Genomic DNA, 50,554 nt, shown 5'->3' with positions numbered 1-50,554 from the left:
CCTCGCCGGTTACTGCGCGTTGGCCTTGGCCGCGTCGTTGATGATCGCCACCACTCGCGCCGGATTCGACACCATCACCACGTGAGAAGCCCCCTTCACGTCCACGGTTTCCTTGGAGCCCGCACGGTCAGCCATGAATTTAAGCGCGGCCTCGGGAATATTTTTGTCCGCTGAACCGTATATGAAGTAGGACGGCACAGTTTTCCAGGCTGGGTCACCCGACGGCTCCTTCAGCGCGGCTTCGGTGATCGGACGTTGCCCGGCTGCCATCAACTGGGCTTCCTTGGGCGCCACGTCGGCGGCGAACTGGCTGTTGAACTTGTCTTGCTGGATGTATAGGTCGGTCACCCCGTCCTTGGAGACCACGGGTTTGTCCAGGGTCGGGCCGAGGGTGCCGCCAGGGTAACGGCCGGACAGCTCAAACGCGGTCTCGCCTTTTTCCGGGGCAAACGCGGCAACGTAGACCAGCGCCTTGACCTTGTTGCTGCCGTGTACGGCGTTGGAGATCACCGAGCCGCCGTAGGAATGGCCGACCAGGATCACCGGGCCTTGGGTGTGTTCGACGATGTCGGCCACGTAGTCTGAGTCGGTCTTGACGCTGCGCAGCGGGTTGGCCACGGCGACCACCGGGTAGCCTTCGGCCTTGAGCCCGGCGATCACGCCGTTCCAGCTGGAGGCGTCGGCAAACGCGCCATGCACCAGTACCACGGTGGCTTTCTGTGGGGCAGCGAAGCTGGTGGTGGCGACACCGAAGGCAAGTGCGCCGGTGATCAGGGCGGCGGCGACGCGGGAGAACTTGAAGGTTTTCATGAACGTTTGCTCCGTGGGGTTGAGCGCTCAAGGCGTTGAACGTGAGGCCATGATGCCGAAACGTGTTTTACAAATGGAGGCTAATAGTCGACGATATGGCGCAGATCGTCTAAACAGATCGTTTATTGAAATCAGGTGAGTCATGGATCGTTTGTCCACACTGCTGGTGCACTTCGGCATCGGTGCCGATACCTTTCACAGCGGGCCGTTGCACGGTGCCCTCGACACCCGCGATCTGCAGCAGCGCGGCCGGGTCTACCTGCTCAAGGACGGCCAGGCCAGCCTGGAAATGCCCGACGGCACCCTGCGTATCCCCGAGCCCAGCCTGGTGCTGGTGCCGCGCCCCCTGCCCCATCGGCTGGTGGCGGCCAAAGCCGATTGCGCCAAGGTGGTGGCGGCCTCGCTGCGCTTTGATGGGGGGATCGATAACCCGTTGTCCGTGGCGCTGACCGATACCATCGTGATGCCGCTCAAGCAGATTCCGATGATCGCCGGCACGCTGGAGTGGCTGTTCGATGAAGCCTTCGCCGAGCACTGCGGACGCGAGGCGGTGATGAACCGGCTGTTCGAGTTGATGGTGATTCAGTTCCTGCGCCACATGATGGCCTATCACAGCATGACTACCGGCATGATGTCGGGCCTGGCGGACCTGCGCCTGGCGCGGGCCATGACCCTGCTGCACAACAATCCCGAACGCCCATGGACTGTGCAGGAAATGGCGGTGGAGTCGAACATGTCCCGGGCCAGTTTCGCTGCACATTTCCATAAGGTGGTGGGCCAAACGCCGGCCGACTATGTGCTGAGCTGGCGCGTGAGCCTGGCGCAGAAACGTCTGCGTGAAGGTCGCCCCATCGCCCTGATCGCCGATGAAGTCGGTTACGAAAGCCCTTCGGCGCTGGCCCGTGCGTTCCGGCGCAAGATCGGCACCAGCCCGCGGGAATGGCTGCAGTTGCAGGCGCCGCTACGGGTCCAGCACGCCGCCGCTGTAGCTGTCGGATAACCGTGTGCCGGTGAACTTGGCGACCACCGAGCCCTGTGCCACCAGGCGTTCACGGTGGCCGGTGATCATGCGCCCGGCCTGAGCGGCGTGCAGGGTCACTTCGGAGGCCGGGTCACCGGGTCGGCCGATAATGCGCGCGAAACGCTGGCCTTCTTCCAGGTCGTCGCCCAAGCCCTTTTCGAACACCAGCACACCCGCGCAGGGTGCAAGGACGGTTTCCATGCAGCCCATGTCGACCACCTCGCCTTGCCATTCGGCAATGTTGGCCACCTCGTCGATCACGCCATTGATGCACAGCCACGCCCACAGCCCATCGGCGTCCTGCTGCGCCAGGGCATCGCTGACGTCCGCCTGTCCGCGCAGTTCAATGGTTGCCGCCAGTTGCGGCGAAGCGTGGTTGATGAGGGTTTCTTCAAAGGAGCCATCGCCACCTTCATCCCAGACAATCACCAGGTCCACCTGCAACGCCGCCGCCAGTGCCAGGCCTTGCTCGGGCCAGAAGCTGCGGTGGATGTAGAGGTAGGGCAACGCCTCGTCGTCGGTGTGCAGGTCCAGTATCAGGTCGGCATCGGCGGCCAGTTGCACCAGGCGTTTCTGCCATTGCGCCAGGTTGTTCGCCGGGCGCTCCATGGCCAGCGAACAATCGAAGGCTCGGTTGAAGTTCTGTCCGGTGGCTTCGTGAAACCGACCGAGCAAGCGACCCTGGCGGAACTGGCCGATACCAAAGGGATTGGCTTGGGGCACCACGGTGACCGTGCCCTTGAGCCGGCCCTGCTCGGCGCACGCCTGCAAGCGCGGCAGCAGTTGATGCAGCACCAGCATCCCGGCGATTTCGTCGGCGTGTACACCGGCCTGCAGGTGTACCTTCGGCCCGCTACCGTCGCCTTCGAAACGCCAGGCCCCGATATGCAACACATTGCCGGAATCACCGGTGACCTGCCACGAAAGGTCTTTTGCCATGCCTTGCCCTCCTCTGATCAATTAATCGGTAGAGATTGAACACATGTTCAACTAACCTGAGCGCTGTGCTGTTTCATTCAAGGTCTGCCCATGACTCCCGAGCTTCCCAAACTGCGCCGCGCCGACCCCGACGAACGCCGGGACCTGCTGATTGCTGCCACCCTCACCTGCCTGGCCCGCGATGGGCATGCGGGGATTTCCGTGCGCCGCATCGCCTCCGAGGCCGGGGTGTCGGTGGGGTTGCTCAACCACCATTTCGGCAGCATCGATGCGCTGATCGCCGAGACCTACCACAAATTGGCCAATGAACTGACCAGTGCCCTCTGGGCGCAAGTGGAACAGGCCGAAGGCCCTGCCGCGCGCCTGGATGCATTCCTCAGCGCCTCATTCTCGCCCCGGGTCATGGACCCCGATCTGCTCGGCGTGTGGGTCGTGTTCTGGAGCCTGATCCGCCATTCGCCCCATGTGAACCAGTCCCACGAAAACAGCTACCACGCCTACCTGGCGTTGATCCAACAACTGCTGGACGATCTGGCCCGCAGTGAAAACCTGGTGATCCACGACAGCCACCTGGCCGCCATCGGCTTATCGGCGATGCTCGACGGACTTTGGCTCGAGGGCTGCCTCAACCCCGGCACCTTCAGCCCCGCCAACGGGCTGCACATCTGCCGCTGCTGGGTACAAGGGTTGCGTCACGGTGCATTCGGCGCCGACCACGTCCTGTGACACGGGATGCCGCGCGCTGAGCATGGCCAGGGTGCCGCTGATGGCAATCAACACCGCGCCGATGATCAGCGAGCCATCCATCAGCGTGCCCCACACCAGGCTCGACAGGAGGAACGCCCAGATCAGCCCGGTGTACTCGAATGGCGCGAGTAACGTCGCCGTGGCGCGACGGAAACTGGCAAACAGCAGGAATTGACCGATGCCCCCGACCAAACCTGCCGCCAACATGCCCAGCCAGGCTGGCGTGGGCGCGGGTGTGTGAGTCCAGGGCAAGGTCACGCCCATGCACAGCACAAACACGACGTTGGTGATCAGCATTTGCTCCAGCACCGAGCTGCTCGGGTCGACCTGACGCAACTGGATATAGGTAAACGCCCAGCACAGCGCCGCGCCCAAGGTCAGGGCGATGGGCCACGGGTCGAGCATATGCGTGGGACGGCAGGCAATGACCACCCCGACAAACCCGATGATCAACGCGATCCATTGTCCCCGGCTGGCGCGCTCCTTGAGGATCAGCGCGGCCAACAGCGTGACCATAATCGGCGCAGAGAAATACAGCGTGGTCATTTCTGCCAGACTCAGGTCCTTGGCCGCCGTGTAATACAGCAACCACGCGAGCAACGACAACAGTCCACGAATGATCAGCAAGCGCCGGCTGACCGACGTCCAGGCACTGCGCATCAGGCCCATGCGCCCGGCGATCAAGCACGCGACCACCACCACCAGGCTGCGCCAGAACAGAATAGTGAACACCGAGTAATCGGCCACCAGCCACTTGACCACCGCGTCCTGCAACGCCAGGAACAAATAGGCCAGCGAACACAGGGCAATCCCTTGCAACGAGCGGTCCTGTTTCATCCGGTCGACCTGCGTAGCGGCGTGCCGCGCCGTTCGGCGATGGCGTAGACACCTTCGATGAGAAAGGTCAGGCACAGGTAGACCGCCGCCACCAGCAGCAGCGGCTGGTAGATCTGCAAGGTCTGCGCGCGGACCACGTTGGCCGCGCCCAACAGGTCGACCACGGCAATGGTCGAGGCCAGCGCGGTGGATTTGAGCAACATCACCGTCTCCCCCGCCAAGGTCGGCAACAATAGGCGCATCGCCCGTGGCAAACGCACGCGCAACAAGGCCTGGCGTGGCGTCATGCCGAATGCCGAGGCGGCTTCCATTTCGCCCTTGGGCACCGCCAGCAGGCCACCGCGAATCACTTCGCCGACGTAGGCACCCACCGACAACACCAGGGCAAACACGATGTACCAATAACCGTCACGCAAGTACGGCCACAGAAAGCTGCCGCGAATCATCGGGAACTGCGCAAACAGGCTGCCCAGCCCGTAGTAGAAAATGTAGATCTGGATCAGCAGCGGCGTGCCGCGCAACACGCTGGTGTAGGCCAGCGCGCCACGGGCCAGCCATTTGCGCCGCGACAAGCGCGCCAGCGCCACCAGCACCGCCAGGGCAAAACCCAACACCGCCGAAATCACCAGCAGCGACAAGGTGGTCTGCAAGCCTTTGGCGATCAGGCCGGCGTAGTAACTTATCCATTCAGGCATGGTCGCTCACTCGACAACCGGCATCCAGCGACGGATACGTCGCTCCAGGCGCCCGGACAGGTAGTTGGAAGCCAGCGTCACCAGGTAATACAAGGCGGCGGCCGTGAGGTAGAACAGCAAATACTGACGGGTCGAGCCCGCCGCCTGCTTGGCGGTGTACAACAACTCGTTGGTGCCGACCACGCTGATCAAGGCGCTGTCCTTGATCAGGTTGATCCACAGGTTGGACATACCAGCCAGGGCGAATGGCGCCATGATCGGCAAGGTCACCCGGCGGAACAGGCCAAACCCGCTCAAGCCAAACGCCCGTGCCGCTTCGATCTGGCCGTGGGGAATTGCCAGGATTGCCGCGCGAAAAATCTCCGAAGCGTAAGCGCCCTGCACCAGGCCCAACACCAGGATCGCCACCAGCGGGCCGCTGATGTTCATCTGCTCGAAGCCCATCCACAACATCAGCGCATTGAGGCCCATGGAACCGGCGTAATACAGCAGCAGGATCAGCAACAGTTCCGGCACCGCACGAAACACTGTGGTGTAGCCGCGCATCAGCAGCGCAATCGGGCGTGGCGCACTGAGCTTGGCGCAGGCCACCACCAGGCCGATCAACAAACCCACCGCAAACGAACCGGCGGAGATTTGCAGGGTCATCCATAACCCTTTGAGCAACGCATTGCCCCACCCTTGTTCACCGAAGCTTAAGAGGTCGAGCATTATTCGGTCTTCTGGGCGACGTGTTGATACGGGCTGTCACAGGTCTTGCTGACAAACGCCGGGGTGTCACCGCGCTTGCACGGGCTGACCGACAGGCCGAAATAGTGCTGCGACAGGTCGTCGTAGTCCTTGCTCACCAGCAATTCACCGATGGCTTTGTCCAGCCGGGCCTTGAGCGCAGTGTCTTCCTTGCGCAGGCCGGCGCCGACGCCACGGCCGATGATCGGGTCGTAAGGCACGCTGGCGATATGCGCCAGGCCGCTGGCTTCCGGGGTCTTGACCATCATCGCGATGGCGGTGTCGTCGGCCATCATGTAGTCGATACGCCCGGCGATCAGGTCGGCGTTGGCCGATTCCTGGGTGTCGTAGTACTTCAGGTCCGCGATGTTTTCGTAGTACTTCTTCAAGTAGTTGGCACTGACCGTGGAGATCTGCACGCCGATCAGCTTGCCCTTGAGGCCCGCCGGGGAGATCTCGACTTCGCTGCCTTTCGGCCCGGCGACGCCTAACAGGGAATCGTAATAGGCACGGCTGAAGGCGATCTGTTTTTCGCGCTCATCGGTCACCGACATCGACGAGAAAATCACGTCGATCTTCTTCGCTAGCAAAGAAGGAATGATGCCGTCCCACGCCACTTCCTTGATCTGGCACTCGGCTTTCATGCCTTCGCAGAGTTTGTGGATCAAGTCCACTTCAAAGCCGGACCATTGGCCGTTGCCACCTTTAACGGTGAATGGCGGATAGGGTTCCGCAGCGACCGCAAACACGATGGGCTTTTCCGCCGCCCAGGTGAAACCCGCGGTCAACACCAACACTGCACTGCTCAACCACGTTGCCATACGCTTGGATTTCATGATTTTGCCCCGTCTTTTTATGGAGTTAGCGAGTTTGATGCGCGTTGACGAACTGTCGGCAACGTTCACTGCGTGGGTCGATAAACACCGCATCCGGCGAGCCGGTTTCTTCGATCATGCCTTGGTGCAGAAACGCCACTTTCGACGACACATCCCGGGCGAATGCCATTTCATGAGTGACCAGGATCATGGTGCGGCCTTCCTCGGCCAGGGAACGGATAACCCGCAGCACTTCACCCACCAGTTCCGGGTCGAGGGCCGAGGTGGGTTCGTCGAACAGCATGACTTTGGGGCGCATGGCCAGCGCACGGGCAATCGCCACCCGCTGCTGCTGACCGCCGGAGAGGAACGCCGGGTATTCGTCGCGCTTGGCGGCCAGGCCGACGCGGTCGAGCAAGGCTTCGGCGCGTTCGATGGCTTCGGCGCGGCTTTCGCGCAGGACCTGGGTGGGGGCCTCAATAAGGTTTTCCAGGACCGTGCGATGTGGCCACAGGTTGAAGTTCTGGAACACCATGCCCAAGGTCGAACGGATGCGTACCAGCTGTTTGGCGTCCGCCACCAGAGGCGCGCCGGGCCGGCCGTAGTTGAGCTTGATGCTTTCGCCGTCCACATGAATGCTGCCCTGGTCCGGCACTTCGAGCATGTTGATGCAGCGCAGCAAGGTGCTTTTGCCCGAGCCGCTGGCGCCGATCAGCGAGATCACATCGCCTTCGTGGGCCGTGAGGGAAATGCCCTTGAGCACTTCGATATTGCCGAAGCGCTTGTGCAGGTCGATGACCTCGATCATCTTTTTGGCTGCGGCCGGCTGCACCACTTCGATCCTGGGCGCCGCCGCGGTACGCGGTTCACCGGCCAGCTTGGCGACAAACCGCACGATGCGTTGGCAGGCTTCACGCAGGCGCTCTTCTCCCAGGGTGAACGACAAGCGCACGAAACCCTGGGCCGGCTCGCCAAACGCGGCGGCGTCGAGTACCGAAACCCCGGCTTCACGGAACAGGCGCCAGGCAAAGTCGAGGGAGCCCAGGCCGGTGTCGCGCACATCCACCAGCACAAACATCCCGGCTTGCGGTGCCTGCACCTGGATGCCAGGGCACCCACTCAGCCCCGACACCACCAGGTCGCGCCGGCGCCGATAAATCTCGCGCATGCCCTGGGTCACCTCGTCATGGGCCAGCACGGCAGCGGTGGCGGCTTCCATCACGAAGCCCGGCAACCCGTAGAGCATGCTAAGCACCAGGGTTTCCGCATGCGCGACCATCTGCGGCGTGGCGATGAGCCAGCCGATGCGCCAGCCGGTCATGGCATGGGACTTGGACAGACTGCCAATCACCACGCATCGCTCGGCCATGCCCGGCAGCGCTGCGAGGCTGTGGTATTCGCCGTCGAACACCAGGCTTTCATAGACCTCATCGACCACCACCCACAGGTCGTGGGCAATCGCCAGGTCGGCAATGGCTTGCAGCTCATGCGGGTTGAGTACCACGCCGGTGGGGTTGTTCGGGTTGGAGAAGAAAATCGCCCGCGTACGCGGTGTGATGGCTGCGCCGAGCAACTGGGCGTCGAGGCGAAAGCCGGATTCCGGCGAACAGGGCACACGGACCAGTGTCGCACCGCTGGCCTTGAGCGTGGCTTCGTAGGTGACGTACATCGGGTCGAGCACCAGCACTTCATCGCCGGCCTGTAGCAGACACAGGGAGGTCACGAACAAGGCGTTTTGCGCACCGGCCACGGTGATGACGTTTTCGGCAGTCAGTGGACGGCCCAGCGTCAGGCTGTAGCGTGCAGCTATTGCATCGCGCAACGCCGGGCGACCGGGGATTTCGGTGTAGTGGGTGTCACCGTCGCGCAAGGCACTCACGGCGGCGTCGGTAATGAAGGACGGCGTGGCGAAATCCGGATCGCCAACGCTGAGGATGATGATGTCTTCGCCCTGGCTGGCCGCCTGGAACGCGGCGTGGTGGATGTCCCAGGCAGCTACGCCCTGCCCTGCAATTCTTTCGACGAAGGGGGAAAACCGCATGCCAGAGCCTCTTGTTCAAGAAGAAACAGCGCGAACCCGTCGGGTGGAAAACGGGTGGATGCGGTCAACATAGTTCAAACTGAACAGTCGTTCAATGGGTAAGTTTGCGGCCATGTCGTTTATGGTCCAAAGAGGTCGTTAACGCTTGGGTGGGGCCATAAATTCCGGGCCGATCGGATCTTTTTCAGGTCTTCGGGCGTGAGGTGCCAGCCGAAGGCTTCTTCGTAGCCCTTCAACTGCTCCGGCCGCCGTGCGCCCCACAGGGCGATGGTCGGGCCAGCGCAGGGCCAGGGCCAGTACCGATTTGCCGTGCCGATCAGTTCTTCGGACAGGCCAAAGCCGTACACCGGAGCGGTGTCGATCAGGTTGATACCGATTGCCAGGGCATGGCGCAGGATGCGGATGGCTTGTTCATTGTCCGCCCCACCCCACAAGTGCCCGCCCATGGACCAGTTGGCTGATCTCAACGTGTTCATGGCGATCATCCGCCGCCGCAGCTTCCGCCACGCCGCCCATGAACTGGGCGTGACCACCTCGGCGTTGAGCCACACCATGCGCAACTGTGCATGTATTACCCCAGCCGTCGCCAGTCACAGCCGGGGTTGCGGCAATTGATGGACATGATTCGCCTGAAGACCATCGGTTCGCAATTGATCCAATCACATTGAACCGGTGACGCGCCGCAGTCCTCCAAGCTGAACAGACCACGGCCCGGTACACGTTCGATGACTTTTATTTTGTGGATGGCCGTACTGGGCGCCGTGTTGCTCACGCTCGCCCTCACCTCTTCCTTTCTGCGCTGGATGCCGGTCACGACCTCGGCGGTGTGCCTGCTGCTGGGCGTGGGAATTGGCCCCCTTGGCGTAGACCTGCTGCACCTGGACATCCAGCACTCCGCACGCTGGATGGAGCACCTCACGGAAGTCGCAGTGCTGTTTTCGCTGTTTGTCAGCGGCTTGAAACTGCGCCTGCCGCTCAAGCACCGTACCTGGCGCATCGCGTTTGGCATGGCCGGGCCGGTGATGCTGCTGACCATCCTGGGGATCAGCCTCGCGCTGCATTACCTGTTTACGCTGTCGTGGGGCGTGTCGCTGCTGGTGGGCGCGATACTGGCGCCAACGGATCCGGTGCTGGCAGGCCTGGTGCAGGTCAATAACGCTCAGGATTACGACCCGCTGCGCTTCGGATTGTCCGGCGAAGCGGGCTTGAACGATGGCACCGCCTTTCCCTTTGTGATTTTTGCCCTGCTGTTCATGCAACACGGCGGGTTTGACGGCGATTGGCTGGGCGGTTGGGTATTGAAGAACTTGTTGTGGGCGGTGCCGGCCGGGTTGTTGATCGGCTACTGGATGGGCCGGGGTATCGGCCGCGCGACGTTGTGGCTACGCATCACCAACAGTGACAGCACGCTCTCGCCCAATGACTACCTGACCCTCGCTCTGATTGCGCTGGCCTATGTGGTCGCCGAGGCAGTGGGCGGTTATGGCTTTCTGTCCGTGTTTGCGGCCGGGCTTGGTTTGCGCCAGGCGGAATTCCGCTCCACCGGAAACTCAAAAACGCCTTCGGAGCATCTGGCGTTGCCGGTGGTGGGCCATTTGGAAGTCGAGCCGGACCGCGCGTTGCAAGGGGATGTGAGCGAACTGAAGGACACCCAGATCGCCGCCGGCGTCATGATGGGCGACATGCTGTCATTCGGCAGCCTGGTGGAACGCTCGATGGAGGTGTTCCTGGTGACGGTACTGGGGATCGTGCTGATAAGCCACTGGGATTGGCGCGCACTGCCGATGGCGGCGCTGTTGTTTTGCGTGATTCGGCCGATCAGTGTGCTGGCGATGCCGTGGGGACGCCTGATTGATCGTCAGCAGCGCAGCCTGATGGGATGGTTCGGCATTCGCGGGATCGGCAGCATTTACTACCTGTTTTACGCGCTCAATCACGGACTGATTGGCACCAGCAGCGCCGTGGCGGTGAACCTGACCTTGTCGGTGATCGCCCTGAGCATCGTCGTTCATGGCCTGAGTACCCAGCCTATGCTGGTGTGGTATGAACGACGTGCCCGGGTGAATACTCAGTCTTGACGCTCGGTGTTACCCACTTCCGCCGCTTCATCCAGATCGTTGAGCGGCACTTCTGCATCGTCCATCAATGACCCGGGGTCTTCATTACCGGGGTCGTTGAGTTCTTCATCAAGTTCTTTGGACATGACCGTCTCCTCTAACCGCCTTGGGTGTCGATATCGGCATCGGTTTCAGGCTTGGGCTCAGGCTTGGGCTTGAAGTCTGGACTGTAGTCGTTTTCCTTGGCCTTGGGGTCTTTTGCTGGCACCGGGTCTTTGGGCGCATCGGCACCGGTGGCGGGTTGTTTGTCTGTGCTCATGGCTTACCTCTCGGAAAATGTCGCCTGGGTAGAGTTAAGGTCATGCCCAGCGTGATGAAGTTCCATCGGTTTAGGATCCGGGGTTGTCGACCTGGATGTAAAACGCGTACGCAGCGAGCAGCACCCAGAACACCATGAATAACCAGGGCGCGCGCATGGAAAACAGCAACGACTTGCGATAACCCTTGTGCGACGACTCCATTTCGGAAAACAGCGGCGACTCGTCGTACGCCATGCCCATCACCGGCTCGCTGCGCAACAGCTCGCTTTGCTTGAAGTGCCAGTGATCGATGATGTCATACGCCGCGCGGATCCCAGGCCATGCGTTGAGGGAACTGAGGATGCCCAACACGGCGAGGAAAATCGGCACCACCACGGTGAACAACTTGCCCCATTCGGGGTTGAGGTTGCCCATGCCCGACACAAAGGCGATCACCAGGAACGACTGCGCGGTGAGGTAGGCGTCGGTACGGTTGGCAAGGATGGTGGTTTCATACTGGATTTCGCGCCGGTAAAAGTCGAGGCGGTCTTTGGGCGAGCCGAAGATCTTGGCGTTGTGCTCGCTGTGATCGGGCAGGCTCGATTCCGGGGTTTGCGGTGAGATGATTCTGGGCACGGCGGTGCTCCATGCGGGTTCGTGTCCCGTTAGAAGAATCGGGGGCGGGTGAAGTTCAAGTTCGTTCATGCACCAAGTCGGAGCATGGAGTGCACTGTGACGGACTGGCTTTTGTGGTGAGCGGGCTTGCCCCGCGCTGGAGTGCGCAGCGCTCCCGCTTTAATGGGGGCCGCTGCGCAGCCCAGCGCGAGCAAGCTCGCTCACCACACAAGCCCGCTCACCACACAGGAATCCGGTGTTTTGGGGTTTCCGGCACAAGCATTGCTTTATCCATTCATCTGCCCGGATACAGGAGCATTGGTTACCCCCCGACCCAGAGCCGACCCTATAAGAAAGTAAGGACCAGGCCCATTGGCACCCACCGCCACGGGCTCATAAAAAATGCGTTTTTTGAAACGGCAGTGCCACCCCTGTTCCCCTCGGCACTGACAAGGTACTGGAATGGCTCGATCTTTCTTTGATGAAATGAATGACGCAAACGGCGTATGCCGTGCGCATTACCAGGATTTTTCCCGCTGGCTGGCCAACACGCCGCCGGAACTGCTGGCCCAGCGTCGCCGTGAAGCCGATTTACTGTTCCATCGCGCCGGGATCACCTTCACCTTGTATGGCGACGAGCAAGACACCGAGCGCCTGATCCCCTTCGACATCATCCCGCGCAGCATCCCCGCCAGCGAATGGAGCGTGATCGAACGCGGCTGTATCCAGCGCGTCAACGCGCTGAACATGTTCCTCGCCGACATCTACCACGACCAGCGCATCATCAAGGCCGGGATCATTCCAGCGGACCAGGTGCTGGGCAACGAGGGTTACCAGAAAGCCATGGTCGGCCTGGACCTGCACCGCGACATCTATTCGCACATTTCCGGCGTGGACCTGGTGCGCGACGGTGACGGCACCTACTACGTGCTTGAAGACAACCTGCGCACCCCCAGCGGCGTGAGCTACATGCTCGAAGACCGCAAGATGATGATGCGCCTCTTCCCCGAGGTGTTCGCCAAGCAACGCATCGCGCCGGTGGACCACTACCCCAACCTGCTGCTCAAGACCCTGAAAAGCTCAAGCCGCCTGGACAACCCTAACGTGGTGGTGCTGACGCCGGGCCGCTTCAACAGCGCGTTCTTTGAACATGCGTTCCTGGCCCGTGAAATGGGCGTTGAGTTGGTAGAGGGCGCGGACCTGTTCGTGCAGGACCTCAAGGTGTTCATGCGCACCACCGACGGCCCCAAGCCGGTGGATGTGATCTACCGGCGTATCGACGACGCCTTCCTCGACCCCAAGGCCTTCAACCCTGAGTCGATGCTCGGCGTTCCAGGCCTGGTCGCCGCCTATTGCGCCGGCAATGTGGTACTGGCCAACGCCATTGGCACCGGCGTGGCCGACGACAAATCGATCTACCCCTATGTGCCGGAAATGATCCGTTTCTACCTGGATGAAGAACCGGTGTTACAGAACGTACCGACTTTCCAGTGCCGCAAGCCGGATGAACTGTCCCACGTACTGGCCAACCTGCCGGAACTGGTGGTCAAGGAAACCCAGGGCTCCGGCGGCTACGGCATGCTGGTCGGCCCGGCCTCCAGCGCGGCCGAGATCGAGGATTTCCGCCAACGCATCAAGGCCAGGCCCCACGCCTACATCGCCCAGCCGACCCTGAGCCTGTCCACCTGCCCCACCTTTGTCGAAAACGGCATCGCCCCACGGCATATCGACCTGCGGCCCTTTGTGCTCTCGGGCAAGGAAACCCGCCTGGTGCCCGGCGGCCTCACCCGCGTGGCGCTGAAGGAAGGCTCGTTGATCGTCAACTCGTCGCAAGGCGGCGGAACCAAGGACACCTGGGTGGTGGAGGGCTGAGTATGTTGAGTAGAACCGCCGCAGATCTGTACTGGATGTCCCGTTACCTGGAACGCGCCGAGAACTTGGCGCGCATGCTCGAAGTCAGTTATTCCCTGTCGTTGATGCCCCAGGCCGGGCGCAGTGACGGGTTGGATGAACTGGCCATGTCGTTGCTCAGCAGCGGCACCCTGGACAGTTACCTGGAACGTCATAAACAGCTGGACGCCGAGCGCATGCTGCACTTTTTTGCCCTCGACGAAGAGAACCCCGCGAGCATCTACAACTGCCTGCGTGCCGCTCGCGGCAATGCCCATGCGGTACGCGGGCGCATCACCGCCGACATGTGGGAAAACCTCAACGCCACGTGGCTCGAAATGCGCAGCATCGCTGCCGGCGGCCTGGCGCGGCATGGCATCAGCCACTTCTGTGATTGGGTCAAGCAGCGCTCGCACCTGTTCCGGGGAGCGACGTCGGGGACGATCATGCGCAATGACGCCTATCGGTTTATCCGCCTGGGTACCTTTGTCGAGCGCGCCGACAACACCTTGCGCTTGCTGGATGCGCGTTACGAAATGTTTGGCGAGGAGTCGGAAGAAGTCAGCGACTTGTCGGCACGCGGTTATTACCAGTGGAGCGCCCTGCTCCGCGCTTTGTCGTCGTTCGAGGCGTATACCGAGCTGTACCCGAACGCGCTGAATGCCCGCTCCGTGTCCGAGTTGCTGCTGTTGCGCAGTGATGTGCCGCGTTCGTTGCATGCCTGCATCGAAGAACTGAGCCATATCCTGGCCGACCTCCCCGGCAGTTATGGGCGTACGGCGCAGCGTCTGGCCGCTGAGTTTGAAGCGCGGCTTAGGTATACCGGGATCGATGAGATTCTTGAGGAGGGATTGCACGCCCGTCTAACGGATTTTATCGACACCGTGCGCGAGTTGGCGCGGGCGATTCACAGCTCGTACCTGGAGATGGTCTAAGTACGTTTAGGTCACTTATCTGTAAGTTAGGGTGATTGACCCTGTTTGGATACCGCTCTTATGTTGGGCAGGTGAAATGCCTTCCCACCATAAGAACAGGTACAGAACATGTCCGAACTCACGCTCAACCCTGCGGCTGCACACACCCTGCAACGCTGGCACGCCATGTTGGCCAATCGTGACCTCAAGGCCCTGCCCGAACTGTTGGCGCCCGACGCCGTCTTCCGCTCACCTATGGCTCATACGCCCTACCCTGGCGCGCCGGTGGTGTCGATGATCCTCAATACGGTGATCAACGTCTTCGAAGACTTCACCTATCACCGTGAACTCGCCTCCGGCGATGGCCGGAGTGTGGTGCTCGAATTCAGCGCGCGCGTGGGCGACAAGCAGCTCAAGGGCATCGACATGATCCGCTTCAACGAACACGGGCAGATCATCGAGTTTGAAGTGATGATCCGCCCGTTGAGCGGGCTGCAAGCCCTGGGTGAGGAAATGGGCCGACGCCTGGCGCCTTACCTGGCCAAGGCCAAAGGCTGATTACTGGTTTTTCACCAGCACCGGCTCGGCGCTGTATTGCGCCGGAAACAGCTTTTTCAGTTGCGCCACTTTCGGCAGGTCGTTGATCACGATGTAGGGGTAAGACGGGTTTTCGGTGAGAAAGTCCTGATGGTAGGACTCCGCCGGGTAGAACGCCTTGCCCATCTCGATCTTCGTGACGATGGGTTTGCCGAAAGCATTGGCCTCATCCAGTTGTGCGATGTAGGCCTGGGCGACTTTTTGCTGCTCGGCGTTCTGCGCGAAGATTGCAGACCGGTATTGGGTGCCGGTGTCCGGCCCCTGGCGGTTGAGTTCGGTGGGGTTGTGGGCGACCGAGAAGTAGATCTGCAGCAGTTTGCCGTAGCTGACTTTACTCGGGTCGTAGGTGACGGACACGGACTCGGCGTGGCCGGTATCGCCTTCACTGACGGCTTCATATTGCGCGGTACTCGCCGCCCCACCGTCGTAGCCGGAGACGGCGTTTTTCACCCCTTGCACGTGCTGGAATACTCCCTGCACGCCCCAGAAGCAGCCGCCGGCGAACACGGCGGTTTGCAGGTTGCCTGAGGTTACAGGCAGGTCCAGGGCCGGTGGCGCGATGACAACGGCATCGTCGGAGGCGCCGAAGGAGAAGGCTGAGCTTTGGCCGACGAAGGCGGCGAAGGCCAGTGCGGGCAGGTATTTGAATACATTCATGGCAGGCACTCCGGGTTAACCAAAGGTGAAGGCATACGCCGAAACGTTGGGGTCGAGGAATTCGATGGTGAGGATTGCGCCCCCGGCCAGCATCAACGCGCCCAGGCCCCGGCGCAGCCTTTCACCTGCACCGAGGGAGGTGACAGCCCCGGCGGCGTAAGCCAGCAAGAGCAAGGTAGTACCGACGCTGGCGCCCTGCAACGCGGCGCCGGTGAGCACCAGCCCCAGGATCGGCCCGGCGCACGGCGCCCACAGCAACCCGGTGGCGACGCCGATCAGGAATGATGCGCCAGGACGCGGCCTGGCATCGGCCCCGGCGGCTTGCGACAAGCGACTGCCGGCGGCGACCAAAGGGCGTGTCAGGCGTTCTGACAGGTGTGACAACAATAGCGTTAAGCCGAACAGCGCAACGCACAGCAACGCGAGCCAGCGACCGTATTGATTGACTTGCACCACCCAGCCGCCGCCCACCGCCGCGAGCGTTGCCACCAGGGCGAATGTCACCGCCATCCCCGCTAACAGCGGCAAGCCACTGCGCAAAAACGGCTGCCCGGTACGAGCGAAGACAAAAGGCAGAACAGGCAGGATGCACGGGCTGACGATTGTCAGCACGCCGCCCAGGTACGCGAGAACCAGGAGCCACATGGCTGGGAATCTTGTAAGAGAAAGACATAGGCTTAAGCCGCCGTGAACGTCATGGCGGCGCCGTTCATGCAGTAGCGCAGGCCGGTGGGTGGCGGGCCGTCATCGAACACGTGACCTGGGTGACCGCCACAGCGACTGGTGTACAGCAGTAATTGTCGCCATGAGTACATAGAGTTCTCCTAAACACATTGGCCTGATGACTAGCGATGAACCTGTGGTGAGCGGGCTTGCCCCGCGCTGGAGTGCGCAGCGCTCGCGCTTTTTTTAAGGGCCGCTGCGCAGCCCAGCGCGAGCAAGCTCGCTCACCACACCATGCGCTTCGCCAAATCACTGACCTCATCCTAAGCCCTGGCCGGTCGCGGAATCCTCACGCAGAGTTAAACAATTCGTGATAACTACACTGTTGCGAAACCCGCACAATGCGCGGACTACAAGCGAAGGTTTCTCTTACATGGATCAGCCAAAACGTGTCCTGGTGGTCGAGGACGATGCCCATATCGCCGACCTGATCTGCCTGCACCTGCGTGACGAACAGTTCCACGTCGTCCACAGCGCCGACGGCACCGAAGGTCTGCGCCTGTTGGAACAAGGCGGTTGGGATGCGCTGATCCTCGACTTGATGCTGCCCGGCGTCGACGGCCTGGAGATCTGCCGCCGCGCCCGCGCCATGACGCGCTACACCCCCATCATCATCACCAGCGCGCGCTCCAGCGAATTGCACCGCATCCTCGGCCTGGAGTTGGGCGCAGATGACTACCTCGCCAAACCCTTTTCCATGCCGGAACTGGTTGCTCGCATAAAGGCGCTGTTACGCCGGGTCGACGCCATGGCGCGCAACCTGAAGATGGACGCCGGCAGCCTAGATCTCGGCCAATTGTTCATCAACCCGCTGACCCGTGACGCTACCCTGCAAGGCCAGCGCCTGGACCTCACGCCACGGGAATTCGACCTGCTGTACTTCTTCGCCCGTCAGCCGGGCAAGGTGTTCTCACGCATGGACCTGCTCAATGCGGTGTGGGGCTACAGCCACGAAGGTTATGAACACACGGTGAACACCCACATCAACCGGCTGCGCGCCAAGGTCGAAACCGACCCGGCCAACCCGGCGCGCATCCTTACGGTGTGGGGCCGTGGCTACAAGTTTGCCGAGAGCCCACCATGAAGCTGACCCTGACCCAACGCCTGTCGGTGGTGTTCGCTGTATTGCTGCTGATTTGCAGCGGCACCTCGGCCTGGTTGCAGGTGCGCTCCAACCGCATGCATGAACTGGAGGTGGTGCAAGGCCTGTCCCGCGACCTGGCGGCGCACATTGCCCGCGACACGCAGTTGATGGACGCCGATGGCCTCAAGCCCGACGCGGTGCGCAACCTGTTCAGCCAGTTGATGCTGGTCAACCCGAGTGTCGAGGTTTACCTGCTCGACATTGATGGCCGTGTGGTCGGTAACGCCGCGCCCAGTGGTCATCTGCTGCGCGATCGAGTCGACCTCGCCCCCGTGCGGCGCTTCCTGGCCGGATTCATGCTGCCGATCCTCGGTGATGACCCGCGCAGCCTCGATGGCCGCAAGGTGTTCAGCGCAGCGCCCCTCATGGCTGGCGGCCAGCAGACCGGCTTCCTCTATGTAGTGCTGCTCGGTGAGGCTCATGACGTGTATGACGCCAAGGATGCCACCGGCATGGCATTGAAGATCGCGCTGTGGTCCATTGGCCTGGTCGCCCTGCTCTGCTTGTTGGCCGGGCTGATTGCGTTCGCCTGGATCACCCGACCGCTGCGCCAGTTGACCGATAAAGTCGGCCAATTCGACATCAATGGTGCACCCAAAGCGGCTGAACCCGCTGTGCCGGAACTCACCAGCGGCGATGAAATTGCCGTGCTCGATCACGCCTTCGTGCAAATGGAAAACCGTCTGGGCGAACAGTGGCGCGCCATCACCCATCAGGACCAGGAACGCCGCGAAATGGTCGCCAATATCTCCCACGACCTGCGCACGCCATTGGCCTCGCTACATGGCTATCTGGAAACCCTGTCGCTCAAGGATGCCAGCCTCAGCCCCGAAGAACGCCGCCGTTACCTCGGCATTGCCCTGGACCAGAGCCGCAAGGTTGGCGGTCTGGCCCAGTCATTGCTGGAGCTGGTGCGCCTGGAACATGGCTTTGTCCAGCCGGTGATCGAAGGGTTTTCATTACCGGACTTGGTGCAGGACATCTTTCAAAAATTCGAACTGACCGCCGAAGCACGCGGCATCACCCTCACCGCGACGTTGCCGCCGCAGGTGCCAACGGTGCTGGCGGACTTGGGCCTGATTGAACGCGTACTGACCAACCTGCTGGATAACGCCCTGCGCCATACACCGGTGAACGGCGAGATCGAGGTGGCGCTCGCGCCTGAAACCCAGGCCGTCGCCGTCACGGTCAGCGACAGCGGCCCAGGCATCGACGCCGAGCTGCGCGAAGGCTTGTTCCTGCGCGCCTTTACCATCGGCGGCGCCCGTCGTGACGGCGGCCTGGGCCTGCGCATCGTGCACCGCATCCTGCAATTGCATGGGCGCAGCATTCGCCTGGTGGATCAACCGGGTCGAGGAGCAACCTTTACCTTTTCATTAGAAAGCCGAGCATCAGGGCGTTGACCTGTTGGGCTTGTTCGTTCTGGATCCAGTGACCACAGTTCGCCAACACATGCTGCTCAAGCTGCGGCACTGAATCCGGCATGCGTTTGATTGTGTGGGCTTCGAAGACCCCGACCGGGTCGCGGTCGCCGATCAGGAACAGTGTGGGTTGCAGCACTTTCTGCCCAGCGATGAACTCGGTGCGTTGCCAGTTGCGTTCGAAGTTGCGATACCAGTTCAGTGGGCCACGAAAACCGTGCTCGGCGAAGGTGTTCACATAAACGTCCAGATCCGCCTGGGAACACCACTGCGGCAATGCTCCGGGCGCTGAAACACCTTCGAGCAAGGTCGCGGTCGCCGGCTTCTGTTGCAGAAACACGTCCTGATCCTGCATGAACAGGCGCAATGTGCGCTCGATATCCGCATCCAACTCCTGCTCGGCAACGCCCGGCACCTGGAAATACAGGATGTAGTTGAAGCGGTCAGCGTACAGCTCGCGCATGATTTCGATCACCGGTCGACGGGCGCGCCCAGCGAACGGCACGGACATCGTGATCAGGCGTGTGACACGCTCAGGCTCAAGCAAGGCCAGATGCCAAGCCACCACGGCGCCCCAGTCATGGCCGACCATCACCACCTGCGTATGGCCGAAGTGGTTCATGGCCTGCTGGATATCGCCACATAGCGTCAACAGGTCATAGTCGGCAATTTCAGCCGGTGAACTGCTGCCTCCGTAACCGCGCATTTGCGGGGCAAACACCCGATAACCCGCCGCCACAAGCGCGGGAATTTGCTCGCGCCACGAGTGCCAGCATTCCGGGAAACCGTGAAGCAGCCAGATCGGCGCGCCCTGTTCGGGCCCCGCACTATAAACACTTAACTCAATACCGTTGACGCTGATGAGGAGCTGGCGCATGGGCATGGCCTTTTGCAGGTTTTTCCCAGCGTGGACCATGACTGCTCAAGCCGCCAGCATCATTGACGACAGGAATGACTCAAGCCACCGCCCACCAGCGCGGCAACAATTGACGTACCCGAGCCTCGCCAAATCGGTCATCGATCAACATCACCACACCCTGGTCCTGCTGGCTGCGGATCACCCGACCCGCCGCCTGCACGACTTTCTGGATACCAGGGTACAGGTAGGTGTAGTCGTAGCCCGCACCGAAGATCGCGCCCATGCGCACTTTCATCTGTTCATTGATCGGGTTCAACTGGGGCAAGCCAAGGGTGGCAATGAATGCACCGATCAAGCGGGTGCCGGGCAAGTCGATGCCCTCACCGAATGCACCGCCGAGCACGGCAAACCCGATGCCCTGGCTGTGTTCGGTGAACTGGTCGAGAAAGGCCTGGCGCTCGGCCTCAGCCATGCCGCGTGACTGTTGCCACAGCGTAATGGTCGGATGTTTCTCGGCCAGCAACTGCGCCACTTGTTGCAGATAATCGAAACTGCTGAAGAACGCCAGGTAATTGCCAGGCTGCTGGGTGTACTGGCGGGCGATCAGCTCGACGATAGGCTCCAGCGAGGCCTCACGATGCACGAAGCGCGTGGAGATTGCATCGACGATGCGTACCTGCAATTGCTCAGCCTTGAACGGCGACTCCACATCGATCCACGCCGTATCAGCGGGCAGCCCCAGTAAGTCGGCGTAGTAATGCCGTGGGCTCAGGGTCGCGGAAAACAGCACGCTGCTGCGGGCGGCCGTCAGCCGTGGGCGTATGAACTCGGCAGGCACCACGTTACGCAGGCACAGGGTCGAGCTGCTGCGTTTGCCGCTGAACTGCCGCTTACTGATATCGAAAATGAAGTGTTCGTTGAACAATTCGGCGACCTTGCCGAATTGCAGCACCTCGAAATAGAAGCTTTGCAGGTCGCCGCTGAGAGACTCGGGGTGATCGTTGAAGTACTCGCCCATGGTGCTGGCGCACAGGCTCAAGGCCTGCAACAGTTTCTCGGGGCGAGCGGTGTAGGCCTGGTACGGCGCAAGTTGGTCCTTGTGCAGCGCGTTCCACTCACGGTTGAGGCGCTGCAAGGGTTTCTTCAAGGGTTCGGGGGCTGTATCGCGCAGGGTCTTGAGGTGGTACTGGTCAAGGCTGGCGCTGTACATCGAGCGGGCCCGATCGACCAGGTTGTGCGCCTCGTCCACCAGCACCGCCGCGCGCCACTGGTTGAGCTGGGCCAGGCCGAACAGTATGGCGCCGAAATCGAAGAAGTAATTGTAGTCAGCGACCACCAGGTCGGCCCAACGCGCCATTTCCTGGCTCAGGTAATACGGGCAAACGTCATGGGCCAGGGCCACATTGCGCAGAGTGCGCTGGTCCAGCAGGCGCACCTTGGAAGCCGCGATGCGTGCGGCGGGCAGACGGTCGTAGAAGCCCCTGGCCAACGGGCAGGAATCGCCGTGACAGTCTTTTTCCAGGTGCTCGCAGGCTTTGTCCCGCGCCACCAACTCCAGCACACGCAAAGGCAGGCCAGGGCTGCTGGCATGCAGCACTTGGGCAGCATCCAGGGCGAGCTTACGGCCGGGGGTCTTGGCGGTGAGAAAGAACAGTTTGTCCAGTTGCTGGGGCGCCAAGGCCTTGAGCAACGGGAAGATCGTACCGATGGTTTTGCCGATGCCGGTCGGCGCCTGGGCCATCAGACAACGGCCGGTGCTGACCGCCTTGTACACCGACTCGGCAAGCGAGCGCTGGCCAGGACGGAAACCGGCATGGGGAAACGCCAGGGTTTGCGCGGCGCTGTTGCGCGCTTCGCGGTGCGCCATTTCCTGCTCGGCCCAGCCGAGAAACAGCGCGCATTGCTGGTTGAAGAAGGTTTCCAGTTCGGTGGCTTGAAAGCGTTGGTCGAGCACCGTCTCGCCGTCACCGACGATATCGAAGTACACCAGCGCCAGGTTGATCTCTGACAGGTTGAGCTTCTGGCACATCAGCCAGCCATACACTTTGACCTGGGCCCAGTGCAGTTGCCGGTGGTTGGCGGGCTGGGCGTCGAGGTCGCCGCGATAGGTCTTCACCTCTTCCAGGCGGTTGGCGTCCGGGTCATAGCCGTCCGCCCTGCCTCGCACCTTGAGCTGCTGGTACTCGCCTTCAAGCGCGACTTCATTCTGGTAGTGCGCGCTGCGCCGTGAGGCGACGGTGCGGTGGCCGGCAATGCCTTCCTGGGCGCTGGGCGACGGTGTGAAGCGCAGGTCGAGGTCACCGACCTTGGCCGTGAACTCGCACAGCGCCCGCACGGCAACGCTGTAGCTCAAGCGGATTCTGCCCAGCGCACATAGCAGACGGTCACCGGCATCTGGTATTCGCCACAGAATTCCAGCCAACGCAGTTGGTTGTCCTGCAGGCGATCACCGGGGCCCTTGACCTCGATCATGCGGTAGGTTTTTTGCGCCGGCCAGAACTGGATCAGGTCGGGCATACCGGCGCGGTTGGCACGGATGTCCAGTAGCAGCCGTTCAAACCAATAGCGCAGGTGTTCGGCGGGCAGGCAGGCCAGGGCCTGCTCCAAGAGGTCTTCGCTGAGCAGGTTCCAGAACACGAAAGGTGACTGGATCCCCCACTTGTCGCTGTAACGCTGGCGAATGGTGGTTTTGTAGCGTTCGTCCTGCAATTGCTCGAAACACGCAGCGAACAGCGGTGCACGGCGCTGATGGAAGTCTTCGCTGTGCAGGTCTGCGGGACCGCGTTGGAACGGGTGGAAAAATGAACCCGGCAGCGGTGTAAAGATCACGTCCCAGCACAGCAGCCCGAACAGTGAATTGATCAGCCCGTTTTCAACGTAGTGCACCGGCCCATCGGGCTCGCTGAGGTGAGCCTGCACGCAATACTCCACCGACATCAGCGGTTCGGGTAGCGCAAGGGCAAGGTCCAGGCGCACGACCGGGCGTGGCTTCACTTTCGGCAAGGCCGGTTCACCCAGTTTGCGGCGCAGGCGTGGCATGACACGCAATAAGTGCTGCTGCTCGGCGGCGCTTTCCGGCGCCTGTTGGGCGGCGCTCGCCAGGGCCATGGCTTGGCCGTAGTCCTCTTGACGTTCCAATACCCGGATCAATCGTGAGCGGGCACCGGGATAGGCACAGCTGCGGTAAATCTGTTCCGCCAACGCCAATTCGGCAATGCGCTCGCAATATTGACCGACCTGGAACAACAACTTGGCCCGGCGTTTTTCCAGCCAGGGGTTGTCGGTACTCAGGGTTGCGACCCGGGCCAGCACCGCCTCCAGCGCTTCACCGGTTTCAAAGGCCTGCTGGCACTGGTGCAGGAACAGAAAGCCATGCACATCATCCCGGCTGCGCAGGCCACGGGACTCTGCGCAGAACTCGACTCTTTCGTAGGTGTAGATGCCCAGGTCAGCCAGCACGAATTCCGACCAATCCTGATGCAGGTTGCCGAAGAACATCAGGCGCAGGCGATCACACAATTCCATCACGGTAAGGCTCAAGAGCGTGTCGGTAAGGTCCGGGCACCAACCGGCAAAACTGCGGCTGTCGGTGAATTGTGCCGCCAGCCCTTCCAACCAATCGGACTTCCTGCCCCTGGGCTGGTCGATCCACGGCTTGAACGCGCCGAATATCTCGCCTTTTTGCAGCAAGCCAAACAGCGCTTCAAAGGCCAGCATGGATTTGTTGTCGACCCAGCCCAATGCAAGCAATGGCGCAGCAGCGGTGTGCGTGCAGCCGATCTCCACGTAATTGAGTTTGCTCGCCCGAAAGTGCACCCCCTTGCGCATCACCATGCGCACCAAAAGCGCCTGAGACGCCTGCGGCAACCTGTCAAATTGCTGAATGAAATGCTGTTCGTCTGCATCGAGCAGATCGGCATAGCGTTGCCCCAGCCAATGCAGGACCTGGCGGAAGTTATGCAGGTAATAGAGCGGGTCTTCGAGGGTATTGGCCATGGTGTACAGCGATCAAATACTGGTTATGCATACAGAGTGCCGTCGCCAAGGCGAGGTTGCAATCGCTAATAGATAAATGGTGCCTGCAACTTTTTGCATAAAAGTGATCAGATGGTGAAGTCGATGGCGTAACATTTGTCGCCCGCGCCTCTGGCGTGGGACTTTTCAAGGCTAAGGTAAGGGTTATGAACATGAAGAATTTGGGTCTGCCACTGGTTGCACTCACTTTTCTGGTATTGGCCGGTTGCGCGACGCAAACCGTAGTGACGCTGCAAAATGGCACACAGTATTTGACCAAGGACACCCCAAAAACCAAGACTGCCGATGGCTTCTACGAATTCACTGATATTGCTGGCAAGCATGTACGGGTCAAGGCGGCTGACGTGGCCACCGTGCGCAAGGAAGACTAATGAATAATGGTGTGGGGGCCAGGCCCCCACACGCCTCCCTTACGCGATAACCATCCCCTCCCCCGACCAGCCACTCACGCCCACCAGCGTCACCGAATCCCCGCCAACACTGATCACCGTATCCCCACCGTGCTCACGGTAGTCCACACTCCCCTGCACATCCTTGAACACCAGCTTGTCCGTCGATTGATAGCCAATCACCCGGTCCTGGCCAAAATGCCCGCTGAACAGAAAGGTGTTGTGCCCGCTGTTATCGCGGATCGTGTCATTGCCCTTGCCGCCCTCGATAAAATCCGCGCCCTTACCGCCCTGGATCAGGTCATTGCCGTCGCTGCCGATGATGAAGGTGTTGCCCTTGTGCGGCTCGGCATTGCGGTTGAGATCCTGCACCCAGGTGTTGGCCCGCGCCGGGTCGGACAGGTTGGCGACGATCACGGTGGAGTCGCGGGTCATCTGCTCGTAGAAGCCTGACTCAAGCACCCGCGTCATGCCATCGCCGTAACCGGTGGGCAGGTGCGAAACCCAGGTCGGAAGATTGACAATGGAAAACGGCAGCACATTCCACAGCGTCGAGGCGTAGTGGTCGTTGAAGCTGACGATATTGTCGGTGGTCGACTCATGGGGTTTGTCGTGCACGCCCAGGGACGACAGGTTGAAGGACGAACCCTCCAGCGCACGGAACACCGGGTCATTCTCGTAGCCAATGTTCAGCACCTTGTCGCCGGCGCTCTGGGTGGGCGAGGCATAGGCCACATAATTGGCGTCCGTGTAGAACCCCGACCACTTGTTGTTGCTGAGATCGGCCATGCTATTGACCGCCAGCCCGCCCAGGCTGTGGCCGCTGACCACCACATCCTTGCCGCTCAGGCCATGGGAACTGGCGTAGTCGGCCACATTTTTGAGCAAAACACCGAAGGCTTCCCCGGTGTAATTTTTCGCGTAGTCCTTGGGGCCGAGCGCTGCCAGCAGGTCGCTGACCAGGTCACCGATGGAATCGCTGATCAAGGTTTCCCGAGGCCCCGAGGTGCCGCGAAAACCAATGCCGATTTCCAGCAACTTGCCGGCGTCATCGTATTTGCCCAGCACCTCGACCTGGGCCGTGGTGTAGCCCACCTTTTCGCCAAAGAAGGTGCCTCGCGCATCGACTTTGCCACCGTAACCCAAGGTGCTCGCACTGATCGGCGTCCAACCGGCGTTTTGTACCGCGTCCAGCGCGGCTTTTTCCGAATCCGGGTTCCATGGAATGCCGGGGATCACGCCCTGGGAGTCTGTGCTGCCCAGCAACGCGCCGACCAGCGTCGCCGGCAAGCCCAACCCCAGGCCGTTGTGCTGGTAACCCACGGCAAAGCCGTTATCCAGGTTGTGGTAGGAGTACAACGTGATCGCCATGGCATCGGCGAACAACGCTTTGGAGCCCTCGGTGCCGAGGTTTTTATAGTCAAAGATACCCATTGGTAGTGCCTCTCTTTTGTTGGAGTTGTAGAGAAAGCCAAACCTGCGGGCACCGGTGGCGCCGACACCCGCAAAGGTCGCTAAACCATCAGAACGCCCAATCCAGGCTCAAGCCCACGCCATGGACTTTTTCTTTGCTGGCCAGCAGGCCGTTGTAGTCAAAGTTGACCCGCGCATCCTTGCTCAGCGCAAGGCTGACCCGTGCGCCAACCAGCGCCGCGTCACGCACCATCGGCGCACTTTCCACCGTAAACGACGGGCCGCCCGAGGCAAATGCCAAGTGTTGCTCGGCATCGGTGCTGCTGAGGGTGTGCTGCCAGCCCAGGGTGCCGGATACCTCCAACTGCTGGTGGTCATTCACATTGAAGGTTTTCAAGGCACGCAGACCCAGCGTGCTCGACACCTGGTCGCGGGTGTCGTCGCGACTTTTCAGCGCCGCAGCGTCGCCTTTTTCGGTAAAGCCATCGCTGTCCAGGTGCACGTAGGCCAGGTTGGCGAACGGTTCCAGGGCCAACGGTTGCAGGTTGATGCGGTAGGCCGCTTCGGTGAATACCTGGGTGCTGCGCGCATCAACCTTGGCTTTCTGTTTGCCGGAGACATTGCCGTATTGCAGGTCGCGTTTCACGTCTGCGCGGTGCCAACTGTAAGTGGCGCCACCGCTCAGGCGCCAGGCGCCGATCTCATGCCCGGCATAGGCGCCGAAGTGGTAGCTGTCGACCGAAGCACGGGAATGCGTGCCGCTACCCATATTCAGTGACGTGTCGCTGTAACCCGCGACCAGGCCGATGCGCGTGGACTCGTCCAGTGCACCGTCCACCCCGGCGAGCATGCCGCCGATGGACGTGGTGTAGCCGGCTGTATCGCTGCGGCTGTCGGTCTTGCCCCAAGCGCCCAGGGCCTTGACCCATACGTTGCCACGACTGTCGAGCGTCTCGCTGGATACCCCCATCTCGCCATTGCGCAGGCGTTCGCCCACGGCTTCGCGCACATAGCGGCTGTCATTCACCAAAGCGGTTTCCAGGGCCGGGTAGATTTCTCCCGACAGTTGTTGGAAAGCACCTTGTGCCGACGCCGCATTCGGCGCCAACAGCAGGCTTTCATACACCGCGTTGCCGGCGCCCAATTGCTCGGCGGCAGCGGCCACGGCGCGCTGGTTGTCGGTGGCGCCCACGCTGGCAAAACTGTTGGCGTTACGTGCCACGTCCAGTTGCACGCCGTTGGCCGCGTAGTTCAGGTTGCCGCCGAGGAACAGGTAGTTGGGCAGCACCGCACCAAAGCTGCCGGTAATGCCACCCGCGGCTTGCAGGATGTTGTACTGGCGCCCGATCAGGCTTTGCGCCTGTGCGCCACTGAGCAGCGTCGGGCTGTTTTCCAGCGCGAGGGTCACCGTGCCGCCGTTCAAGGTCGCTGTGCCTCCCGCCACAATGCGGTCGCTGCTAGTGGGCGACAGCTCCACGGCATAGGTCGACCCGGCCTCAAACGTCACATCCCCTGCGACGTTCAAAGTGCCGATGGAATTGCCCGGTGCCACGGTGCCGCCGTTTTTTGCCAGCAACGAACCGATGCGGCCGGAACCCCCGACTACCCCGCTCTGGCTGACGGTAACGTTCGACGTGAGCGAGCCATTGATGGCCAGCAGGCCCTGATTGACCAAGGTCGGGCCGCTGTAGGTGTTGGTGCCGGTGAGTACCAGCGTGCCGATGCCCTGTTTGGTCAGGCCGCCGTGCCCGGAGATGTCATTGCTCCACAAGTCCAGCCCGCAATGCACATCGTTGCAGATTCGCTGAGTCGGCTTGCCGGCATCGACCACCGCGCCCACGCCCGGTAAATCCGCGACAAACTGTCCGCTGCCATAAGCGCCGTCGATGCGGAACTCGGCCGGAATGTCTTCGGCCGTGACAAACATTCCCGGGCCATTGATCGCCTTGCCCAGGTTGATCATGCCCCAGCCGTACAGCGAGTCGATGCCCGGCGCGCCGAGGTCCGTAGCGGTGGTCTTGAGCAGTGTCGAGATCTGGTCGCCGCTCATGTACGGGAAGCGCTGCATCAGCACGGCCGCACTGCCTGCCACGTGGGGCGCGGCCATGGACGTGCCGTTGAAGTTGGCATAATCGGTGGTGAGGTTATCCAGGCTGGTGCCATTGATGACGGAACTGTAGATCTTGGTGCCGGGCGCCGACACGCAAAAACTCGCCGCATAGCCGCAACGTGAGGAGAACGTACTGATCACATAAGGATCGGCGCTCGTGGTGTCCGGGTTCTGCTGCAACGCCGCGACGGAGAGCCAGTTGGGCGCAATTTCTGGCACAAAGTACGCCAGCCCGGAAATCGCGTCCGGATTGTTGCGGTTGTAGTCGTTGCCAGCGGCGAAGATCGTCAGCACGCCGCTGCGGGCCGCATCGATCGCGCCCTGGTAGGCGCCACCGGCAATGGTTCCGAGGATCGGCCGGATGTTGTTGAATTGTGCCTGTGCTTCGTTGACCGTGAAATTTGGAAACGCTGGGTCGCGCCCGCCCTTGGCGTACTGCTCACCAATGCCGATGCCCCAGCTGTTGTTGATGATCCGCGCACCGCTGGCGACCAATGCGTCCCAGCCGGCCTTGTACACCGCGCCATCGTTGCCGAGGATGATGCCGTCTTCCGGGCCCGGGTCACCGTTCTCGGCGCTGATGATTTGCGCATCGAAGGCCACGCCGTGCATCGGCCCGCCATCGCGGTTACCCGCTGCAATCCCGCCGACATGGGTGCCATGGTTGCCCAGCTTGCCGTTCGAACCGAGCGACGGCGTGCCGTCGTAACGAAACGCATCGCCGGCCTTCACCGGGATGTACGGGTCGGTGTACTGACGGATGCCCTCGGTGACAATCGTCACCACCTTGCCAGGGCTGGCGAACTCCGGATGCTGGGCGTACACCGGCTGATCGAAGATCCCCAGCTTGACGCCCTTGCCGGTGTAGCCGGCGGCGTACGCGGTATCGGCATGCACGGCGCCCAGGCCCCAGTCGGCCTTGAACTCATTGCTGCGCCAACTGGCGGCATCGCCCAGTTTGCCGGTTTCCACATAGGGTGCGGCCTGGGCGGTTCCCAGGCTTGCCAGGCAACACAGCAACGCACCGTATGGCGCGCTGCGGCTGGCCTTGAGCGGGTAGCCCAAGGCGGTCTGGATGGCGGTAGTTAACCCTGACTTGCGTGTTTTCACGGTGACCTTCCTTAGTTTTCTTATTGCACATGTGTAAATCGCTTCAGAACTGCCAGTTGAGGCTCAGCCCCACCCCCTGGGTTTTCTCCCGGCCACCCCATTGGCCGCTGTAATCAAGGTTGACCCGTGTGGCCGGGCTCAGCGCCAGGCTGGCCTGCACACCGACCAGCGCGGCATCGCGCAGCAACGGCGAACTGCGCACGGCAAATGACGGCCCGCCTGCGACAAACGCCAAGTGCTCTTCGGATTCAACGGCGGTGAGGCTGTGCTGCCACCCCAGCGAACCGGAGAGCTGCAGCTGCTGGTGGTCATTGAGGGCAACGGTTTTCAGGGCACGCACGCCAAGCGTGCTGAGCACGGCGTCCCGCTGATCGCTGCCACGTTCCAGGGCCGCGGCATCGACTTTTTCATGGAACCCATCACTGTCCAGGTGCACATAGGCCAGGTTGGCGAAGGGCTCCAGTGCCAACGGTTGCAGGTTGATCCGGTAGGCCGCCTCGGTGAACAGTTGCGCCGTACGCGCCTCCAGCTTGGTTTTTTGTTTGCCACTGACAGCGCCGTATTGCAGGTCGCGCTTCACGTCACCGCGATGCCAGCTGTAGGCGCCACCGGCACTGACGCGCCAATCGCCCAGCTCGCGCCCGGCGTACGCACCGAAGTGATAACTGTCGATGGACGCCGAGGAATGCGTGCCGCTGCCCATGTTCAATGAGCTGTCGCTGTAACCGGCGACCAGGCCCACACGCGTTTGCTCGTCCAGCGCGCCATCGACGCCGCCCAACAGACCACCGAGGGATGTGGTGGAACCCGCCGTCTCACTGCGGCTGTCGGTCTTGCCCCAGGCGCCGAGTGCCTTGAGCCACAGGTTGCTTTCAGCGGCGACCGGCACCTGGCGCAAACGCTCGCCCACCGCGTCGCGCAGTTGCAGGCTGTCGTTGATGAGCATGGCGCCGATCGCCGGGTAGATTTCACCGGACAACTGCTGCAAGCCTTGTTGCGCGACCGCAATGGAGTCCGACTGCAGCAGGCTTTCGTACACCGGGTTGCCCGCGCCCAATGGCTCGGCGGCCGCGGCTACGTTGCGTTGGTTGCGCGTCGCCGCGACGCTGGCGAAGGTGGCGTCATTGCGGACCACGTCCAACTGCACGCCGTCGCTGGCATAAGCGAGGGTGCCGCCAAGGAATAGATAGTCGGGCAACACCTGGCCAAACTGACCCTGGATGCCGCCAGCCGCCTGGAGGATGCTGTACTGGCGACCAATCAGGCTTTGTGCCTGTGCGCCGCTGAGCAGGGTCGGGCTGTTTTCCAACGCCAGGCTGACGTTGCCGCCGCCCAGGATCGCCTTGCCGCCGGCGACGATACGGTCGCTGCTGGTAGGTGTAAGTTCCACCGCATACGTCGAACCTGCCCCCAGGTTCACGTCGCCCGCCACCTGCAAGGTGCCTACGGAGTTGCCGGGTGCCACACGGCCGCCTTGGTTGACCGACAGCGCGGCAATCCGACCGGAGCCGCCCAGGGTGCCGCTGCTGTTGACGGTCACCGCAGACGTCAGCGACCCGTTCACCGCCAGCAGCCCGCCGTTGACAGTGGTCACCCCGCGATAGGTGCTCGCGCCGCTGAGTACCAGCGTACCCGCGCCGGACTTGATCAGGCTGCCTTCATAGATCCGCGTCGCGGCCGCCTGATCGCGTGCCGTGCCGATGGCGTAGTCCGTTTGGTCCTGCTGGCTGGCGCCGGCGCCCACGCCGTTTTGCCAGCCCTTGTCGATCAGGGTCTGCTGCCAGGCGCCGTGCTCGGCAGTGTCTTCGGCCTGGCGCTGCAGCAAGGCCTGGTCGGAGATACCGTTACTCCAGACATCGCCCTGCCCGGCCGCGAGGCTGACGTTCATCGGTCCGAGTAACTGCCCCGGGCCGTGCATCGCCCGCCCCAGGTCCGGTACGCCCCAGCCTACGCTGGTGGTGGGCGCCTGGGTGATGGAACCATCGAGCTGCGTGGCGGTGGTCAACAACACCTGCAACGCCTGCTCGTTGGTCATATAGGGGTAGCGTTCCATCACCAGTGCCAACGCGCCGGTAGCATGGGGCGCCGACATCGAGGTGCCGGACTTCACGCCGTAGCCGCCGTCGGGAATGGTGCTGTTGATCAACGCACCGGGGGTGGAAATGCACCAGTATTTGGCAATGCCACACTGGTTGTATTTCTGGTTGTTGGCCTTATCCAGCCCCGATACCGCCAGCCAGTGCCCTTCCAATTCCGGCTGGAAATACGGCAACGCCGAGCGCACGCTGGCATTCGCGTAACCACTGTTGCCGGCGCTGAAGACATTGATCACACCGGCCTTGGCCACGTCCGCCGCCGCATCCAGCCAAGTGCCCTGGTTGTAGTGTTGGGCGTAGGCCGCGTGCAGGTCGCCGAGGGTCCGGTAACTGACGTCCTTGGGCTGGCTGCCCCAGCTGTTGTTGATCGCCCGCACACCGGAATCCACCAGGGCGCTGTACACCGCCTTGAAGTATTTGGGATCAGGCGTCGGACCAAACAGGAAGCTGTCGTTGGCGTTGGTATTACCCACGTAGAGTTGCGCGTTGTACGCCACGCCGTGCATGCCCACGCCATCGCGGGCGGCGCCCATGGTGCCGGTGACATGGGTGCCGTGAGAGTCGTTGTTGGGGTTAAGCGCACCCGTGGTGCTGAAGGGAACGCCGTCCACGTAACTGCCGCTGGCGGTGACCGCGTGATAGCGGTCTTTGGAGGCTTCCGGGTGATTGGGATCGAAGCCTGAGTCCAGCGCACCGATCTTTACCCCGCTGCCGGTGATGCCGGCGGCGTAGGCTTCATCGGCCTTCATGCGCCCAAGCCCCCAGTCACTCTGGAACTCGGTGGAGCGCCAACTGGCGGCGTTACCCGGTTGACCGGTCTCGGTATAGGCCGCCTGCGCCGCAACGGACAACAGCAGCAAGGAACCGGCGGTAAACGGTTTGAAACGGGGTGAATCGGTGATCATCGAAACCATCCTTATTGTTGTTATGGAGGCTTACTTCAGGGGGCCGAACGCCTCATCGACCTTCGCCAGGTCGGTGTCCCGCAGGTTGCCGGCGTAGTAATGCAACTTGGTCCAGGCCATCAGGTAGTCATAGCGCGCTTGCGCCAGGTCGCGGCGGGTGCTGTAGAGCTGCTGCTCGGCGTTGAGTGCATCGAGGTTGACCCGCTCGCCACCGAGGATGCTTTGCTGGGTCGACACCACCAACGCCTCGGCCGACACCAGCGCCTTCTGATACGCACGCAACTTGCTCACCCCCGACAAACAGGCACTGAACTGCCGGCGCAGCTCGATCAGGGTTTCGCGGGTCTTGCCTTCCAGTTCGTACTCGGCCTGCTCCATGGCACGGCTGGCCTGGCGGGTGGAGGCCGAGATGCCGCCACCGGCATACAGCGGCACGCTGACTTCGACGCCGATGGTGTTGGTGTCATAGCGCTGGTTGTAGGTGTTGCCGCTGTCAGACTCCTGCTGACGCGAGCTGGCATAGGCCGTGACCTTGGGCAAATGTCCGGCGCGGTTGCGCTCCACTTCATAACGCGCCACTTCCAGGGCCTGGCGCTGCGAGGCCAGCGTGGGGTTGTTGCTGATCGCCAGTTCGTGCCAGGTGTCATAGTTGGCCGGGGTCAGGGTGAAGGCGGCAAAGCCCTGGTTCAGTGGCGCCAGGTCATTGATGTTGACGCTCTGCACGCCAATCAATGCGCCCAGCTCCCGCAGGGATGCGTCCTGTTCATCCAAGGCCTGGATCTCTTCGGCGGTGGCCAATTCGTAACGGGATTCGGCTTCCAGAATATCCGTGCGTGTGCCCTCGCCTTGCTGGAACAAATGCTGGTTCTGCTGGAACTGCTGCTCGAACGCCTTCTTCTTCGCGCGGGCGATGTCGATCTGGTCCTGGGCGAACAGCGCCTGGGTGTAATAGGTCAGCACCCGCACCAGCAGTGCCTGGCTCTTGTCGCGAAAGCTTTCATCGGCAAACAGCGCCTGGGCCACGCCTTTGCGGTAGTTGGCGTAGGCCTCGTAGTCGAACAGCGGCTGTTGCAAGCTGAAGGTGGAGCCGTAACTGTTGTAGTTGCGGTCGTCGTGATAATTGCCGCCGCGCCCATCCGGCAAGGTGGCCTGGGAATTGTTGCGGCCCTTGTTGTAGTTGTACGAGAGCTTCGGCAACAGCCCAGCGCGGCCGATGGCGCGGTTTTCCAGGCCGGCGTCGCGCTCCTTGATGGCACCGAGGAACACCGGATCGTTACGCAAAGCCTGCTCGTACACATCGAACGGCCCCATGGCGGCCTGGGCACTCGCGCTGGTCAACAGCAAGGCGATAAACACGTGCTTCATGTCTATTCCTCGGTCAATGCGGAGCCGGCGCGGTCGAGCAGCGGCTTGAACAGGTAATTGAGCAGCGAGCGCTCGCCGGTGCGCACGAACATCTCGGCGGGCATACCCGGCTTGATCACCAGCCCGTGAAGTTTTTCCAACGCCGCTTCGCTCACCGTAGTGCGCAGCACGTAGTAGGCCGCGCCGGTTTTTTCATCGAGCATCTGGTCGGCGGAAATCAGGCTGACCTCCCCCGGCACACGCGGTGTGCGGCTTTGGTTGAAGGCGGTGAACAGAATGTCGACCGGCAGGTGCGTGCCGACCTTGTCGACCAAATGCACCGGCAAACGCCCTTCCACTTCCAGGCGCGTGTCTTGGGGCACGATCTCCAGCAGGGTTTCACCCGCGCGGACCACGGCGCCCTCGGTGTGTACGCTGAGATTGACCGCGATGCCGTCCGCCGGGGCGTTGATTTCGCTGTGTTGCAGGTCGAACCCGGCCGAGGTGAGTTGTTGTTCCAGAGTCAGGCTACGCAGTTGTGCGTCGGCCAACTGGCTGCGTACTTCCTTCTGGTATTCCTCACTGTGCTGTTGCAGTTTCAGCCGTGATTCGAGGATGCCCTGCTCTACCCGGCCACTTTCGCCGGTGTTTTGCGCCAGGTCCTGTTGCACCTGGGACAACTGCCGTTGGTAGTCCATCAGCCGATTGCGCGGGATGTAGCCGTTGTCGGCCAAGGGTTGCAGATTGCTCAGTTGATCACGCAGGGACTGCGCCTGGGCGGTCAAGTCGCTGCGGGCGCGGCGCATGCCGCCCAACTGCGCGGTGGCGCCGTCGATATTGGCGCGGATACCGGCCTGCTCACGGGCAAAGGCTTCGCGACGGCTGCTGAACAGTTGGCGCTGGCCTTCCAGCACCAACGCCAGGGCCGGGTCGGGATTGGCGCTGAGTTCGGTGGGAAAGGTGATGCTGGCCTGATTGTCACGTTCACTCTGCCAGCGCGCCACACTGGCCCAGGCCATGCGGTACTGGGCTTGCAGGGACTGCACGTCGGCCTGGTGCTGAGTCTGGTCGAGACGAAACAGCGGCTGGCCTTGCTTCACCCACTCGCCCTCCTTCACCAGAATCCGGCTGACCACGCCGGGGCTGAGGGTTTGCACCGCCTTGCGCTTGCCCGACACCACCACCGTGCCCTGCACCGGAATGCCTTGGTCCAATGGCGCAAGGCTGGCCCACAGGAAAAAGCCGCCAGCCCCGACCACCGTCAGCAACCAGCCCATGCGAGCGAAGAAATTGGCGTCGTGTTCTTTGAAGCGTGGTTCAACAGTGATGCTGCTCATGCGCCTGGATTCCTTCCGGCCTGGTACTGACGACTGAAACTCACGCCCGGTCTCTCCTTGGGCGGCTCCTGCTGTCCGGACAACGCCCGCAGCACTTCCTGGCTCGGCCCGAACGCCTGCAAATGCCCTTCGCTGAGCACCAGCAACTTGTCGGCCTGGGCCAGCGCCGACGAACGATGGGTGACCAGCACCACACTGCTGCCCTGGGCTTTCATCTGCACGATGGCACTGGCCAGCGCGGCTTCGCCGACGGTGTCGAGATTGGAATTGGGCTCATCCAGCACGATCAGGCGCGGCCCGCCGTACAGGGCGCGGGCCAACCCCACTCGTTGTTTCTGGCCGCCGGACAGGCCGCCGCCGTTGTCACCCAGCACCGTGTCGTAGCCCTGGGGCAAGCGCAGGATCAGTTCATGCACGCCAGCCTGCTGCGCCGCCTGCACCACCTGCTCGGGGTCAGCCTCGCGAAAGCGCGCAATATTGTCGGCAATGCTGCCGCTGAACAGCTCGATGTCCTGGGGCAGATAGCCAATGTGGGGGCCGAGGTCGTCGCGGTCCCAGCGATGAATGTCCGCGCCATCCAGGCGCACCGTTCCGGCCAGCGTCGGCCAGACGCCCACCAGCACACGGGCCAGGGTGGATTTACCGGAGCCCGAGGCGCCGAGCACACCGAGCACTTCGCCCGCGCCCAGGTTGAAACTGACTTGATGCAAGGTCGCCATCCGCCGCCCAGGCGGGCCTGCACTGACCTGTTCAAAGCTGACCTGGCCTTTGGGCGGCGGCAGCTTCATCTGCTCGACTTCCGGCGGAAATTCGCGCAACAAATCATCCAGCCGCTGGTAGGCCAACTTGGCCGAACTCCATTGCTTCCACACCGCAATCAACTGGTCGATGGGGCTGAGCACCCGGCCCATCAGAATGGAACCGGCGATCATCATCCCGGCGGTCATATCGCCTTTGATCACCAGCAACGCCCCCAGACCCAGCACCAGCGATTGCAGGCACAGGCGCAGGGATTTGCTCAAAGAAGTCACCACCGAGCCGGTGTCACTCGCCTGATTCTGCAAGCCCAGGAACTGCGAATGCACCGCAAACCAGCGCTGGCGCAGCGCACCAAGCATGCCCATGGCCTGGATCGTCTCGGCATTGTGCAAGTGGCTGGTCGCCAGTTGCGTGGACTGCTGGGAATAACCACTGGCCTCGCCCAACGGCTTTTTGGTCAGGTATTCGTTCAGCCATGCGAGGGCGATCAACAGCACCGCGCCCGCGGTGGCCAGCACACCGAGCCACACGTTGAACAGGAAGATCACAAACAGATAAATGGGAAACCACGGCGCGTCGAAAAACGCGAACAACGCAGGCCCCGTGATGAATTGGCGGATATGAGTCAAGTCGCCCAACGCTTGCCCGGCATGCCCCTGCCCGCGTTGCAGGTTGCGCTCGAACGCGGCCTTGTACACGCGCAAGTTGAAACGCCGCTCCAACTGGCTGCCGATGCGGATCACGATAAAACTGCGGATTACCTCAAGCGTGCCAATAAACGCAAAGAAGCCCACCACCATCAGCGTCAACATCACCAGGGTGGTTTCATTCTGGGAGGACAGCACGCGGTCATACACTTGCAGCATGTAAATCGACGGCACCAGCATCAGCAGGTTAATCAATGCTGTGAAACAGCCAACACTGATCAACATGCTTTTGTATTCACCCAGCGCCTTGAATAAGGGCGCGACGGCATGGGACTTCGCCATGGTTTCTGATCTTCCCTGAAACAAATTTCGCGCAATAGTTTCCCCAACCCCAAACAACGGAGCGGTCAACTAATAAATTCAGTTATATATTTATAACGACAACTAAGGTGTGCGTTGCAATACAACTTCCAGGCCCGTAGGCGTGCGGCCTTTATACTCGTCCGCCTGCTCTCGATTGAGATGGGTTATCCCGCTGCCTTCGGCATTCATCAGCCAGATACCATCCGGTGTCGGTGTCCAGGTCAGGGGTTTCTCACCGAGCCATTGCGCGACACAAGCGAGGTCGCCGTCCAAGGCATTCGCCTGCTCCAGCAGGTCAAGTGCGCACACCTGATCCTGTTGGTGCAACTGCCAATGCCCGGCCAACTGGGCGGTGGTGGGTAATACAAGACTGCTCGCCATGACGTGGGCTCCTGCCGACACGAACATCACCTGCAACACGCGGGTGATCACTGTGAAAAAACGCTGCATCTTCACGCTCCATCGGTAAAGCGCGGCGCCGAAACGCCGCGCCCGTGCATTACGCCACGATGTCGCTGACGGCTGCCTGGCCGACGGTGGTGACGAGGAAGTCCGCCACGCCGTGCCCGGAGAAGTCCACTGCCAAGGTGCCCAGGTTGGTGCCTGCGGCATAGGTCAGTACAGCATCGCCGGCATGCCCGGTGAAGGCATTGACGAAGGTCAGGCCTGCACCCTTGGTAATGCCCGACAGGTCGATCTTGTCCGAACCGGAGGTGAAGTCAAAGATCTTGTCCGCAGCGCCTGGCTTGGAATCGGAACTGGCACCAAACACAAAGGTGTCGTTGCCCGCACCGCCCCACAGTTGATCCGCACCGCCGCCACCGTAGATGAGGTCGTTGCCGGCCCCACCCTTGATCACGTTGGCCGCGTTGTTGCCAATGATCAAGTCATTGCCGGCGCCGCCGAAAGCGTTCTCGACGGTCACGCCCTTGGCGATGGACACGTTGCCCACCAGGCCGCCAACGTCGGAGAACGACGTTTCGTTGAGGTTGATCTTCTGGTTCTGGGTGAAACCGGAGAAGTCCAAGGTGTCATTGCCACCACCGTCCCACACCGAGAACACCAGCTTGTCGGCGTTCGAGGTGGCGCTGAGGAAATCACGCCCGGTGTTGGAGTTGAAGCCGTAGGTGGTGTCGCCGGCGCGGGTGTTGTAGTTGGCGCCGTAGAGCTTCTGGATTGCTGCGATGTCGTCGATCAGCGGGCCGGACGCGTAAGCCTCGACGCCGCCCTTGCTGAAGTTCTGGTTGGTGTTGCTCTCGCTCCAGTAACTCATGACGCTGTAGCCACGCGTGTCCTGTCCATAGTCCGCGTCTTTGTAGGAAGGGTTGCCGGTCCCGGCGTTGTAGTCGCCAGGGTGGTCCAGGCCCAGGGTATGCCCGATTTCGTGGGTCAGGGTCTGCCGGCCGTAGTTGTTCAGGTCCGGCGTCTTGTTTGGCGTGTAGCTGCTGTTGGTCAGGTACCATGAGGTGCCGTCCAGGCCACTTTGGTGATACTTGTCGTTGGTGCCCGGCAGGTAGGCAAACGCGGCCGCGCCGTCCTGGCCCCCGCTGTAGTTGCCGAAGGTCATGTGGAAGTCACCGCCCGAGGCTTTCTCGGTGAAGGTCACATTGGCCACATCCGCCCAGGATTGCATGGCCAATACGGCCTGTGCTTTCTGCTGGGTGTTGAACTGGCTGAACCCGGTGATGCCATGTTTGTTCATGGTTGCCGAGGACGCCGAGGTGAGAAAGGTGTAAGTCAGATCGATCTTGCCGTTGCCATCCACGTCGCGATAGGCCGCATTTTCACGCAACAGGTGGTCAGCCGCCTGGTCCACGGAAAACGAGGGTTTACCGTTGACCGTGAGGTTGCCGCCACGGTCGTACAGATGGCTGAAGCTATCGATTTGCGAGTAAGCGGTGCTGGCTTGCGCCGCCGACACGATAGCCTTGTCTTTTACTTTTGACATAAACGTACTTCCTTGTTTGCAAGTGCATCAGTCTTTGTTCGATAGGAACCTCGCGGGCGAGATCGTCCTATCACTCGCCTCTTTTGAAGGCGTAAGAAAACTGACACAACTTGAAATCTTTCGTCTACATCTTTTCCTGCACTAAAACCGGGCGAGGAAACAACTGAAACAAGTTCAGCGCCGTGTTTGTTGGCCGGTATCGGCTTTCGCCCTGAAAAAAGCAGCGCGATTATTTAAATATTAAATAGCACTAACGCCGCTCAAGTTGAGCGGCGCCGTTAGTTAATGGATCCAATATATTGGCAGGGTGTCATTGGCAACATTAAACAGCCACTACTTGTATTAATAACTTGGCGTGCCCCCTATTACCGGGACACACTCCAGCCCGTCTTGTGCAATACCGCCAATAGCGTTTCACCTTCCAGTCCGGGCACCAGGACACCTTGATCGGTGAGCATGCTCTCCCCAGCCAGGATCGCATTGATGATCGCCTCTTCCACCGCCTCAGCCGCCGCGCTGAACAGCGGCGAAATATGGTCGTTGTTGACCATCTGCAAGGTGCTGCTGAACGGCAGGCCCTTGCGCCCATAATCCGCCGGCGGCAGGTCCTGGTTACCGGTGGCAAAGGCCAGGAACAGGTCACCGCTGGAATCTTCGGTGCCGCCGCCAGTGCGGGCGATACCGATGGACGCGCGCTGCGCCAGGCGCTGGCATTGGTGCGGCAACAGCGGCGCGTCGGTGGCCAGGATTACCACGATCGAGCCCATGCCCGGCGTGCCTTGCTCGGCAAAAGGCGACGGAATCTCCATCAACTGGCGCCCCACCGGGTAGCCATCCACCCGCAGTTCCTGGCGCTTGCCATGGTTGGCCTGCACCAGCACGCCGACAGTCCAGCCGCCCTGTTCCGCCGGCAGGCGCCGCGAAGCCGTGCCGATACCGCCTTTGAATTCATGGCAGATCATGCCGGTGCCGCCGCCGACCGCGCCTTCCTGCACCGGGCCGGTTTCGGCGTTGTCCAGGGCTTCGCGCACATGCTCGGGGCCGACATGCTGGCCCCAGATATCATTGAGCAGGCCGTCATAGGTTTCCATCACCACCGGCATGCACCAGTACACCGCCGGGTCCGCCAGGCGCTCGCGCTCCAGGGCGATCAGGCTGTCGCGCACAATGCCGATGCTGTGGGTGTTGGTGATGGCCAGCGGCGTGGTCAACAGCCCCGCTTCGCTGATCCACTCAAGGCCGGTGGCGTCGCCATTGCCATTGAGCACGTGATAGCCGGCAAAGCACGGTTGCTGGCGTGCTTCGCCAGCACGCGGTTGGATCACGCTGACGCCAGTACGCACGTGCTTGCCGTCGATAAGTGTCTTGATCGTGCTGTGCCCGACCCGGACACCTGGCACATCGGTGATGGCGTTCCACTCACCGGGCGTGCCCAGCCCCAACGTGATGCCCAATTGACGTGCGCGCATAACCACTCCTTACAATTTCTGGAAGACCGGACTCGACCGGCCACTGATGCAATACAGAATCACCGACAGGGCCAGCAAGCCGATGATGATCATGATGTCGCGGATCGAGGCCGCCGCCACCAGCGTGACCAACAGATAACCCGCGCCCAGTACCGCGACCAACGCCGGCAGCGGCCACAGCGGCATGCGATAGGGATGCTCGCGATCACGCAGCAGCACCCGGCTCATCAACGCACTCAACGCCACCACCAGGTACACCAGCATGATCAGCAACACGCTGAACGAAGTCAGGTCGGCCAGGTTGGAGCTGAAACTCAACAATGCTGAAGGAATCGCCAGGAACAGCGTAGCCAACCAGGGCGAATCCCAGCGTGGGTGAATACGCGTAAACAGTTTGTTGATGCTTGGCGTCCACAGCGCATCACGGCCGCTGCTGAACACCACGCGGCCGATCTGGATTACGATCGCGACAATCGCATTGAACACCGACAGGAAGATCCCGGCGCTGACCAGCCGCGAGAGGGTTTCATTGCCATGGCTGGTCAACAGGTAACCGATGGGGTCCGGGCTGCTGATCATCTCACTGAGCGATGGCGCACCGATCAACAGCGCGGTGATCGGCACCAGTTCGATGATCACCACCAAGCCCAAGGACCACAGCACTGCCTTGTGCACGCCTTTGCCGCCGCATTTCATGTCTTCGGCCAGCAACACTGCTGGGCCATAGCCGTTGTAGGAAAACAGGCCGATGCCCACCGCGCCGATCACCAGGGCCCAGGGCGCCAGGTGCAGCACGCCGTTTTCGACGATCTGCGGCTGGAACAGCACGCTGGCCGGCTGTACCGGGTTGCCGAAACCAATGACGACGATCACCAGCAACGCCGCGACTTCCAGCAACAGGCAGGTGCCGGTGATCCAGGCATTCAGCTTGATATTGAGAATGCCCAAGGCGTAACTGCACACCACAATCACCAAGGCGACGGTCTGGGAATCGAACTTCGTGCCAAGGGCGTTATTCAGATAGGTCGCCGCGCCCGTGGCGAGAACTGGCGGGATAAACAGCAACATCACCAGCACGGTCAGGAACGTCGCATAGCCCGCCATGCCACCAAATACGCGCTTGGCGTACACATACTCGCCCCCGGCGCTGTTGTGGGCGCGGCCCAGTTCGGCGTAGCAAAAGGCAAACATCAACGCGAGCAAACCCGCCATCACAAACGCCAGGAACACGCCGCTACCGGCCTGTTGGATGGCAAAGGGCGCGATCACAAATACGGAACTGGCCGGCGTCACCGCCGACACGGTAATGGCGACCACATCGAAGACACTCAAGGTGGGTTTCAGCACGCCGTCGGGCGTGGGGGAAGTGCTCATATCGTTATCCTCTGTCGTTGTTCTTGGTGTGAGGCAGAAACGAAAAATCTGATCATCGCGGGATATGTTTCCCGCTGAATGATGAGGACAATAAACACGACGTTCATGTCAGCCAATTCCCCTATTGGCGTACTCCCCTTGACGCCACCTGGCAAAAGCCGAACCCTTGGCCGATCTTTTGCGGTGGGAGCCTGTCATATGAGCCTGTTTCGAGAAGTCGGCATGCACGCCGGCCTGGGCCGCACCGTTGCGCACATCGGCACCGAGCGCTTCTGGAAACAGCTGGTGTTGTTGCTGCATCAGTGCCTGCCCTTCGATAACGCCCTGGCGATCTACTACCCGGTGGATGGCCCGCCTCAGGCCCTCGAAGAATACGACGCCCAACCCAGCAGCAAACCAGCGTCGATGCTGGTGTACCTCAATGGCTTGTATTTGCTCGACCCGTTTTTCCAGGCCTGTCGCGAGGGCTATGCCAGCGGCGTGTACCGCCTGGAGGAAGTGGCGCCGGATCATTTTCGCCAGAGTGAATACTTCCTCAATTACTTCCATGACAACGTGCTGGAAGACGAGGTGCAGTTCATCCTGCAATTGCCGGGCGCGGGGACGTTATCGCTGTCATTGGGCATGCAACGACGCTTCAGCTTCGAGGAGACCGGCCTGATGACCACCGTGGCCGCCTGGGTGTTACCGCTGATGCAACAGCACTGGCAGCAAAGCACCCAGCGTGCGCCGGCGATGGACAGTCAGATCAGGGATGCGTTGAGTCAGTTCGGTTGCGGCGTGCTCTCGGACCGCGAGTTGGAGATCGCCCGATTGGTGTTGCGCGGTTTTTCGTCCAAGGCCATGGCTGAGCGCCTGAACATCTCGCCGGACACGGTGAAGGTGCACCGTCGGCATTTGTACGCCAAGCTGGATATCTCGTCGCAGCCGGAGCTGTTTTCGTTGTTTATTCAGTCGTTGGGGCATGACCTGGAAAACCCATGATCGAAAGACCGGCTCAGGCACATGCATGATCGATAGGGGCTTACCTCAATTTGGACAAAGAGTCGTCACCCTGAGAACCCCTTGATGATGTACGCAACGGCGACATCAAAGTCGGTCGTCAGAAACCGGATACTGCCCACCAACACTTGATAGTCATCTATCCTTTCGATGGAGACAGAACCCGATGTTGCCTCTTGCTCGTGATCCGCACCATGAGCGTGGTACCAAGCACCTACAATCTCAGGCCCGCCGATGGAATAAGTACCGCTTTTCACATTTTTATCTGCAAAGGTTACGTGAATAAACGAAATGTCTGACGGATCTCCTTCGGTGTCGTCTCGCGAATAGATTCGCATCCCATTGTTCTGTTCATCACGAAATACTTGGTTTGTTTTATAGATAACCACCTCACCAGCGATTTTGATGCTTCCGATCATCCAGCCAGTGGCTTGCATTTTTGCACTGATCTGTTGCCTGAGATTTCCCATCTAACGCTCCTTGCCTAATGTTGCGATTCAGGAGACATGAGCGTAATCGGTTAAAAAAACAAATAAACCTGTCACAAATGACAGGTTTAAAAAGTATTTTTTTATCGCAAATGGCACTATTGAATCGACGTGGGCTCATCGCCCACGTCTGTCTGTTCGCCCTTTCTCATCGCCCCATTCGAATGGTGTTCCAGATCCGCGTCCGAATCCGATCGATATTCAACGGCATCGCTTCCAGCGCAAACAACTTACCCATCATTTCCTCACTCGGGTAAATCTTGGTATCCGCCTTGATCTCGGGATCCACCAGGCTGTCCGCCGAGCTATTGCCGTTGGCGTAGTGCACGGAGTTGGTGATGTCCGCCATGACCTGCGGCTCCAGCAGGTAATTCATGAAGGCATAGCCCGCCTTTTCATCCGGGGCATCGGCAGGCATGGCAACCATGTCGAACCAGATCGCGGCGCCTTCCTTGGGAATCTGATAGCCGATCTTCACCCCATTCCTGGCTTCCTTGGCGCGGCTTTCGGCCTGCAGCACATCGCCGGAAAAACCGACGGCCACGCAGATGTCACCGTTGGCCAGGTCGCCTGTGTACTTGGAAGAGTGGAAATACGCCACATAGGGACGCACTTTCATCAGCAGTGCTTCGGCCTTCTTGTAGTCCTCAGGGTTCTTGCTGTGGGGCGGCAAGCCCAGGTAGTTCAGGGCGATGGGCAACAGTTCCGGGCCGTTATCCAGGATGGCAACGCCGCACTTGCTGAGTTTCTCCATGTATTCGGGCTTGAAGATCAGGTCCCAGGAGTCGACCGGTGCGTTGTCGCCCAGTGCCGCCTTGACCTTGTCGATGTTGTAGCCGATGCCGGTGCTGCCCCACAGGTACGGGAAACCATGGGCATTGCCCGGATCGTTGTTTTCCAGGGCCTTGAGCAGCACCGGGTTGAGGTTCTTCCAGTTGGGCAACTGACTCTTGTCGAGCTTCTTCAGCGCGCCGCCCTGGATTTGCCGGGCCATGAAATGGTTGGACGGAAACACCACGTCATACCCGGAGTTGCCCGTCATCAGTTTGCCGTCGAGGGTTTCGTTGCTGTCATACACGTCGTAGCTGAAGCCGATGCCGGTCTGCTTCTGGAAGTTCTTGGTGGTGTCCGGCGCGATGTAGCTGGACCAGTTGTAGATTTTCACCGTCTCGGCGGCCTGGCTGATAGAGGCCACCAACATCAAGGGCAACAGGGCAATGGCTTTCATGGTTCGATTTCCTGGCGGTTTTAGGGCTGTTTTTATGGCAGGCGATCAAGGATCAAAGCGTTACAGGATCAATACGTAGGTCTTGCGCACGGTTTCCTGGATGTCCCAGATGCCGGTGCTGTTGGCCGGCAACATCAGTGCATCACCGGCTTGTATGTGGACGATTTCACCGTTGTCTGGGGTGAAGGTGCAGCGGCCCTGGATAAAGTGGCAAAACTCCTGGGATTTGATCTGCCGACGCCAAACGCCTGGGGAGCATTCCCAGATGCCGGTTTCGACGCCATCGTTGCGCTCGACGCTCAGGGTCGAGGCCACCGCAATGGGCTCGCCCAAGGGCACGGCGACGGGCGACGAGTCCGGCAAGTGGGCGTTCAGCGTGTCTTTGAATTGCGTGATGCTCATGGGGTTTTCCCGTGTGAATGAAACGACTTAGTGCATGAAACCTTCCATGAACCCGGCCACGCCGGTCGCCAACTTGCGGCGCCAAGGGGCAGTGTTGGGGTTGGCCAACACCTGGTCTTCATGGACGAAACTGCGAATAATCGCGTTGTAGCCCAGCCAGCGGCAGGGTTCGGGCTCCCAGGGCTTGAGCGCGTCCAGGCCGCGTTCGCGGATCACCCAGGGTTGATGGGTCAACGGCGTGTCGCGGCCGAGGATCAGGTCGGCCAGGGTGCGGCCGCCCAGGTTGGTGGCGCCAACGCCCTCCCCGCCATAACCACCGGACAGTGCGATGCCGGTCTTGTGGTCGCACAGCATGTGCGGTCGGAAACTGCGCGACATGCCCAGGTTGCCGCCCCATGAATGGGTAATCTTCACGTGCTTGAGCTGTGGGAAAAGCTCGCCGAACAGGTAGCGACGCAGCTCGACTTCGCTGTCGGTCAGATCGAAGTTGTGGCGCAGTTTCCCGGCGAACTGGTAACCGCCACGGGCACCGAACACCAGCCGGTTGTCCGCTGAACGCTGGCCGTAGGTGACCTGCCGACTGCTTTCGCCGAAGGCTTGGCCGTGGCTCAGGCCGATTTCATCCCAGGTACTGGCCGGCAACGGCTCGGTGGCGACGATCAGGCTTTGCACCGGCAGTTGATAACGGCCCAAAGGCGGCAAGGTGTTGGCGTAGCCCTCCACTGCCGGCACCACCCAGGCTGCACGAACACCGGCCTTCGCCGTGCGCAGGCCGCCGGATTGCCACTGAGTCACTGGGCTGTTTTCGTAGATCGCCACGCCCATGCTTTCCACCACCCGCGCCAGGCCACGCACCAGCTTGGCAGGGTTGATGGTCGCCACGTGGGGCGCGTAGATACCGCCATAAGGCTTGGCGATGCGAATCTGTTCGGCCAGTTGCTGTGGGCTGAGCCAGCGATAGTCGGCTTCGGTCAGGCCCTGGGCGTGGAGTTTGTCCAGGTAGCGACGCAGGCTGCCCTCCTGCTCGGGGTAACGCGCGGCGCAGTACAGCGCGCCGCCCTTGCGGTAGTCGCAGTCGATGCCCTCACGCGCAAGTACCTGGGCCACCTCATCCGGGATGGCGTGCAGCAGGTCAAACGAGGCGCGCCGTTGTTCGGGGTTCAGGCCAGCCAACAGGCGGTCCTCGCCCAGCAGGTTGCCCATCAGCCAGCCACCATTGCGGCCGGAGGCGCCGAAGCCGGCGGTTTGCGCTTCGATGATCGCGATGTTCAGTTCGGGCGCCTGGCGTTTCAGGTAATACGCGGTCCACAACCCGGTATAACCGGCACCGATGATGGCCACGTTGACGTCCAGGTCCTGTTCCAGCGACGGCCGCGCATGCAGCGGGTCATCCAACTGGTCCATCCATAAGCTGATGTTGCGCCATGCCGGCATGCCGGGTTCCCCTACCTCGTTTCGATAGGGTGGATCCTAGAGCGCAGTGTTATGGGCTGTCTTGCGCGCGTGCACGCAGGGAAATTTGTTTGACGTAGGCCTTGGGTGACTGCCCTGTGTGCTGGCGAAACGCACTGTAGAACGCCGAGAGCGAGTTGAAACCGGCGGCAAATGCCAGGTCGTCGACCTTTATCGGCGGCAAGGCCTTGTCCAGCGCGGCCAGCAAGTGGTGAAGCCTGGCCTGGTTGACGTAGCGATAGAAGCTTTGCCCCAGCACCTGGTTCAGCAAATAGGAAATCTGATTGCGACTGTAGCCACACTCCTTGGCCACCCGCTGCAAGTCCAGCTCCGGGTCCAGGTAAGGTTGCTTGCGTTCGAAATACTGCTGCAAGTCATTGGCCATATGCCCCAATTGCTGGGGTGACAAGCCCAAACGGCTGACCGAAGGCCGCGCAGCCTGGACGGGTTGCTCATGCACCAGGGAGGCGTATTCATTGACCCGCCAGATCAGCCCGTCGCGCACCGTGATGGCTTCGCTGGTGCGAAATGACACCAAGCCATGGCCGCCACGCAAGGTGATGCGGTACTGGATGAAGGCCGTATCGCCATCAGCGCGGATGCGGTCGGTGTGCTCAATCGCTTCATCGGCCTCGCGCGGCATGCTGGCTCGCAGGTAATCACGCAACTGCGCGTGACCGACGACTCGGTTCTGGAAAAAGTCGTGGTACTGGATGTCCTGATGGTAGTAGGACATTACGCCCTCCAGATCCCGATGGCGCCAACACAGGTGGTGGCGCAGCACCAAATCGCGGGTGGCGTGGGATTGCTGGGGCTCATCGTCTGGAGCGATGTCGGGCATGGAGGGGCTCTGCGGCGGGTAGACCTTGGAGATTGCCGAATTTTGCCGGGGGCTTCAATGGCCAATGGGTACTTCTGACTAGTGGCTTATTGCCCAACCCCCAGTGGCACATGACCTACATCAAACTTATGAAAGACAACCGCCGAACGGGGCTCAAAAAGTCACCTTGCCGTTGCGAACGGATGCTATTTTTAAGTTCTGCGACGCCATGATCAGTGAAGGTCTTGGCCCCTGCCGCGAGCTAAAGGAAGCGCTCAATGAACAAGGTGGGCAACATGAACAAAGTGACGTTCCCCAACGCCTGCCAGCTGATGCGCTGGCATTTTCACCCAATGGGTTTCGAGGGCAGCATGGATGCGCCTGGCAGTATGATCGCCCGATTGTTCGACCGCGCCAGCGGCGAGACCCTGATCGCCATCGCCGGCATTCCCTGCGCTACCGTGATGAATGCCGCCGATGTGGAGCGCATCATCGAGGCCGTGGAGGATGAGCTGGAGTCGTTTGTGCCGCCGGTGTCACTAAGGGCCTGACCCAAACCCATCAAGCAATGAGTTTCCAATGTGGGAGCGGGCTTGCCCGCGAAAGCGGAGTGTCAGTCACTGGATGCGTTGCTGATACACCGCATTCGCGGGCAAGCCCGCTCCCACATAGGTCCGGCGCGCCTTCAGCTGCGCTGATCATCAAAGAAGGCTTTCTTGCCATCCACCCGCTCCGACGCCTTGGGCACATTCAGGGCCTGACCTTCGGGCTTTTCCACGTACCAATAGCAATGGCTCACGGCGCGGGTAATGCCCACATAGGCCAGGCGCAACACTTCATCCTTTTGCGCATTGTCATAGGGCTCGCTGTCGCCAGCCTTGCCCAGGCCCGCCATCCGGTACACCTGGTTTTTATACGGCGAGCTAGTGACATGCTGACAATCCCCAAGCAGAAACACCGCGTCAGCCTGTAGCCCCTTGGCACTGTGATAGGTCAATTGTTTCAGCCTGCGCGCCTGGGGCGGCAAGCTAGAATCCACATTAACTACTGATTGAATATGCTCCTGAATCAATAGCTTATCGCTACCTTTTCGATAAAGCATCAAGATCGAATCACCCTTCTGATAATGCCCCGACAACCGTCGCCCCAATGCCGCATCGTCCCGCTCCAGCACCGCGACGGGTACCAACGCCTTGGGCGCGCCACTGGCTTTGGCTTTCTTGCCAGCAATCGCCGGCGCCGCGCGCACGATATGCTCGGCCGCATCGATGATGTGCTGGTGACTGCGGTAGTTCTCGCCCAGCATCACACGGGTGGTGGATGGCGATGGGAACTCCCTGTCGAATTCCATGAAGTACTTGGGTGAACTGCCGCGCCAGCCATAGATCGACTGCCAGTCATCTCCCACACACAACAACGATGAGCGCTGGGCGCCGCGCCCCACATGCATGGCCGGACCACGGCTGCGGATCTCGCGCAGGCTGGCACGGATCCACGAGACGATCTGCGGCGAAACGTCCTGGAACTCGTCGATCATCAGGTGCGACAAGGGGCGCAGCAGCGGATCGCTGAGCAGCTTGAGGTTTTCCGGGGTGTTCTCTCCGAACAACGAGAACATCCGGTTATAGGTCATGATCGGGGGGGATTGGTCCAGCAAGTGATCTTCCAGGGCTTTCCAGAAGATGCTCAGGGCTTCGAAGAAGAAGCGGTCCGGATCATCCTTGGCAAAGCTCATCTGCCCGACGGCGGTGGGTACGTCCAGACCAAGGTTCTCGATGAATCCGGCGGCCATCACAAAACTGTCCAGCAGCGGCGCTGATGCCAACTCGCCTTTGACCTTGTAATCAAAGCCGGGGCCGGCCGTAGCATCACCGGCCAAACTGCTTAGCAAGCGCTTAGATGACTCGTAACTATCTATCCATATCAATGGCTTAGGACAGAAAGCTTGAAACAAGGTGCGCTTTACCGCCCATTCTGCGCGTACCGACAGCTTTGAGTGAGGTCGGCTGGTCTGCGCGTTTTCCCGCGAGTCGAAGCCCAGTACCACCCAGGCATCCAGCTCAGGAATGTAGCCATGACAATGAAATTGCGCGCCGTTGATTTCAACGGTCTGGCGGTTAGGTTCGATCCCCTTGATCGGCCAGGCGCCTGCACGAAACCACAGGTCCTCGATCACATCGCAGAGTTCTTCATCGCGTTTGGCCGCCAGTTCGGTCACGGCCACCCGTTTTTGTACATCGGGATGGTCACGCTCCAGCTCTTTGAGCTGCAGCCCGTGCCGCGCCAGCGGCGCAATCAGTTCACGGAATCGCGGGTGCTGCCCCTGTAGCCGGTGAAAGCAGGCATTCATCTGCTGGCGCTGGGCTTCGTTGATACGCAGGTCAAAAGGATTGCTGTCGGCGTCTTCAACACCGGCATTCAGGTTTTCGAAGGCTTGCAAGCGCTCGAAGCCCGGCAGGCTGCGCACCATGGGCAGGATGCGCGAGTGAAAGGTACGCACCACGGCTTGCGCTTCTTTCATACCAAGGGGTTGGCCCCAGAGGTTGAGAATTTCCATGAGCTTGTTGATGAAATCCTTGCGCGATTCACGGGTGAAGGTCACCACTGTCATCGAGCTCAGCTCAAAGCCCAGGTAATGGGTGAGCAGCAAAATGCGCAGTACCAGCGACGTGGATTTGCCGGCCCCGGCCCCCGCGATCACTGAGGTCGAGGGCGTCTCGCTGAAAATCATCTTCCATTGCGCCGCGCTCGGCTGGGCATGAGCCGGCAGCAATCGCGCGACATCGACCTTGATGCGTTTCTTCAGCTCGGTGGTGAGCGGCAGGCGCCAGTCATCGAACAGGCTGTCATCTACGCCCGGCGCACGGTGCTCATCCGGACGGAAGTCGCGAATCAACAGCACCTGGCGACCTTCTTCGATGCCGTCGGCTTTGCCTTCGCGATAGCCGTACTCCACACCCGCCTCATGCCCACTGCGAAAACCGTCGGCCTGTCCGTGCAACCACGAAAACCGATGCTGGGCGCGCAAACGGGTCAAGCCATGGCCAAACAGGCGCGCAGCCAAGCGTTTGAATAACGGCATTTCAGCCAAAGGGCGCAGTTCGGGAGGAAGATCAGGCTTTTGTTGCGACACGCGGACTCCTGCGATGAGTTGGGTTCAAACAAGTGCGCCATGGTCGCCGGAATCGACGCTCAGTTCCAGCCAATTGCTTTGCGGTCATGCAGTTAGACGATGAACTGAAAGTCAAAACGCCACCAATCAATCTAATCGACTGATAGGAATCAGGCAGTTTTTACGCTTTTTATCGATCATGAGCTGCAGGATCATAGGGCCATTCACAGGAGACGATCATGCTTGAACTTCGACCTTTCAGTTCCCTGGGCGGCGCCCACCACGGCTGGCTTGACGCTCATCACCACTTTTCGTTTGCCGAGTACCACGACCCCAAGCGCATGCACTGGGGCAACCTGCGCGTATGGAATGACGACATCATTGCGCCGGGCACTGGTTTCCCGCAGCACCCGCATCGCGATATGGAGATCATCACTTATGTGCGTGAAGGCGCGATCAGCCATGCCGACAACCTTGGCAACAAGGGCCGCACCGAGGCGGGTGATGTGCAAGTGATGAGCGCAGGCACCGGGATCGCCCACAGCGAGTACAACCTGGAAGACATGCCGACTAAGATTTTCCAGATCTGGATCATTCCGAACGAGGCTGGTTTACCGCCTTCCTGGGGCGCCAAGCCGTTCCCCAAGGGTGATCGCGAAGGTTTTGTGACGCTGGCGAGTGGCAAGGCTGGGGACACCGAGAGCCTGCGCATTCGTGCAGATGCACGGCTGGTAGCGGCGAACCTGAAGGCTGGGGAAAGTGCCGAGTACCGGCTCGACAGCGGGCGTCGGGCTTATCTGGTGCCGGCGACTGGCGTCATTGAAGTCAACGGCTTGCGTGCACAAGCTCGAGATGGTGTAGCGATTGAAGATGAGCAGGTGTTGCGGGTGACGGCGGTTGAAGACAGCGAGATTGTCTTGGTTGACCTCGCTTGACTTTGC

The 50,554-nt window shown here is 61.0% G+C and carries 41 protein-coding genes and 6 pseudogenes; 13 read left to right on the top strand and 34 right to left on the bottom strand.

What is annotated here, in order from left to right; translation table 11 throughout:
* Nucleotides 1-9: 9 nt before the first annotated feature.
* Entirely contained in the window at nucleotides 10-810 is an 801-nt protein-coding gene (locus WH299_RS24360) for an alpha/beta fold hydrolase (protein WP_028616129.1), read from the bottom strand.
* A gap of 142 nt (nucleotides 811-952) precedes the next feature.
* Here WH299_RS24360 and WH299_RS24355 point away from each other — a divergent pair, with 142 nt between their 5' ends.
* On the top strand, nucleotides 953-1,810 hold the full coding sequence (locus WH299_RS24355; protein WP_123477461.1) for an AraC family transcriptional regulator: 858 nt from the start codon (nucleotides 953-955) through the stop codon (nucleotides 1,808-1,810).
* Here the strand turns inward: WH299_RS24355 and WH299_RS24350 are convergent.
* Nucleotides 1,772-2,770: a succinylglutamate desuccinylase/aspartoacylase domain-containing protein gene (locus tag WH299_RS24350; RefSeq protein WP_339551512.1), complete on the bottom strand. Its 999-nt coding sequence runs from the start codon at nucleotides 2,768-2,770 to the stop codon at nucleotides 1,772-1,774. The two genes, WH299_RS24355 and WH299_RS24350, sit on opposite strands and share 39 nt — an antisense overlap.
* Nucleotides 2,771-2,860: 90 nt before the next feature.
* Here WH299_RS24350 and WH299_RS24345 point away from each other — a divergent pair.
* Nucleotides 2,861-3,400: pseudogene (locus WH299_RS24345) on the top strand (TetR/AcrR family transcriptional regulator); the annotation flags it as partial.
* On the opposite strand, the gene WH299_RS24340 reads toward WH299_RS24345, so the two are convergent.
* The 7 genes and pseudogenes from WH299_RS24340 to WH299_RS29745 form a co-directional block, all read right to left on the bottom strand.
* Nucleotides 3,356-4,354 carry a DMT family transporter gene (locus WH299_RS24340; protein ID WP_122726996.1) on the bottom strand — a complete coding sequence of 333 codons (999 nt, stop codon included), beginning with the start codon at nucleotides 4,352-4,354 and terminating at the stop codon, nucleotides 3,356-3,358. The pseudogene WH299_RS24345 and the gene WH299_RS24340 sit on opposite strands and share 45 nt — an antisense overlap.
* Complete coding sequence (locus WH299_RS24335) at nucleotides 4,351-5,049, bottom strand: ABC transporter permease (RefSeq protein WP_323623611.1); 699 nt, start codon at nucleotides 5,047-5,049, stop codon at nucleotides 4,351-4,353. The genes WH299_RS24340 and WH299_RS24335 overlap by 4 nt, the downstream gene beginning before the upstream one ends.
* A 6-nt stretch (nucleotides 5,050-5,055) precedes the next feature.
* On the bottom strand, nucleotides 5,056-5,760 hold the full coding sequence (locus tag WH299_RS24330) for an ABC transporter permease (RefSeq protein ID WP_028616124.1): 705 nt from the start codon (nucleotides 5,758-5,760) through the stop codon (nucleotides 5,056-5,058).
* A complete protein-coding gene (locus tag WH299_RS24325; protein ID WP_028616123.1) occupies nucleotides 5,760-6,614 on the bottom strand; it encodes a transporter substrate-binding domain-containing protein in 855 nt (284 codons plus the stop codon). The genes WH299_RS24330 and WH299_RS24325 overlap by 1 nt, the downstream gene beginning before the upstream one ends.
* 25 nt (nucleotides 6,615-6,639) lie before the next feature.
* The gene (locus WH299_RS24320; RefSeq protein WP_339551510.1) at nucleotides 6,640-8,634 is read right to left on the bottom strand and encodes an aminotransferase class I/II-fold pyridoxal phosphate-dependent enzyme; all 1,995 of its coding nucleotides are present in this window, start codon (nucleotides 8,632-8,634) and stop codon (nucleotides 6,640-6,642) included.
* Nucleotides 8,635-8,772: 138 nt separating this feature from the next.
* A pseudogene (locus WH299_RS29750) lies at nucleotides 8,773-8,952 on the bottom strand (general stress protein); the annotation flags it as partial.
* Nucleotides 8,953-8,999: 47 nt separating this feature from the next.
* Nucleotides 9,000-9,080: pseudogene (locus WH299_RS29745) on the bottom strand (hypothetical protein); the annotation flags it as partial.
* On the opposite strand from WH299_RS29745, the pseudogene WH299_RS24310 reads away from it, so the two are divergent.
* Together WH299_RS24310 and WH299_RS24305 are read left to right on the top strand one after the other, a co-directional pair.
* Nucleotides 9,079-9,195: pseudogene (locus WH299_RS24310) on the top strand (helix-turn-helix domain-containing protein); the annotation flags it as partial. The pseudogenes WH299_RS29745 and WH299_RS24310 overlap by 2 nt on opposite strands.
* 164 nt (nucleotides 9,196-9,359) lie before the next feature.
* Complete coding sequence (locus tag WH299_RS24305) at nucleotides 9,360-10,712, top strand: cation:proton antiporter (protein WP_323623608.1); 1,353 nt, start codon at nucleotides 9,360-9,362, stop codon at nucleotides 10,710-10,712.
* Here the strand turns inward: WH299_RS24305 and WH299_RS24300 are convergent.
* From WH299_RS24300 to WH299_RS24290, 3 genes are all read right to left on the bottom strand, one after another.
* Nucleotides 10,703-10,837 carry a hypothetical protein gene (locus WH299_RS24300; RefSeq protein ID WP_339551507.1) on the bottom strand — a complete coding sequence of 45 codons (135 nt, stop codon included), beginning with the start codon at nucleotides 10,835-10,837 and terminating at the stop codon, nucleotides 10,703-10,705. The genes WH299_RS24305 and WH299_RS24300 overlap by 10 nt on opposite strands.
* Before the next feature lie 11 nt (nucleotides 10,838-10,848).
* On the bottom strand, nucleotides 10,849-11,010 hold the full coding sequence (locus tag WH299_RS24295; protein ID WP_010210501.1) for a hypothetical protein: 162 nt from the start codon (nucleotides 11,008-11,010) through the stop codon (nucleotides 10,849-10,851).
* A gap of 70 nt (nucleotides 11,011-11,080) precedes the next feature.
* Complete coding sequence (locus tag WH299_RS24290) at nucleotides 11,081-11,626, bottom strand: hypothetical protein (RefSeq protein ID WP_028616118.1); 546 nt, start codon at nucleotides 11,624-11,626, stop codon at nucleotides 11,081-11,083.
* Nucleotides 11,627-12,067: 441 nt separating this feature from the next.
* Between WH299_RS24290 and WH299_RS24285 the strand changes: the two genes are divergently transcribed.
* The 3 genes from WH299_RS24285 to WH299_RS24275 all read left to right on the top strand — a co-directional run bounded on the left by WH299_RS24285 (nucleotide 12,068) and on the right by WH299_RS24275 (nucleotide 14,967).
* Nucleotides 12,068-13,477 carry a circularly permuted type 2 ATP-grasp protein gene (locus tag WH299_RS24285; RefSeq protein ID WP_028616117.1) on the top strand — a complete coding sequence of 470 codons (1,410 nt, stop codon included), beginning with the start codon at nucleotides 12,068-12,070 and terminating at the stop codon, nucleotides 13,475-13,477.
* Between the two features lie 2 nt (nucleotides 13,478-13,479).
* Nucleotides 13,480-14,430, top strand: a complete 951-nt coding sequence (locus WH299_RS24280) for an alpha-E domain-containing protein (protein ID WP_016975680.1) — start codon at nucleotides 13,480-13,482, stop codon at nucleotides 14,428-14,430.
* 108 nt (nucleotides 14,431-14,538) lie between these two features.
* Nucleotides 14,539-14,967 carry a nuclear transport factor 2 family protein gene (locus WH299_RS24275; RefSeq protein WP_339551506.1) on the top strand — a complete coding sequence of 143 codons (429 nt, stop codon included), beginning with the start codon at nucleotides 14,539-14,541 and terminating at the stop codon, nucleotides 14,965-14,967.
* On the opposite strand, the gene msrA is transcribed toward WH299_RS24275, so the two are convergent.
* The 3 genes and pseudogenes from msrA to WH299_RS24260 all read right to left on the bottom strand — a co-directional run.
* Nucleotides 14,968-15,663 (bottom strand): peptide-methionine (S)-S-oxide reductase MsrA, encoded by a 696-nt coding sequence (gene msrA / locus WH299_RS24270; protein WP_122726986.1) that lies wholly within the window; start codon nucleotides 15,661-15,663, stop codon nucleotides 14,968-14,970. It abuts the gene before it with no gap.
* Between the two features lie 63 nt (nucleotides 15,664-15,726).
* Nucleotides 15,727-16,308 (bottom strand): annotated as a pseudogene (locus WH299_RS24265) (cytochrome c biogenesis CcdA family protein); the annotation flags it as partial.
* Between the two features lie 32 nt (nucleotides 16,309-16,340).
* Nucleotides 16,341-16,454 (bottom strand): annotated as a pseudogene (locus WH299_RS24260) (peptide-methionine (R)-S-oxide reductase); the annotation flags it as partial.
* A gap of 305 nt (nucleotides 16,455-16,759) precedes the next feature.
* Here WH299_RS24260 and WH299_RS24255 point away from each other — a divergent pair.
* Both WH299_RS24255 and WH299_RS24250 read left to right on the top strand, forming a co-directional pair.
* Nucleotides 16,760-17,470: a response regulator transcription factor gene (locus tag WH299_RS24255; protein WP_122726983.1), complete on the top strand. Its 711-nt coding sequence runs from the start codon at nucleotides 16,760-16,762 to the stop codon at nucleotides 17,468-17,470.
* Nucleotides 17,467-18,933 carry a sensor histidine kinase gene (locus WH299_RS24250; RefSeq protein ID WP_339551504.1) on the top strand — a complete coding sequence of 489 codons (1,467 nt, stop codon included), beginning with the start codon at nucleotides 17,467-17,469 and terminating at the stop codon, nucleotides 18,931-18,933. The genes WH299_RS24255 and WH299_RS24250 overlap by 4 nt, the downstream gene beginning before the upstream one ends.
* Here the strand turns inward: WH299_RS24250 and WH299_RS24245 are convergent.
* The 3 genes from WH299_RS24245 to WH299_RS24235 all read right to left on the bottom strand — a co-directional run bounded on the left by WH299_RS24245 (nucleotide 18,896) and on the right by WH299_RS24235 (nucleotide 23,806).
* Nucleotides 18,896-19,828, bottom strand: a complete 933-nt coding sequence (locus WH299_RS24245) for an alpha/beta fold hydrolase (protein ID WP_339551503.1) — start codon at nucleotides 19,826-19,828, stop codon at nucleotides 18,896-18,898. The genes WH299_RS24250 and WH299_RS24245 overlap by 38 nt on opposite strands.
* A gap of 79 nt (nucleotides 19,829-19,907) precedes the next feature.
* On the bottom strand, nucleotides 19,908-22,163 hold the full coding sequence (locus WH299_RS24240; protein ID WP_339551501.1) for an ATP-dependent DNA helicase: 2,256 nt from the start codon (nucleotides 22,161-22,163) through the stop codon (nucleotides 19,908-19,910).
* Nucleotides 22,160-23,806 carry a VRR-NUC domain-containing protein gene (locus WH299_RS24235; protein WP_311892316.1) on the bottom strand — a complete coding sequence of 549 codons (1,647 nt, stop codon included), beginning with the start codon at nucleotides 23,804-23,806 and terminating at the stop codon, nucleotides 22,160-22,162. The genes WH299_RS24240 and WH299_RS24235 overlap by 4 nt, the downstream gene beginning before the upstream one ends.
* A gap of 185 nt (nucleotides 23,807-23,991) precedes the next feature.
* On the opposite strand from WH299_RS24235, the gene WH299_RS24230 reads away from it, so the two are divergent.
* A complete protein-coding gene (locus WH299_RS24230; RefSeq protein WP_028616108.1) occupies nucleotides 23,992-24,216 on the top strand; it encodes a YgdI/YgdR family lipoprotein in 225 nt (74 codons plus the stop codon).
* A 39-nt stretch (nucleotides 24,217-24,255) separates the two neighbouring features.
* Here the strand turns inward: WH299_RS24230 and WH299_RS24225 are convergent, their stop codons facing one another.
* From WH299_RS24225 to WH299_RS24180, 10 genes are all read right to left on the bottom strand, one after another.
* A complete protein-coding gene (locus tag WH299_RS24225) occupies nucleotides 24,256-25,668 on the bottom strand; it encodes a polyurethane esterase (protein WP_236320951.1) in 1,413 nt (470 codons plus the stop codon).
* Between the two features lie 88 nt (nucleotides 25,669-25,756).
* Nucleotides 25,757-28,867, bottom strand: coding sequence for an autotransporter domain-containing protein (locus WH299_RS24220; protein WP_339551499.1), 3,111 nt, complete (start codon nucleotides 28,865-28,867; stop codon nucleotides 25,757-25,759).
* A 43-nt stretch (nucleotides 28,868-28,910) separates the two neighbouring features.
* Nucleotides 28,911-31,868, bottom strand: a complete 2,958-nt coding sequence (gene eprS / locus WH299_RS24215) for an autotransporter serine peptidase EprS (protein ID WP_339551498.1) — start codon at nucleotides 31,866-31,868, stop codon at nucleotides 28,911-28,913.
* 30 nt (nucleotides 31,869-31,898) lie between these two features.
* Nucleotides 31,899-33,233, bottom strand: a complete 1,335-nt coding sequence (locus WH299_RS24210; RefSeq protein ID WP_122726964.1) for a TolC family outer membrane protein — start codon at nucleotides 33,231-33,233, stop codon at nucleotides 31,899-31,901.
* Between the two features lie 2 nt (nucleotides 33,234-33,235).
* Entirely contained in the window at nucleotides 33,236-34,549 is a 1,314-nt protein-coding gene (locus WH299_RS24205; protein ID WP_339497597.1) for an HlyD family type I secretion periplasmic adaptor subunit, read from the bottom strand.
* The gene (locus WH299_RS24200) at nucleotides 34,546-36,297 is read right to left on the bottom strand and encodes a type I secretion system permease/ATPase (RefSeq protein WP_339551496.1); all 1,752 of its coding nucleotides are present in this window, start codon (nucleotides 36,295-36,297) and stop codon (nucleotides 34,546-34,548) included. Before WH299_RS24200 ends, WH299_RS24205 begins: the two co-directional genes overlap by 4 nt.
* 102 nt (nucleotides 36,298-36,399) lie before the next feature.
* Nucleotides 36,400-36,768, bottom strand: coding sequence for an AprI/Inh family metalloprotease inhibitor (locus WH299_RS24195; RefSeq protein WP_122726957.1), 369 nt, complete (start codon nucleotides 36,766-36,768; stop codon nucleotides 36,400-36,402).
* A 49-nt stretch (nucleotides 36,769-36,817) separates the two neighbouring features.
* Entirely contained in the window at nucleotides 36,818-38,266 is a 1,449-nt protein-coding gene (locus WH299_RS24190; RefSeq protein ID WP_123477431.1) for a serralysin family metalloprotease, read from the bottom strand.
* A 365-nt stretch (nucleotides 38,267-38,631) separates the two neighbouring features.
* Nucleotides 38,632-39,735: a DmpA family aminopeptidase gene (locus tag WH299_RS24185; protein ID WP_126570248.1), complete on the bottom strand. Its 1,104-nt coding sequence runs from the start codon at nucleotides 39,733-39,735 to the stop codon at nucleotides 38,632-38,634.
* Between the two features lie 9 nt (nucleotides 39,736-39,744).
* Entirely contained in the window at nucleotides 39,745-41,109 is a 1,365-nt protein-coding gene (locus tag WH299_RS24180; protein WP_028616098.1) for an APC family permease, read from the bottom strand.
* A 198-nt stretch (nucleotides 41,110-41,307) separates the two neighbouring features.
* Here WH299_RS24180 and WH299_RS24175 point away from each other — a divergent pair, with 198 nt between their 5' ends.
* Nucleotides 41,308-42,093 (top strand): helix-turn-helix transcriptional regulator, encoded by a 786-nt coding sequence (locus WH299_RS24175; RefSeq protein WP_068933223.1) that lies wholly within the window; start codon nucleotides 41,308-41,310, stop codon nucleotides 42,091-42,093.
* A 65-nt stretch (nucleotides 42,094-42,158) separates the two neighbouring features.
* Here WH299_RS24175 and WH299_RS24170 read toward each other — a convergent pair whose 3' ends face one another.
* The 5 genes from WH299_RS24170 to WH299_RS24150 form a co-directional block, all read right to left on the bottom strand.
* Nucleotides 42,159-42,581 (bottom strand): hypothetical protein, encoded by a 423-nt coding sequence (locus tag WH299_RS24170; protein ID WP_323623595.1) that lies wholly within the window; start codon nucleotides 42,579-42,581, stop codon nucleotides 42,159-42,161.
* A gap of 166 nt (nucleotides 42,582-42,747) precedes the next feature.
* Nucleotides 42,748-43,827 (bottom strand): polyamine ABC transporter substrate-binding protein, encoded by a 1,080-nt coding sequence (locus WH299_RS24165; RefSeq protein WP_122726947.1) that lies wholly within the window; start codon nucleotides 43,825-43,827, stop codon nucleotides 42,748-42,750.
* A gap of 60 nt (nucleotides 43,828-43,887) precedes the next feature.
* On the bottom strand, nucleotides 43,888-44,229 hold the full coding sequence (locus tag WH299_RS24160) for a cupin domain-containing protein (RefSeq protein WP_122726945.1): 342 nt from the start codon (nucleotides 44,227-44,229) through the stop codon (nucleotides 43,888-43,890).
* 27 nt (nucleotides 44,230-44,256) lie between these two features.
* A complete protein-coding gene (locus WH299_RS24155; RefSeq protein ID WP_339551495.1) occupies nucleotides 44,257-45,663 on the bottom strand; it encodes an NAD(P)/FAD-dependent oxidoreductase in 1,407 nt (468 codons plus the stop codon).
* Nucleotides 45,664-45,712: 49 nt separating this feature from the next.
* Nucleotides 45,713-46,522 carry a helix-turn-helix domain-containing protein gene (locus tag WH299_RS24150; RefSeq protein WP_122726941.1) on the bottom strand — a complete coding sequence of 270 codons (810 nt, stop codon included), beginning with the start codon at nucleotides 46,520-46,522 and terminating at the stop codon, nucleotides 45,713-45,715.
* A gap of 257 nt (nucleotides 46,523-46,779) precedes the next feature.
* Here WH299_RS24150 and WH299_RS24145 point away from each other — a divergent pair, with 257 nt between their 5' ends.
* Nucleotides 46,780-47,052, top strand: coding sequence for a DUF1652 domain-containing protein (locus tag WH299_RS24145; protein WP_014718395.1), 273 nt, complete (start codon nucleotides 46,780-46,782; stop codon nucleotides 47,050-47,052).
* Nucleotides 47,053-47,186: 134 nt separating this feature from the next.
* On the opposite strand, the gene WH299_RS24140 is transcribed toward WH299_RS24145, so the two are convergent.
* The gene (locus WH299_RS24140) at nucleotides 47,187-49,634 is read right to left on the bottom strand and encodes a UvrD-helicase domain-containing protein (protein ID WP_339551494.1); all 2,448 of its coding nucleotides are present in this window, start codon (nucleotides 49,632-49,634) and stop codon (nucleotides 47,187-47,189) included.
* 218 nt (nucleotides 49,635-49,852) lie between these two features.
* On the opposite strand from WH299_RS24140, the gene WH299_RS24135 reads away from it, so the two are divergent.
* On the top strand, nucleotides 49,853-50,548 hold the full coding sequence (locus WH299_RS24135) for a pirin family protein (RefSeq protein ID WP_122726937.1): 696 nt from the start codon (nucleotides 49,853-49,855) through the stop codon (nucleotides 50,546-50,548).
* Nucleotides 50,549-50,554 lie beyond the last annotated feature (6 nt).

The organism is Pseudomonas sp. MYb541 (assembly GCF_037479595.1).
Lineage (GTDB): Bacteria > Pseudomonadota > Gammaproteobacteria > Pseudomonadales > Pseudomonadaceae > Aquipseudomonas > Aquipseudomonas canadensis.
This window is presented reverse-complemented; position numbering and strand designations above follow the sequence as displayed.

Coding starts and splice junctions, on each gene's coding strand:
- WH299_RS24360 (WP_028616129.1), bottom strand. CDS start 810: ATGAAAACCTTCAAGTTCTCCCGCGTCGCCGCCGCCCTGATCACCGGC.
- WH299_RS24355 (WP_123477461.1), top strand. CDS start 953: ATGGATCGTTTGTCCACACTGCTGGTGCACTTCGGCATCGGTGCCGAT.
- WH299_RS24350 (WP_339551512.1), bottom strand. CDS start 2,770: ATGGCAAAAGACCTTTCGTGGCAGGTCACCGGTGATTCCGGCAATGTG.
- WH299_RS24340 (WP_122726996.1), bottom strand. CDS start 4,354: ATGAAACAGGACCGCTCGTTGCAAGGGATTGCCCTGTGTTCGCTGGCC.
- WH299_RS24335 (WP_323623611.1), bottom strand. CDS start 5,049: ATGCCTGAATGGATAAGTTACTACGCCGGCCTGATCGCCAAAGGCTTG.
- WH299_RS24330 (WP_028616124.1), bottom strand. CDS start 5,760: ATGCTCGACCTCTTAAGCTTCGGTGAACAAGGGTGGGGCAATGCGTTG.
- WH299_RS24325 (WP_028616123.1), bottom strand. CDS start 6,614: ATGAAATCCAAGCGTATGGCAACGTGGTTGAGCAGTGCAGTGTTGGTG.
- WH299_RS24320 (WP_339551510.1), bottom strand. CDS start 8,634: ATGCGGTTTTCCCCCTTCGTCGAAAGAATTGCAGGGCAGGGCGTAGCT.
- WH299_RS24305 (WP_323623608.1), top strand. CDS start 9,360: ATGACTTTTATTTTGTGGATGGCCGTACTGGGCGCCGTGTTGCTCACG.
- WH299_RS24300 (WP_339551507.1), bottom strand. CDS start 10,837: ATGTCCAAAGAACTTGATGAAGAACTCAACGACCCCGGTAATGAAGAC.
- WH299_RS24295 (WP_010210501.1), bottom strand. CDS start 11,010: ATGAGCACAGACAAACAACCCGCCACCGGTGCCGATGCGCCCAAAGAC.
- WH299_RS24285 (WP_028616117.1), top strand. CDS start 12,068: ATGGCTCGATCTTTCTTTGATGAAATGAATGACGCAAACGGCGTATGC.
- WH299_RS24280 (WP_016975680.1), top strand. CDS start 13,480: ATGTTGAGTAGAACCGCCGCAGATCTGTACTGGATGTCCCGTTACCTG.
- WH299_RS24275 (WP_339551506.1), top strand. CDS start 14,539: ATGTCCGAACTCACGCTCAACCCTGCGGCTGCACACACCCTGCAACGC.
- msrA (WP_122726986.1), bottom strand. CDS start 15,663: ATGAATGTATTCAAATACCTGCCCGCACTGGCCTTCGCCGCCTTCGTC.
- WH299_RS24255 (WP_122726983.1), top strand. CDS start 16,760: ATGGATCAGCCAAAACGTGTCCTGGTGGTCGAGGACGATGCCCATATC.
- WH299_RS24250 (WP_339551504.1), top strand. CDS start 17,467: ATGAAGCTGACCCTGACCCAACGCCTGTCGGTGGTGTTCGCTGTATTG.
- WH299_RS24245 (WP_339551503.1), bottom strand. CDS start 19,828: ATGCGCCAGCTCCTCATCAGCGTCAACGGTATTGAGTTAAGTGTTTAT.
- WH299_RS24235 (WP_311892316.1), bottom strand. CDS start 23,806: ATGGCCAATACCCTCGAAGACCCGCTCTATTACCTGCATAACTTCCGC.
- WH299_RS24230 (WP_028616108.1), top strand. CDS start 23,992: ATGAACATGAAGAATTTGGGTCTGCCACTGGTTGCACTCACTTTTCTG.
- WH299_RS24225 (WP_236320951.1), bottom strand. CDS start 25,668: ATGGGTATCTTTGACTATAAAAACCTCGGCACCGAGGGCTCCAAAGCG.
- eprS (WP_339551498.1), bottom strand. CDS start 31,868: ATGATCACCGATTCACCCCGTTTCAAACCGTTTACCGCCGGTTCCTTG.
- WH299_RS24210 (WP_122726964.1), bottom strand. CDS start 33,233: ATGAAGCACGTGTTTATCGCCTTGCTGTTGACCAGCGCGAGTGCCCAG.
- WH299_RS24205 (WP_339497597.1), bottom strand. CDS start 34,549: ATGAGCAGCATCACTGTTGAACCACGCTTCAAAGAACACGACGCCAAT.
- WH299_RS24200 (WP_339551496.1), bottom strand. CDS start 36,297: ATGGCGAAGTCCCATGCCGTCGCGCCCTTATTCAAGGCGCTGGGTGAA.
- WH299_RS24195 (WP_122726957.1), bottom strand. CDS start 36,768: ATGCAGCGTTTTTTCACAGTGATCACCCGCGTGTTGCAGGTGATGTTC.
- WH299_RS24190 (WP_123477431.1), bottom strand. CDS start 38,266: ATGTCAAAAGTAAAAGACAAGGCTATCGTGTCGGCGGCGCAAGCCAGC.
- WH299_RS24185 (WP_126570248.1), bottom strand. CDS start 39,735: ATGCGCGCACGTCAATTGGGCATCACGTTGGGGCTGGGCACGCCCGGT.
- WH299_RS24180 (WP_028616098.1), bottom strand. CDS start 41,109: ATGAGCACTTCCCCCACGCCCGACGGCGTGCTGAAACCCACCTTGAGT.
- WH299_RS24175 (WP_068933223.1), top strand. CDS start 41,308: ATGAGCCTGTTTCGAGAAGTCGGCATGCACGCCGGCCTGGGCCGCACC.
- WH299_RS24170 (WP_323623595.1), bottom strand. CDS start 42,581: ATGGGAAATCTCAGGCAACAGATCAGTGCAAAAATGCAAGCCACTGGC.
- WH299_RS24165 (WP_122726947.1), bottom strand. CDS start 43,827: ATGAAAGCCATTGCCCTGTTGCCCTTGATGTTGGTGGCCTCTATCAGC.
- WH299_RS24160 (WP_122726945.1), bottom strand. CDS start 44,229: ATGAGCATCACGCAATTCAAAGACACGCTGAACGCCCACTTGCCGGAC.
- WH299_RS24155 (WP_339551495.1), bottom strand. CDS start 45,663: ATGCCGGCATGGCGCAACATCAGCTTATGGATGGACCAGTTGGATGAC.
- WH299_RS24150 (WP_122726941.1), bottom strand. CDS start 46,522: ATGCCCGACATCGCTCCAGACGATGAGCCCCAGCAATCCCACGCCACC.
- WH299_RS24145 (WP_014718395.1), top strand. CDS start 46,780: ATGAACAAGGTGGGCAACATGAACAAAGTGACGTTCCCCAACGCCTGC.
- WH299_RS24135 (WP_122726937.1), top strand. CDS start 49,853: ATGCTTGAACTTCGACCTTTCAGTTCCCTGGGCGGCGCCCACCACGGC.